The organism is Exiguobacterium oxidotolerans JCM 12280 (assembly GCF_000702625.1).
GTDB lineage: Bacteria > Bacillota > Bacilli > Exiguobacteriales > Exiguobacteriaceae > Exiguobacterium_A > Exiguobacterium_A oxidotolerans.
In genome coordinates, this window is record NZ_JNIS01000001.1 from 457,324 (window position 1) to 514,994 (window position 57,671).

The 57,671-nt window shown below is 46.9% G+C and carries 58 protein-coding genes and 1 other annotated feature (1 of these 59 running past the window's edge); of the genes, 6 read left to right on the plus strand and 52 right to left on the minus strand.

Going from position 1 to position 57,671, the window contains the following annotated elements:
- The 31 genes from P403_RS0102445 to P403_RS0102595 form a co-directional block, all read right to left on the minus strand.
- A protein-coding gene (locus P403_RS0102445; protein ID WP_029330891.1) for a dihydroorotate dehydrogenase electron transfer subunit crosses the window boundary here: on the minus strand, positions 1–314 show its start. It extends 418 nt beyond the left edge of the window; 314 of the gene's 732 nt are visible here — the first part of the coding sequence; its start codon is at positions 312–314; its stop codon lies beyond the left edge, outside the window.
- Positions 311–3,523: a carbamoyl-phosphate synthase large subunit gene (gene carB, locus P403_RS0102450; protein WP_029330892.1), complete on the minus strand. Its 3,213-nt coding sequence runs from the start codon at positions 3,521–3,523 to the stop codon at positions 311–313. The genes P403_RS0102445 and carB overlap by 4 nt, the downstream gene beginning before the upstream one ends.
- The gene (locus tag P403_RS0102455; protein ID WP_029330893.1) at positions 3,516–4,604 is read right to left on the minus strand and encodes a carbamoyl phosphate synthase small subunit; all 1,089 of its coding nucleotides are present in this window, start codon (positions 4,602–4,604) and stop codon (positions 3,516–3,518) included. Before P403_RS0102455 ends, carB begins: the two co-directional genes overlap by 8 nt.
- The gene (locus tag P403_RS0102460; RefSeq protein ID WP_029330894.1) at positions 4,597–5,868 is read right to left on the minus strand and encodes a dihydroorotase; all 1,272 of its coding nucleotides are present in this window, start codon (positions 5,866–5,868) and stop codon (positions 4,597–4,599) included. Before P403_RS0102460 ends, P403_RS0102455 begins: the two co-directional genes overlap by 8 nt.
- Before the next feature lies 1 nt (position 5,869).
- Entirely contained in the window at positions 5,870–6,784 is a 915-nt protein-coding gene (locus P403_RS0102465) for an aspartate carbamoyltransferase catalytic subunit (protein WP_029330895.1), read from the minus strand.
- A 122-nt stretch (positions 6,785–6,906) separates the two neighbouring features.
- Positions 6,907–8,223 (minus strand): uracil-xanthine permease family protein, encoded by a 1,317-nt coding sequence (locus tag P403_RS0102470; RefSeq protein ID WP_029330896.1) that lies wholly within the window; start codon positions 8,221–8,223, stop codon positions 6,907–6,909.
- Positions 8,224–8,275: 52 nt separating this feature from the next.
- The gene (gene pyrR, locus P403_RS0102475; RefSeq protein WP_029330897.1) at positions 8,276–8,806 is read right to left on the minus strand and encodes a bifunctional pyr operon transcriptional regulator/uracil phosphoribosyltransferase PyrR; all 531 of its coding nucleotides are present in this window, start codon (positions 8,804–8,806) and stop codon (positions 8,276–8,278) included.
- Positions 8,807–9,043: 237 nt separating this feature from the next.
- Entirely contained in the window at positions 9,044–9,967 is a 924-nt protein-coding gene (locus P403_RS0102480; protein ID WP_029330898.1) for an RluA family pseudouridine synthase, read from the minus strand.
- Entirely contained in the window at positions 9,967–10,440 is a 474-nt protein-coding gene (lspA, locus tag P403_RS0102485; protein WP_029330899.1) for a signal peptidase II, read from the minus strand. The genes P403_RS0102480 and lspA overlap by 1 nt, the downstream gene beginning before the upstream one ends.
- 73 nt (positions 10,441–10,513) lie before the next feature.
- The gene (ileS, locus tag P403_RS0102490; protein WP_029330900.1) at positions 10,514–13,249 is read right to left on the minus strand and encodes an isoleucine--tRNA ligase; all 2,736 of its coding nucleotides are present in this window, start codon (positions 13,247–13,249) and stop codon (positions 10,514–10,516) included.
- A 58-nt stretch (positions 13,250–13,307) separates the two neighbouring features.
- Positions 13,308–13,534: a binding site (T-box leader), on the minus strand.
- Positions 13,535–14,056 (minus strand): DivIVA domain-containing protein, encoded by a 522-nt coding sequence (locus P403_RS0102495; protein ID WP_029330901.1) that lies wholly within the window; start codon positions 14,054–14,056, stop codon positions 13,535–13,537.
- A gap of 23 nt (positions 14,057–14,079) precedes the next feature.
- A complete protein-coding gene (locus P403_RS0102500; RefSeq protein WP_029330902.1) occupies positions 14,080–14,853 on the minus strand; it encodes a YlmH family RNA-binding protein in 774 nt (257 codons plus the stop codon).
- A complete protein-coding gene (locus tag P403_RS0102505) occupies positions 14,853–15,125 on the minus strand; it encodes a YggT family protein (RefSeq protein WP_084157614.1) in 273 nt (90 codons plus the stop codon). Before P403_RS0102505 ends, P403_RS0102500 begins: the two co-directional genes overlap by 1 nt.
- A 2-nt stretch (positions 15,126–15,127) precedes the next feature.
- A complete protein-coding gene (locus P403_RS0102510; protein ID WP_029330904.1) occupies positions 15,128–15,622 on the minus strand; it encodes a cell division protein SepF in 495 nt (164 codons plus the stop codon).
- Between the two features lie 30 nt (positions 15,623–15,652).
- A complete protein-coding gene (locus P403_RS0102515; RefSeq protein ID WP_029330905.1) occupies positions 15,653–16,324 on the minus strand; it encodes a YggS family pyridoxal phosphate-dependent enzyme in 672 nt (223 codons plus the stop codon).
- Positions 16,314–17,087, minus strand: a complete 774-nt coding sequence (gene pgeF, locus P403_RS0102520) for a peptidoglycan editing factor PgeF (RefSeq protein WP_029330906.1) — start codon at positions 17,085–17,087, stop codon at positions 16,314–16,316. Before pgeF ends, P403_RS0102515 begins: the two co-directional genes overlap by 11 nt.
- An 82-nt stretch (positions 17,088–17,169) precedes the next feature.
- Positions 17,170–18,330 carry a cell division protein FtsZ gene (ftsZ, locus tag P403_RS0102525; protein ID WP_029330907.1) on the minus strand — a complete coding sequence of 387 codons (1,161 nt, stop codon included), beginning with the start codon at positions 18,328–18,330 and terminating at the stop codon, positions 17,170–17,172.
- 43 nt (positions 18,331–18,373) lie between these two features.
- The gene (gene ftsA / locus P403_RS0102530) at positions 18,374–19,678 is read right to left on the minus strand and encodes a cell division protein FtsA (protein WP_029330908.1); all 1,305 of its coding nucleotides are present in this window, start codon (positions 19,676–19,678) and stop codon (positions 18,374–18,376) included.
- A gap of 228 nt (positions 19,679–19,906) precedes the next feature.
- The gene (locus P403_RS0102535; protein WP_029330909.1) at positions 19,907–20,680 is read right to left on the minus strand and encodes a cell division protein FtsQ/DivIB; all 774 of its coding nucleotides are present in this window, start codon (positions 20,678–20,680) and stop codon (positions 19,907–19,909) included.
- A 59-nt stretch (positions 20,681–20,739) separates the two neighbouring features.
- The gene (gene murG / locus P403_RS0102540; RefSeq protein WP_029330910.1) at positions 20,740–21,834 is read right to left on the minus strand and encodes an undecaprenyldiphospho-muramoylpentapeptide beta-N-acetylglucosaminyltransferase; all 1,095 of its coding nucleotides are present in this window, start codon (positions 21,832–21,834) and stop codon (positions 20,740–20,742) included.
- Entirely contained in the window at positions 21,831–23,177 is a 1,347-nt protein-coding gene (gene murD / locus P403_RS0102545) for a UDP-N-acetylmuramoyl-L-alanine--D-glutamate ligase (protein ID WP_029330911.1), read from the minus strand. Before murD ends, murG begins: the two co-directional genes overlap by 4 nt.
- A gap of 37 nt (positions 23,178–23,214) precedes the next feature.
- Positions 23,215–24,177 (minus strand): phospho-N-acetylmuramoyl-pentapeptide-transferase, encoded by a 963-nt coding sequence (gene mraY / locus P403_RS0102550; RefSeq protein WP_029330912.1) that lies wholly within the window; start codon positions 24,175–24,177, stop codon positions 23,215–23,217.
- A 22-nt stretch (positions 24,178–24,199) separates the two neighbouring features.
- Positions 24,200–25,519 carry a UDP-N-acetylmuramoyl-tripeptide--D-alanyl-D-alanine ligase gene (locus tag P403_RS0102555; protein WP_029330913.1) on the minus strand — a complete coding sequence of 440 codons (1,320 nt, stop codon included), beginning with the start codon at positions 25,517–25,519 and terminating at the stop codon, positions 24,200–24,202.
- A 106-nt stretch (positions 25,520–25,625) separates the two neighbouring features.
- Positions 25,626–27,764, minus strand: coding sequence for a penicillin-binding protein (locus P403_RS0102560; RefSeq protein WP_029330914.1), 2,139 nt, complete (start codon positions 27,762–27,764; stop codon positions 25,626–25,628).
- Positions 27,761–28,147, minus strand: coding sequence for a cell division protein FtsL (ftsL, locus tag P403_RS0102565; protein ID WP_029330915.1), 387 nt, complete (start codon positions 28,145–28,147; stop codon positions 27,761–27,763). Before ftsL ends, P403_RS0102560 begins: the two co-directional genes overlap by 4 nt.
- A gap of 13 nt (positions 28,148–28,160) precedes the next feature.
- Positions 28,161–29,099 carry a 16S rRNA (cytosine(1402)-N(4))-methyltransferase RsmH gene (rsmH, locus tag P403_RS0102570; RefSeq protein WP_029330916.1) on the minus strand — a complete coding sequence of 313 codons (939 nt, stop codon included), beginning with the start codon at positions 29,097–29,099 and terminating at the stop codon, positions 28,161–28,163.
- Between the two features lie 161 nt (positions 29,100–29,260).
- Positions 29,261–30,820 carry a bacillithiol biosynthesis cysteine-adding enzyme BshC gene (gene bshC / locus P403_RS0102575; RefSeq protein WP_029330917.1) on the minus strand — a complete coding sequence of 520 codons (1,560 nt, stop codon included), beginning with the start codon at positions 30,818–30,820 and terminating at the stop codon, positions 29,261–29,263.
- Between the two features lie 25 nt (positions 30,821–30,845).
- Entirely contained in the window at positions 30,846–31,202 is a 357-nt protein-coding gene (locus tag P403_RS0102580) for a DUF3397 family protein (RefSeq protein ID WP_029330918.1), read from the minus strand.
- The gene (locus P403_RS0102585; RefSeq protein ID WP_029330919.1) at positions 31,199–32,020 is read right to left on the minus strand and encodes a 2-dehydropantoate 2-reductase; all 822 of its coding nucleotides are present in this window, start codon (positions 32,018–32,020) and stop codon (positions 31,199–31,201) included. The genes P403_RS0102580 and P403_RS0102585 overlap by 4 nt, the downstream gene beginning before the upstream one ends.
- 89 nt (positions 32,021–32,109) lie before the next feature.
- A complete protein-coding gene (gene rpmF / locus P403_RS0102590) occupies positions 32,110–32,283 on the minus strand; it encodes a 50S ribosomal protein L32 (RefSeq protein ID WP_012370841.1) in 174 nt (57 codons plus the stop codon).
- Between the two features lie 45 nt (positions 32,284–32,328).
- Positions 32,329–32,853, minus strand: coding sequence for a YceD family protein (locus tag P403_RS0102595; protein WP_029330920.1), 525 nt, complete (start codon positions 32,851–32,853; stop codon positions 32,329–32,331).
- A gap of 155 nt (positions 32,854–33,008) precedes the next feature.
- On the opposite strand from P403_RS0102595, the gene P403_RS0102600 reads away from it, so the two are divergent.
- The gene (locus tag P403_RS0102600; RefSeq protein WP_029330921.1) at positions 33,009–34,160 is read left to right on the plus strand and encodes a tRNA(Met) cytidine acetate ligase; all 1,152 of its coding nucleotides are present in this window, start codon (positions 33,009–33,011) and stop codon (positions 34,158–34,160) included.
- On the opposite strand, the gene P403_RS0102605 is transcribed toward P403_RS0102600, so the two are convergent.
- The 5 genes from P403_RS0102605 to P403_RS0102625 are packed head-to-tail and all read right to left on the minus strand — an operon-like array spanning position 34,133 to position 36,966.
- Complete coding sequence (locus P403_RS0102605) at positions 34,133–35,131, minus strand: SepM family pheromone-processing serine protease (RefSeq protein WP_029330922.1); 999 nt, start codon at positions 35,129–35,131, stop codon at positions 34,133–34,135. The genes P403_RS0102600 and P403_RS0102605 overlap by 28 nt on opposite strands.
- Positions 35,128–35,622 (minus strand): pantetheine-phosphate adenylyltransferase, encoded by a 495-nt coding sequence (coaD, locus tag P403_RS0102610; RefSeq protein ID WP_029330923.1) that lies wholly within the window; start codon positions 35,620–35,622, stop codon positions 35,128–35,130. The genes P403_RS0102605 and coaD overlap by 4 nt, the downstream gene beginning before the upstream one ends.
- On the minus strand, positions 35,619–36,188 hold the full coding sequence (gene rsmD, locus P403_RS0102615) for a 16S rRNA (guanine(966)-N(2))-methyltransferase RsmD (protein ID WP_029330924.1): 570 nt from the start codon (positions 36,186–36,188) through the stop codon (positions 35,619–35,621). The genes coaD and rsmD overlap by 4 nt, the downstream gene beginning before the upstream one ends.
- 55 nt (positions 36,189–36,243) lie before the next feature.
- Positions 36,244–36,501: a YlbG family protein gene (locus tag P403_RS0102620; RefSeq protein ID WP_029330925.1), complete on the minus strand. Its 258-nt coding sequence runs from the start codon at positions 36,499–36,501 to the stop codon at positions 36,244–36,246.
- A gap of 24 nt (positions 36,502–36,525) precedes the next feature.
- The gene (locus tag P403_RS0102625; protein ID WP_029330926.1) at positions 36,526–36,966 is read right to left on the minus strand and encodes a YlbF/YmcA family competence regulator; all 441 of its coding nucleotides are present in this window, start codon (positions 36,964–36,966) and stop codon (positions 36,526–36,528) included.
- A 101-nt stretch (positions 36,967–37,067) separates the two neighbouring features.
- Here P403_RS0102625 and P403_RS0102630 point away from each other — a divergent pair, with 101 nt between their 5' ends.
- On the plus strand, positions 37,068–37,835 hold the full coding sequence (locus P403_RS0102630; RefSeq protein WP_235195161.1) for an ATP-grasp domain-containing protein: 768 nt from the start codon (positions 37,068–37,070) through the stop codon (positions 37,833–37,835).
- A gap of 110 nt (positions 37,836–37,945) precedes the next feature.
- A complete protein-coding gene (locus tag P403_RS0102635) occupies positions 37,946–38,296 on the plus strand; it encodes a YugN family protein (RefSeq protein WP_029330928.1) in 351 nt (116 codons plus the stop codon).
- A 278-nt stretch (positions 38,297–38,574) separates the two neighbouring features.
- Here P403_RS0102635 and P403_RS0102640 read toward each other — a convergent pair whose 3' ends face one another.
- The 9 genes from P403_RS0102640 to cyoE form a co-directional block, all read right to left on the minus strand.
- Positions 38,575–38,832 (minus strand): hypothetical protein, encoded by a 258-nt coding sequence (locus tag P403_RS0102640; protein ID WP_029330929.1) that lies wholly within the window; start codon positions 38,830–38,832, stop codon positions 38,575–38,577.
- 5 nt (positions 38,833–38,837) lie between these two features.
- Positions 38,838–39,443: an SCO family protein gene (locus P403_RS0102645; RefSeq protein WP_029330930.1), complete on the minus strand. Its 606-nt coding sequence runs from the start codon at positions 39,441–39,443 to the stop codon at positions 38,838–38,840.
- 12 nt (positions 39,444–39,455) lie between these two features.
- Positions 39,456–39,917 (minus strand): DUF420 domain-containing protein, encoded by a 462-nt coding sequence (locus P403_RS0102650; protein ID WP_029330931.1) that lies wholly within the window; start codon positions 39,915–39,917, stop codon positions 39,456–39,458.
- Between the two features lie 21 nt (positions 39,918–39,938).
- The gene (gene ctaG, locus P403_RS0102655; protein WP_029330932.1) at positions 39,939–40,844 is read right to left on the minus strand and encodes a cytochrome c oxidase assembly factor CtaG; all 906 of its coding nucleotides are present in this window, start codon (positions 40,842–40,844) and stop codon (positions 39,939–39,941) included.
- 132 nt (positions 40,845–40,976) lie between these two features.
- On the minus strand, positions 40,977–41,306 hold the full coding sequence (locus P403_RS0102660; protein WP_029330933.1) for a cytochrome C oxidase subunit IV family protein: 330 nt from the start codon (positions 41,304–41,306) through the stop codon (positions 40,977–40,979).
- A gap of 1 nt (position 41,307) precedes the next feature.
- Entirely contained in the window at positions 41,308–41,937 is a 630-nt protein-coding gene (locus P403_RS0102665; RefSeq protein ID WP_029330934.1) for a cytochrome (ubi)quinol oxidase subunit III, read from the minus strand.
- Position 41,938: 1 nt separating this feature from the next.
- Positions 41,939–43,807 (minus strand): cytochrome c oxidase subunit I, encoded by a 1,869-nt coding sequence (gene ctaD / locus P403_RS0102670; RefSeq protein WP_029330935.1) that lies wholly within the window; start codon positions 43,805–43,807, stop codon positions 41,939–41,941.
- A gap of 33 nt (positions 43,808–43,840) precedes the next feature.
- Positions 43,841–44,872 (minus strand): cytochrome c oxidase subunit II, encoded by a 1,032-nt coding sequence (gene coxB / locus P403_RS0102675; protein WP_029330936.1) that lies wholly within the window; start codon positions 44,870–44,872, stop codon positions 43,841–43,843.
- A 64-nt stretch (positions 44,873–44,936) separates the two neighbouring features.
- Positions 44,937–45,869 carry a heme o synthase gene (cyoE, locus tag P403_RS0102680; RefSeq protein ID WP_029330937.1) on the minus strand — a complete coding sequence of 311 codons (933 nt, stop codon included), beginning with the start codon at positions 45,867–45,869 and terminating at the stop codon, positions 44,937–44,939.
- 324 nt (positions 45,870–46,193) lie between these two features.
- Between cyoE and P403_RS0102685 the strand changes: the two genes are divergently transcribed.
- Positions 46,194–47,075 carry a COX15/CtaA family protein gene (locus P403_RS0102685; protein ID WP_029330938.1) on the plus strand — a complete coding sequence of 294 codons (882 nt, stop codon included), beginning with the start codon at positions 46,194–46,196 and terminating at the stop codon, positions 47,073–47,075.
- A gap of 94 nt (positions 47,076–47,169) precedes the next feature.
- Here P403_RS0102685 and P403_RS0102690 read toward each other — a convergent pair whose 3' ends face one another.
- The 4 genes from P403_RS0102690 to P403_RS0102705 all read right to left on the minus strand — a co-directional run bounded on the left by P403_RS0102690 (position 47,170) and on the right by P403_RS0102705 (position 53,688).
- Positions 47,170–48,528, minus strand: coding sequence for a cryptochrome/photolyase family protein (locus tag P403_RS0102690; RefSeq protein ID WP_029330939.1), 1,359 nt, complete (start codon positions 48,526–48,528; stop codon positions 47,170–47,172).
- A gap of 113 nt (positions 48,529–48,641) precedes the next feature.
- A complete protein-coding gene (locus P403_RS0102695) occupies positions 48,642–52,076 on the minus strand; it encodes a pyruvate carboxylase (protein ID WP_029330940.1) in 3,435 nt (1,144 codons plus the stop codon).
- Positions 52,063–53,340 carry an FtsW/RodA/SpoVE family cell cycle protein gene (locus P403_RS0102700; RefSeq protein ID WP_029330941.1) on the minus strand — a complete coding sequence of 426 codons (1,278 nt, stop codon included), beginning with the start codon at positions 53,338–53,340 and terminating at the stop codon, positions 52,063–52,065. Before P403_RS0102700 ends, P403_RS0102695 begins: the two co-directional genes overlap by 14 nt.
- A 69-nt stretch (positions 53,341–53,409) precedes the next feature.
- Positions 53,410–53,688 carry an Fpa/YlaN family protein gene (locus P403_RS0102705; RefSeq protein WP_029330942.1) on the minus strand — a complete coding sequence of 93 codons (279 nt, stop codon included), beginning with the start codon at positions 53,686–53,688 and terminating at the stop codon, positions 53,410–53,412.
- 122 nt (positions 53,689–53,810) lie between these two features.
- Between P403_RS0102705 and P403_RS0102710 the strand changes: the two genes are divergently transcribed.
- Entirely contained in the window at positions 53,811–54,272 is a 462-nt protein-coding gene (locus P403_RS0102710) for a hypothetical protein (protein ID WP_029330943.1), read from the plus strand.
- Positions 54,273–54,337: 65 nt separating this feature from the next.
- On the opposite strand, the gene P403_RS0102715 is transcribed toward P403_RS0102710, so the two are convergent.
- Positions 54,338–55,654, minus strand: coding sequence for a PhoH family protein (locus P403_RS0102715; RefSeq protein ID WP_029330944.1), 1,317 nt, complete (start codon positions 55,652–55,654; stop codon positions 54,338–54,340).
- A gap of 39 nt (positions 55,655–55,693) precedes the next feature.
- Positions 55,694–56,146 (minus strand): PNPOx family protein, encoded by a 453-nt coding sequence (locus tag P403_RS0102720; RefSeq protein ID WP_029330945.1) that lies wholly within the window; start codon positions 56,144–56,146, stop codon positions 55,694–55,696.
- Positions 56,147–56,266: 120 nt separating this feature from the next.
- Here P403_RS0102720 and P403_RS0102725 point away from each other — a divergent pair, with 120 nt between their 5' ends.
- Positions 56,267–56,470, plus strand: a complete 204-nt coding sequence (locus P403_RS0102725; protein WP_029330946.1) for a YlaI family protein — start codon at positions 56,267–56,269, stop codon at positions 56,468–56,470.
- Between the two features lie 76 nt (positions 56,471–56,546).
- Here P403_RS0102725 and P403_RS0102730 read toward each other — a convergent pair whose 3' ends face one another.
- Entirely contained in the window at positions 56,547–57,599 is a 1,053-nt protein-coding gene (locus tag P403_RS0102730) for a PQQ-dependent sugar dehydrogenase (RefSeq protein ID WP_029330947.1), read from the minus strand.
- Between the last annotated feature and the right edge of the window lie 72 nt (positions 57,600–57,671).

The following is a 57,671-nucleotide window of genomic DNA, read 5'->3' on the forward strand; positions in this document are numbered from 1 at the left end:
ACGAGGACAACGCGACTCGTCGGCTCAATCAAGTTCACCGGGAAACCGTTCCCGAGTGGTCCGAGGGCATCGACGAAATCGCCAGGCCGTAAGGAAGCGAGTTCTTTTGTCCCTTGACCAATCTCCTTGAATAAAAAAGTGATGAGATCGCCTTCGACATTCGCGATTGAAATCGGACGCCGTAATAACGGACCGACACGCAGGTGCATGAAGCGACCCGGCTCAATCTTTTTTACCTCCGGCATACGACAAATCAATTCTGTCGCACCAACTGCGACCTTCTTCGTTGAGACGACCGTTAGGAGTTCAATCATCGCGTCACCGCCTTTTTCATATGCGTGAATGCTTGAATCGAGCTCGCTTCGAATGAGAGACTCTCAATGACTCGGAGTAGGGCTTCTGCCGTATCGAGTGATGTCAGACAGACGACGTTGTTTTCTGCGGCTGCCCGGCGAATGATGAACCCATCTTTCGTCACTTGGGAATCGCGACTCATCGTGTTGATGACATACTCGACTTCTGCTTTTTCGATTAAATCAAGCATCGATCCTTGATCGGAACCAATCTTGCCGACGACCTGGACGGCTAACTCATGTTCTGCCAGGAAACTGGCTGTTCCGGCTGTCGCGAGCAATGTGAATCCGAGTGCTGCAAACCGTTTAGCGAGACCCAGCATTTCTTGTTTATCTTGGTCAGCGACCGTCATCAAGATGCGACCATGTTCAGGAATCGCCATTCCGGAAGCGAGTAACCCTTTATAGAGTGCTTTCTCGAGCGTCCGGTCCGTTCCGATGACTTCACCGGTCGACTTCATTTCCGGTCCGAGTGACGGATCCACTTCCTTCAGTTTCGCGAAGGAGAAGACCGGTACTTTGACGGACACGAGCTCCTCTTCCGGCAGGAGACCGCTTGTCAGTCCGTAAGACGCGAGGGTCTCGCCTAAGATGACGTTCGTCGCGAGACGTGCGACCGGTAATCCCGTTACTTTTGAGATGAATGGTACAGTCCGACTCGCCCGCGGGTTGACTTCAAGGACATAGAGCTCCCCGTCCGCAAAGACGAACTGGATGTTGAGCAATCCTTTGATGCGGAATGCTTTTGCGATGCGCGTCGTATAATCAACGATTTGATCTTTAATCGCTTGCGCGACACGTTGCGGGGGATAGACCCCGATCGAGTCCCCGGAGTGGACACCCGCGCGTTCGATGTGCTCCATGATACCCGGGATGACGACATCTTCACCGTCACAAATCGCATCCACTTCAAGCTCCATTCCCGTCAAGTAACGGTCGACGAGGACCGGTCGTTCCGGGGAGGCGATGACGGCATGTTTCATATAATGTTCGAGCTCTTGTTGCCCGTAGACGATTTCCATCGCGCGTCCACCGAGGACATAAGAGGGGCGGACGAGGACAGGATAGCCGAGAACCGCTGCCGCTGCCGTCGCTTCTTCGACCGTGACCGCTGTTTTCCCGGGCGGTTGTGGTATCTCAAGTTTTGTCAAAGCGGCTTCGAATTGTTTCCGGTCTTCTGCCATATCAAGGTCTTCTAACGCCGTCCCGAGAATCTTGACCCCTTCGTCAGCGAGCGACTCGGCTAAGTTGATGGCAGTTTGCCCGCCGAACTGGACGATGACGCCGATTGGTTGTTCATTTCGGATGACTTCGAGGACATCTTCTGTCGTCAGTGGTTCAAAGTAAAGCCGGTCCGAAATCGAGAAGTCGGTCGAGACCGTTTCCGGGTTGTTGTTGACGATGATCGCTTCATACCCCGCTTCGCGAATCGCTTGAATCGAGTGGACCGTCGCATAGTCGAATTCGACCCCTTGTCCAATCCGGATCGGCCCGGAACCGAGTACAAGAATCGATGGACGTGTCGTCGGTGCAGCTTCATTTTCGACTTCATACGTCCCGTAGTAATACGGTGTATCGGACGCGAACTCTGCTGCACATGTATCGACCATCTTGTAGACGGGATGAATCTGTTCTTGATTTCGCATATGGCGAATCACGGTCTCACTTTTCTTCGTGATCCGACCAATCATCGCATCGCTGAATCCGTAACGTTTTGCGTGTAATAAACGGTCGCGTGTCAGCTCTTCGCGTGCCAACTCCTGTTCAATTCGGAAGATATGGTGTAATTTCTCCAAAAACAGCCGGTCGATGCTCGTCCATTCGTGGATTTGTTCGACCGAATAACCCCGCTCGATTCCCGCGTAAAGGGCGAATAACCGTTCATCCGTTGCTTTGACGATGTACTGGTTGAGTGTCACTTCATCCATGTCGAGGAAACGGTCCATCCGGAGATCCGACATCCCGATTTCGAGCGAGCGGACTGCCTTCAGCAAGGCTTCTTCCATCGTCCGCCCCATCGCCATGACTTCGCCTGTCGCCTTCATCTGCGTCCCAAGCGTCCGGTCTGCCGATTCGAACTTATCAAACGGCCAGCGCGGAATCTTCGCGACGACGTAGTCGAGTGCGGGTTCAAACGAGGCAAAACTCGTTTCCGTAATCGGATTCTTCAGTTCCGATAAGGCATAACCGACAGCAATTTTTGCCGCAAGTTTTGCAATCGGATAACCTGTCGCCTTTGATGCCAAAGCCGACGAGCGTGACACGCGTGGGTTCACTTCGATGACGTAGTAGTCAAAACTATGCGGATCAAGTGCAAACTGGATGTTACATCCGCCTTCGATGCCAAGGGCACGGATGATGTCGAGCGAGACATTCCGCATCATCTGATAATCGCGGTCGGACAGCGTTTGGGTTGGAGCAAAGACAATCGAGTCGCCCGTATGGACGCCGACCGGGTCAAAGTTTTCCATCGCACAGACGATGATCGCTTGGTTCGTCGCGTCACGCATGACTTCGAACTCAACTTCTTTCATTCCGGCAATCGATTTCTCGAGCAAAACTTGGTTCGCCGGACTCGCTTTGATACCGCCCTCGACGATTCGGACGAACTCGTCCATCGTCTCGGCAATCCCGCCGCCTGTCCCACCGAGCGTATAAGCCGGTCGAATGATGATCGGTAGACCGATTTTCGCGCAAAATTGTTCCGCTTCTTCTACTGTATGAACGATTTCACTTTCCGGGACACCGTGTCCACGTCTGAACATCAATTTTCTGAACAAATCACGATCTTCCGCCTCTTCAATCGCGGACAGTTTCGTTCCGAGCAGTTCAACACCATATTCAGCCAAAACGCCGAGTCGATCGAGTTCGACCGCGAGATTCAATCCCGTCTGCCCACCGAGTGTCGCAAGCAAGGCATCCGGACGTTCCTTGCGGATGATCCGGGAAACGAACTCCGCTTGGAGCGGTTCGATGTAAACCCGGTCCGCGACAGTCGGGTCTGTCATGATCGTTGCGGGGTTCGAGTTCACGAGGATGACTTCGTAACCTTCCTCCTTGAGTGCTTGGCACGCTTGTGTTCCGGCATAATCAAACTCTGCTGCTTGTCCGATGACGATTGGACCTGATCCGATAACGAGAATCTTCTGGATATCTTGACGTTTAGGCATGAGTGACCTCCTGTTGGTTCGTGATTTCTGTTAAAAACTGATCGAATAAATCATTGGCATCCATTGGACCGGGTGACGCTTCCGGGTGATATTGAACAGAGAAGACGGGTTCCGTCCGGTGTCTGACACCTTCGACCGTCCCATCATTGATCGCGACGTGTGTGACGATTAACTCGAATCCATTCAATGATTGTTCGTCGACGGCGTAGCCATGATTTTGTGAGGTGATACTGACATGACCGGTTTGAAGATCTTGAACCGGGTGATTGGCACCGCGATGGCCAAACGGTAACTTGAACGTATCTGCGCCGTGCGCAAGCGCAATCAATTGATGACCGAGACAAATGCCGAAGATGACGATTTTCCCTGTCAACTCTTGAATCAAGGGAATCGCTGTTGGAACGTCTTTCGGATTCCCGGGACCGTTCGATAACATCATGCCGTCCGGTTGATAACGCAAGACTTCCTTCGCCGTAACATTGTACGGTACGACGACCACTTCGCAACCGCGGCGGACGAGTTCACGGACGATTCCGAGCTTCGCACCAAAATCGACGAGGACAATCCGCGGACCGGCACCCGGGATGATGTACGCCCGTTCCGTCGAAGCACGTTGCACTTGATCCGTTGCGAGCGGCATGTTGTGCAAGCGCTCTAATTGATCGGCGAGATTAAATTCACCATCGACGAGCAATCCCCGCATGACACCTTTCGATCGTAAGTGCCGCGTCAGTTGACGTGTATCGACGCCGGTTAAGCCCGGAATATCGAATTCTTCTAAGGCCTCTGCCAACGACGATTGGGAGCGGAAGTTCGACGGAGTATGGCAGACTTCACGGACGATGAGTGCTTTCGCGAGTGGTCGCGTCGTTTCGTAATCTTCCCGGTTGATGCCATAGTTTCCGATTAAGGGATTCGTCAAAACGATCATCTGGTCACAATAGGATGGATCAGATAATATTTCCTGGTAGCCCGTCATCCCTGTCTGGAAGACGACTTCTCCCATCGTGACGCGTGTTGCGCCAAACGCTGTCCCTTCGAACGTCATACCATCTTCTAAAATGAGTGTCCGTTTAGACATGTGCCGTTTCCCCCTTGAATACGATTTTTCCAGCGACGAGTGTCATGACAGGGTATCCTGTCAGTAACTGCCCCGCGAACGGTGTATTTTTTCCTTTTGAATAAAAGCGTTTTGGCTCAACCGGTCGGACGGTCTCTAAATCAAGCAACACGAGATCTGCCGGTGCGCCGACTTCCAAGCGACCATACGGTAAGTCGAACAAGGCGGCAGGCTTGCGTGTCAAGGCATCGACTAAGTCGCTTAGCGTCATCTGGTTCGTTTGAACAAGTTTCGTATAAAGTAGTGGAAAGGCTGTCTCGAAGCCCGTAATTCCAAATGGTGCCCGCTCGATACCGAGTGCTTTTTCATCGGCTGCGTGCGGCGCATGATCGGTTGCGACACAATCAATCGTGCCGTCGCGTAACCCTTCGAGCAGTGCCGCCCGGTCCGCCTTACTCCGAAGGGGCGGATTCATTTTAAAGTTCGGATCCTGCCCCTCGATGTCATTTTCCGTCAGGACGAGATGATGCGGTGTCACTTCTGCCGTGACACGGATTCCTGCCCGTTTGGCATCACGAATGACCCGGACCGATTCTTTTGTCGAGACATGACAGACATGATAATGGCAGCCGGTCGCTTCTGCGATTAAAACGTCGCGTGCGATGTGGATACTTTCCGCAAGTGACGGAATGCCCTGCAATCCTTCCCGTTCACTATACGCACCTTCATGGACAGAGCCAGCTTTCAGCGTATCGTCCTCACAATGGGCGACGACCGTCTTCCCTAGTTTTGCGGCGCGGCGCATCGCTTCTCGCATGACGGCGGCACTTTGTACGCCGACGCCGTCATCTGTAAACGCAAAGGCATCCGTTAGTTCTTCAAACGCGACGAGTTCTTGTCCTAGCTGATTTTTTGAAATCGCCGCATAAGGCAAAACCCGGACAGACGCCGTTTCTTCGATTTTCTTGAACAAGGCGTCTAACGTCTCGCGATCGTCCGGAACAGGACGCGTATTCGGCATCGGGCAGATTGTCGTGAATCCGCCGGCTGCGGCGGCTGCCGTTCCCGTTGCAATCGTTTCTTTATGTTCGCCACCCGGTTCGCGGAGATGAACATGGATATCGACGAAGCCTGGTGCTACCAAGCGGTTGCTTGCATCGATGACTTGCTCGTCCGCCCGCGGCGCAGCGTCGAGATCCGTAATCAAGCCATCCTCGATGCGAATGCTTGATTGTTGCAATTGTCCGTTTTGATACCATGTTGCGTGATCGATACGTAGTGTCATATTAAATCGCTCCTTCAGTTGAGTTAGGATGAAACGCACGTTCTAAAATCGCCATTCGGGCGAACACACCATTTTTCATCTGCTCGAAGATTCGTGACTGGGTATGTTCGACCAGTTCGTCCGCAATCTCGATTCCGCGATTGACGGGTGCCGGGTGTAAGATGATTGCTTCCGGTCGGACCCGGCGCATCCGGTCGAGTGTCAAACCATATTGTTCGTGATACGTTTCTTCGAGCTCCATCGCTTGATTGTGCCGTTCCTGCTGAACCCGGAGTAACATGATGATGTCACTTTGCTCGATTGCCTCGTCAATCGGGACATAGGCAATCCCCATCGTCTCGTCAAACCATTCCGGTGGACCGGAACCGATGACGGTCGCCCCAAGCCGTTGCAACACGTCTGCGTTCGACCGGGCGACCCGGCTATGCCGTAAGTCTCCACAGATGACGACCGTTTTCCCGTGAATATGACCGAACACTTCATACATCGTCATCAAATCGAGTAACGACTGGGACGGATGTTGACCACTCCCATCGCCCGCATTGATGATTGGAATCGTCAACTGCTCCATCAGCGCGTGGTAGTATCCTGTCTCCTGATGGCGAATGACAAGGACTTCGACCCCGAGTGCCTCGAGTGTTTTACATGTATCGAGTAACGTTTCTCCTTTTTGGACGGACGATGTCGTCGTCTCAAACGGCAGGACATGCATTCCTAAGCGATGTTCCGCCATCTCGAATGAACAGCGTGTCCGTGTCGAATTTTCAAAGAACAGGTTGGCGATCGTTTTATTCGCAAAGGTTTTTGACGGTTGTCCATGTTTCAACTCAAGCGCCCGTTCAATCAACTGCTCGATTTCTAGAACCGAGAGCCGGTCGAGACTGACGAAATCGGGACTCACTGGTTGGGTTTTCATCTCGTTCACTCCTTTTTCGGCCGCAAAAAAGCGCACCTTCTGATGTGAAGGTGCGCTGAAGAAAGCAGATGAACATCTGCAATCTACAAGGGCCTCCACTTTATCGTCCTCTCGGGAACGTCTTAAAAGTCGTTAGCTGCTCGTTTCGATTGTAAAGGTGTTTCTTCGATGTCGACTTCTTCCTGTGCCGCCTTCGGTAAAATCAAGTTCAGGACAACTCCGAGGATGGTGGCGAGTGCCATTCCTTCTAATGAGAAGTTACCGACTTTCAAAGCTGCACCGCCGATGCCGATGACCAAGATGACGGCCGTGATCGTCAAGTTTCGTTTATCTGCTAAATCGACCTTACTTTCGACAATCGTCCGGAGACCGTTCGAGGCGATGACCCCGAACAAGAGGATGCTGATGCCGCCCATGACGGGTGTCGGAATCGTTTTAATGAAGCCTTCGACGTATCCAAGGAATCCGAAGCTGATCGCAAGTAATGCTGCGCCACCGAGGACAAACACGCTGTAGACACGCGTAATCGCCATGACACCGTTGTTTTCGCCGTATGTCGTGACAGGTGGACCACCGAGCATCGAAGCGACTGTTTTGGCAATTCCGTCTCCAAGCACGGTCCGGTGCATTCCTGGATCAAGGAGCGTCTCGCGCCCAATGATGCGGGAAGTGACCTTTTGTTCGCCGATATGTTCCGTCAACGTGACGAGTGTGACCGGAACGATCAGGGCGAGTGCAGCCCAGTTCAAGGTCGGTGAATAGTCGAGGAACGGAATCGTAAAGTCAGGTAGATGGAAGAATGTTGCCTCGCGCAGTGGTGCGAAATCAACGATCCCGCTGATTGCTGCGACGAGGTATCCGGCGAGAATGCCGAACAAAATCGGTACCGTACTCCACATGCCTTTAAAGTATGTCATCGCGAGGAGCGTAACAGCGAGCGTCGTCAAGGCGACGAAGAAGAACAAGCCGTTATATGTGCCATCCGCTCCGTTCATTGCCATACTGACAGCCGTTGGGGCAAGCGATAGACCGATGACCATGATGACTGGACCGATGACGACCGGCGGAAGCAGTTTCATCAACCAGGAGACGCCTGTGTACGTGATGATTAAGGAGACAAGTCCATAGACAAGTCCAGCGACCATCCCGCCGACCAGTGCATCTTCGACACCCCAGCGTTCGCTGACGGCGATGATTGGGACGATGTAGGCAAAACTAGAACCAAGGTATGTGGGGACTTTAAAACGGGTGACGGCGAGGAAAATCAACGTGCCGACTCCGCTCGCGACGAGTGCGACAGAGGTGTTTAATCCCGTAAGTAACGGAACGAGCACCGTCGCACCAAACATCGCAAAGACATGTTGGAGGCTGAGCATCAGCCATTGAAGAGGATGTTTCGGTAATTCACGGACTTCAAGAATTGCTTTATGTTTTGACATGAGAGCATCTCCCTTTCTGGTCTCTCTGGACCACGTTAAAGGTATTTTTGTTTTAACGTTTAATGAATACTTGATCAGCATCGTCGACTTCTGATAAGGCGACAACGACTTGTTCTTCGCGTGACGTCGGAACGTTCTTACCGATGAAGTCTGGTCGAATCGGGAGTTCCCGGTGACCTCGGTCAACGAGGACAGCTAACTGAATCATGCTTGGCCGACCATGATCGACGAGTGCGTCCATTGCCGCGCGGACCGTCCGTCCCGTGTACAGGACATCATCGACGAGCACCACGATTTTTCCTGTGACATCTTCCGGCATCTCGGACCCTTTGATTTCCGGCTCGAGGCTTTTCTTCGAGAGATCATCGCGGTACATCGAGATGTCGACGACACCGAGTAACACGGCTTTTCCTTCAATCTCTTCAATCCGACGGGCAAGGCGTCTCGCAAGTGTTTCACCTCGCGTCTTGATACCGACGATCATCAATTCTTCAATCCCTTTGTTGCGCTCGATGATTTCATGGGCGATTCGTGTTAAGGCACGACTGATTGCCGCTTCATCTAAAATGATGGCTGGTTTCATGGCTTCTCCTTTCATAAAAAAACCTCCTGCTTAATCGGCAGGAGGTTGTTGAAGACAGATGTGTACATAGCAAAGCCATGTGTTTACACGTATTACGGTGTCTCCCTTTCGTAGCCTCTCCGGACTCGATTAAAGGTGTTCTAATTGGGTAGGATCGTCACGCGGACGACCGATTTGGTGAGGCTGATGTCTCGCATCGCTCTCTAGGTGTTACTCTACCGTTTTATCAGAAAAACGTCAAGACTCTAATTCAAGTTTTTTCAACTGACTGATCTCAAACGTCATTTCTTCTGGGAGTGGTGCTTCGAACGATAACCATTCGCCAGTCCGTGGATGTTCGAATCCGAGAACCGCTGCGTGTAGCGCTTGCCCGTTCATCTTCATCGTCTTCCGCGGTCCATATTTCGGATCACCTGCGAGCGGGAATCCGATATAGCGCATGTGGACACGAATTTGGTGAGTCCGTCCTGTTTCGAGTTTACACTCAACGACCGTAAAGCCTTCATACCGATCGAGGACACGGAAATGCGTGACCGCTGCTTTTGAGTTTTTGTCCGTGACCGTCATCCGTTGACGGTCATTTTTATCACGACCGACCGGTGCTTCAATCGTTCCGAGTTCATGGGGAATCTCGCCATGGACAAGCGCGATATAAAGACGTTCCGTCGTCTTATCTTTTAATTGTTGCGCAAGCGATTCATGGGCTAAATCATTTTTAGCGACCATCAAGAGACCCGATGTATCTTTATCGATCCGGTGAACGATTCCTGGTCGTTTGACCCCATTGATGCCTGAGAGGTCTTGACAGTGATGGAGCAACGCATTAACGAGTGTTCCTGACACATGTCCTGCTGCCGGGTGAACGACCATGCCTTTTAGTTTATTGATGACGATGACATCACTGTCTTCGTAAACGACATCTAGCGGAATGTCTTCCGGTAAGATTTCGAGTTCGACGGCTTCCGGGATATGCACGGTGATGCTTTCCGTTCCCGTCATCTTATAGTTCGGTTTCACGATGCGTCCGTCTACTTCGACGTGCCCCGCCTTTAACCAGTCTTGCACTTGCGAACGCGACCACTCTTGTTGTTCAGCCAACCATTTATCGATTCGCCCTGTCGCGCCTTTTGCTTCGACCGTCCATACTTGTTGTTCATTCATTAATCAATCGTTCCCTTCTTCGTCAAACGCTCTTCGAACATGACGCTAATCAGCATCAAAATCACTCCAAATGTCAAGCAGACGTCTGCGACATTAAAGATCGGAAAATTATAGCCGAACGGATAAAAGTGTAAGAAATCAACGACTTCCCCACGCGCCATCCGGTCAATGAAATTTCCGATCGCTCCACTCAGTAGTAAAGCGACACTCCAAGCAAATACTTTGTTTTTTGTTCCTTCTTTGTACAGAAAATAAATCAGACCCACAACGACGAGAACCGTCACGATGAAGAAGAAGCCGAATTTTCCTTCAAGCATTCCCCATGCCGCTCCACGATTGCGGTATGAATTGAGATAAAAGAAATTTGGAATGACTTCAATCACTTGACCAATCGTCATCTGCTGGATGACGATCCATTTTGTCAATTGATCCACTCCTACGAGTAAAGCAGCAATCACTAAGTAAAGCCACATTCTGTTTTCCCCCACATCAAAAAATAATGAGGGGCAGCTACGAAGTCGCAGTAGCCGCCCCTCCCCTTATTCATTATAAAGAATTGACGACCGCAGTACAACGAGGACAAAGTGTCGGATGAGCCGGATCTTGACCAAGTTCAGTCGAATATGTCCAGCAACGTTCACATTTCTCGCCGTCCGCTTTTAAAACAGTGATTGCCGTCGTCTCATAGTTACGTTCTGCCGAGTCGACAAAATCGATGTGTGAGACTTGAAGCAGTTGTTCAAGATGGTCGATTGTCGCAAGCAATGCTTTCGTTTCGTCATTCGGTGCGAGCTCGAGTTTGGCTTCGAGCGTTTTCCCGACGAGCTTCTCTGCCCGCGCTTCTTCAAGCGCCTTCAAGACATCATCGCGGAAGACGAGGAACGCGTTCCATTTCGCGATCAATGCAAGTCCTTCTTCCGATACGTCGACTGCTTCCGGTAGATCCGTCAAGAAGATACTTGCCGTCTCGACACCAGGAACGAATTCCCATGCTTCGTCTGCCGTATGCGGTAAGACAGGTGCCATCAATTGTAACAATGTCACGACGGTATCATACATGACCGTTTGCACGGCACGACGCGCCGGTGCATCTGCTTGTTCGATATACAAGATGTCTTTCGTGTAGTCGAGGTAGAACGAAGACAGGTCAAGGACACAGAAGTTATGCAACAGTTGGTAAACTGCCATGAAATCGTACGCATCATAGGCTTTTTTGACTTTGCCGACTAATTGATCGAGCTTCGTCCGCATGAAACGGTCTGCTTCCGGTAAATCTTCAAACGCAACACGATGTGCCGTGTGATCGAATTGATCGAGGTTTCCGAGCAGGAAACGGACCGTGTTCCGGATTTTACGGTATGATTCTGACACTTGTTTAAAGTTGTCCATCGATGCCCGAACATCTGATTGATAATCGACTGACGCAACCCACAGACGAAGAATCTCAGCACCGAATTGTTGCATGATTTGGATTGGGGCAATCGTATTCCCGATCGACTTCGACATCTTCCGTCCTTGACCGTCTAATACGAAACCATGACTGACGACTGCTTTATACGGTGCTTTTCCAGTTGTCGCAACAGCTGTCGACAGCGATGAGTTGAACCAGCCACGGTATTGATCCGAACCTTCGAGGTAAAGATCAGCCGGACGCTCGAGTTCTGGACGCGTCGCCAGCACACCGGCATGTGACGAGCCGGAATCGAACCAGACATCCATGATGTCTGTTTCTTTTTTGAACTGACCATTCGGACTTGCCGGGTGCGTAAAGCCTTCCGGCAATAAGTCGATTGCTTCGCGTTCGTACCAAACGTTCGAACCGTGTTCTGCGAACAAGTTCGCGATGTGGTCGATTGTTTCCGGTGTAACGATTTCTGTTCCGTCTTCTGCATAGAAGATTGGAAGTGGCACGCCCCATGCCCGTTGACGCGAGATGACCCAGTCGCCACGATCTTTAAACATGTTGTGCAGACGTGTTTCTCCCCATGCCGGTACCCACTGAACATCTTTGATTTCTTCGAGGATTTCCGCACGGAAGTCTTTAATCGACGCGAACCATTGTGGTGTTGCCCGGAAGATGACCGGTTTTTTCGTCCGCCAGTCGTGCGGATACGAGTGTTTGATGAAAGATAGTTTCAACAATGCGCCCGCTTTTTCTAACGCAAGACCGACTTCTTTATTCGCATCTTCATAGAACATGCCTTCGAATCCCGGTGCTTCCGCCGTCATGACCCCTTTATCATCGACCGGGCAGAGGACGTCGAGTCCGTATGCTTGTCCGATGCGATAGTCATCTTCCCCGTGTCCAGGTGCCGTGTGCACGACGCCGGTTGCTTCCGCCGTAACATGATCACCGAGCATGACGAGTGATTCACGGTCGTAGAGTGGGTGTTTGGCTTTCATGTATTCGAAATCTGCTCCATTGAAGACACGACCGACTGTCGCTTCTTCCCATCCGAGTGCCTCGATGACTTCAGGAACAAGCGCCTCTGCGACGATGTAACCTTTTCCTTCGTACTCGATCCGGGCATACGTGAGTTCCGCACTGACAGAGATTCCGAGGTTTGCAGGAATCGTCCACGGCGTCGTCGTCCAGATGACGAAGTGATCGGTTGGCTCTAAGATGTTATTTCCTTCTAAGACAGGGAACGCAACATAGATGGCAGCAGAACGTTTATCATGGTATTCGATTTCTGCTTCTGCCAGTGCCGACTCAGAAGAAGGTGACCAGTAGACTGGTTTTTTTCCTTTATAGATATAGCCTTTGTTCGCCATGTCACCGAAGAGGCGAATTTGCGCCGCTTCAAATTCCGGTTGGAGCGTGATGTATGGATTATCATAATCACCGAGAACACCTAAACGCTTAAACTGTTCACGCTGATGATCGACTTGTTCGAGCGCATATTTCGCACACAATTCGCGGAATTCAGCGACAGACATCGTCTTCCGGTCGACGCCTGATTTTTGGAGCGCTGTTTCAATCGGTAACCCATGTGTATCCCAACCCGGTACGTACGGTGAACGGAAACCATTCATCGATTTGTAACGGACGACGATATCTTTTAAGACTTTGTTTAATCCGTGCCCCATGTGGATATCACCGTTTGCGTATGGTGGTCCATCATGAAGGATGAAGGTTGGTTTTCCAGCATTTTTTTCTTGAACTGCTTGATATAAGTTCATCTCGTTCCAACGTGCCTGCATGTCTGGCTCACGTTTCGGCAAGTTACCTCGCATTAGAAATTCAGTTTTCATCATCAATAATGTATCTTTGTACTCCATCTGGCATTCCCTCACTTCTTTTAATTTAACATACAAAAAAAGCCAAACACATCCCTGGTATAGGGACGAGCTTGGCTTGAACTCGCGGTACCACCCTACTAGTAGTTCAACCGTACGAACTACCACTTAAGAGCCCGATAACGGGGGCGAATCGGTGCGACTTACTTAATGGTTCAGTCTCACACTCGAAGGGGATATCCATTCTCACTTACTGTTCGGGCTCACACCAGTCCCCGATTCGCTTGCAGCAGTCTGAGTAAGACCTGTCCTTGTCATTGATTTAAGTTATATGACATCGTCGTCATTATACGCAACTGCAGGAATCTCGTCAAGCGCACCACGCGTCGAGCTATCAAACGCATCCCAGTCGTGACTCGTCAATAATTCCATCTGCGCATCAATCAAGACTTTAAAACGATTACGGTACAATTCGATTTTCTTACGCATCTGTTCGACTTCAAAGTCTGTCCGTTGCGCTCGACGCTGTGCAGAGTCTTGCAGTTGTTCCGCTTCCCGCTCGGCCTGTTTTAAAATCAAGCTTGCTTCTTTCGTCGCATTGGCTTTGACTTCTTCTCCTGCTTCTTGGGCGACGATGATTGACTTGTTTAACGTCTCTTCCATCGAACTGAAGTAATCGACACGCGATTGCATGTTTTGAATCACTTCTTGCTGTTGACGGTTTTCCCGCAACAACATTTCAAAATCCTTGATGACTTGATCAAGAAATTCGTTGACCTCATCCTCGTCATAGCCGCGAAACTTACGTGTAAATTCCTTATTATGAATATCAAGTGGCGTCAATGGCATGATGAAATCCTCCTCAGCATTTTTTAACCTTTTAATAATCCGTACTGCAATTTAATCCGGTCGCGTTTCGTCGACCCTAAGATGGCCGTCAATTTGACGCGGCCTGTTCCACGAAGCGAAAGCAAATCGCCTTCTTCAAGCATGAAGCTTGGATCTTCGACGATTTTATAATTCACTTTGCTTTCCCCTTGTTTAATCAAACTTTGTGCTTTTTGTCTCGAAAAACCAAGCACTTCGCTGACGACAGTATCAAAGCGGAGCGAACTGACGAATCCAAGTTCTTCTTGCCATTCCTGTTCTTTGATCTTCAATTGGTCTTCTAGTTCGACGCGAGATAAACGAATTTTCGTTTTCCCTGCCCGCTCGACGTTGACTTCGATATAAGAAGCAACGTCTTCTGCGACTGCGAACTGAACGACTTGATCTTGAATGACGACGTCACCGAACTTGCCGCGTTTCAGACCGACGTTTAAGAGCGTACCTGTTACTTGTCGATGCGATAGTTCAACGAATTTTGTAGGATAATGAATACGATAGATGGCAATATCAAAGTCGCTCGCATCAAGTTCGTAGTAATCAGGCGCAATTAGTGCCCGCTGTCGCTCTGCCCCTTCGAAACCGCCCTCAAAAAAGAGGGCACATTTCGTTCCGACGAGTTCACGTGTGATTTGCTGTTCGCGTGGGTCAAGAAAATCTGTCAATTTAAACGTATAGGTCGCTTCGACATGGTCGATCCAGTTTAAGACAAGATCGACGAACTCCCGCTCATGTCCGCGATAGTGATCATAGACGCTCATTAGAAGAAGATTGCTCGAATGCCTGACTGTGCTAAGTTCAACACTAAAAAGGCAACGATTGGTGAGATGTCAAGCATACCTCCGATGGGCGGGATGATCCGTCGGAAAGGCGCGAGGAACGGTTCGACTAACATCGCTAATACTTGTCCGAATCTTGACTCTCGTGCGTTCGGGAACCATGAAAGTAAAATATAAGCAATCATGACATAGCTATAATATTGGAGTAACGTACCCAATGTACGCCCAATCGCGTACATAACTTGTGAATCCATGTTTACCACCCCTTATGATTGATATCATCTTCTCCAAGTAGATTTGAAATACTACCTGCGAGCTCGACGTTGTTTGGCACACAGAGGAGCGTGTTTTGACTGATTGTCGTGATCGTACCATCGAGTGCAAAGACGACGCCTGAAAGAAAATTAATCATTTGCCGTGATTGATCTTTTGACATGCGTTGCATATTAACGATGACCGCACGATTTTGACGGAGATGCTCCCCAATTTCTTGTGCTTCATTGAAGACACGCGGCTCACTTAAAATGACTTGTGATTTTGCTTTTTTCGTATGAATCGGAACGATATTCGATTGACGCACAGGGTCCTCCTTTTGAGTAACACTCGGGGTAGATTCCTCGTAGTACTCTTCATACTCTTGCTCTGCAGTACCTCTACCTTTATTTATTGTAGCATCATTTTCATATTCAAGTTCGTCTAAATCGTCTGTGTTCCCAAGAAACAGATGTTGCATTTTCGATTTGAATCCCATTTCGATTCTCCTTTCAACTTCTTCTACGTTTTATGGTTGGACGAGGACCGTACCGATTCTGACGTGTGTCGCCCCTTCTTCAATCGCAATCTCATAATCAGACGACATCCCCATCGATAATTCCGTACAGGGGGCGTAAGACAGGTTTCGTGCTGCTACTTCGTCTCGTAAGACACGTAAAGCACGGAAAACGGACCGCACTTCCTCTTGATTTTCTGTCAATGGTGCCATCGTCATGAGTCCAATCACACGAACTTTTGGATATTGACCGATTTCATGTAGAAAGGAATGAATGTCTTCTGCGGAGATACCTTGTTTCGAAGCTTCACCCGAGACATTGACTTGAACAAAACAATCGATAGGACGTTTTGCACGTTTATTGATTTCTTCCGCTAAATGCAAACGATCGAGTGAGTGAAGCACATCGATTTGATCGATGATTTGACGTACTTTTCGCGACTGCAGTGTCCCGATGAAGTGCCACTCACAGGCTTCACGCCCAAGTGCTGCTTGTTTTTCTGACAAACCCTCCGGACGATTTTCACCTAGCGCCGTTATACCTGCTTCTAACAGCTCAGAGGCAACTTGACTTGAAACTGATTTCGTCACGCCAATCAGTTGTACCTGCTTTTTTTGAAAACTCTTTTCACTCGCTTGTTGCATCTTTTGTTGGACAAGTTGAACATTTTCATTAATCGACATGTAATGACTCCTTTACGATCAAGCTCGCGAAACGACCTTGGTGGTCCCCATGACGGTAAGAGAAATAGTCATCTGCTTGGCAATGCGTACAAATTCCTGCATCAATGATGTCACCTAATCCACTTCGCTCTGCTAATGTAGCATTCGTCTGCTGAAGAGAAAGCATCGCTTTCCCGTTTTCTTTCATTGTGTAGGGCGTATCTTCAAGACCAAGTCTGTCAATTGCTTCAAGGACAGGTTGGTCGACCTCATAACAACATTCACGAATCGATGGTCCGATGACCATTTGAATCGAGGAGCGATCTGCCCCTGCTGCTTCCATTTGAGCAACGGTCGCTTCGACGATATTCGCGACTGTTCCACGCCATCCGGCATGCGTATTCGCAATGATTCCTGTCGTCGGATCACAGAACACGAGCGGTACACAATCCGCGAATAACATGGCGAGCAATACATTCGCATCCGTCGTCACCAATCCATCTGTACCCTCGATTGTTGTTCCATAATCCAGTGCACCTCGTCCAGAATCTAGCGTCGTCACTTGTTCGACATGGTTCCCGTGAACCTGTTCTGCCCAAACTGAATTTTCGAGCGATAAATCGAGTTGACGGGCGATGACTTGCCGGTTTTGAATGACACCATCGCGATTGTCATTGACATGCAATCCAAGATTGCCAATACCATGCGGTGCTGAAAATTTTGTAGTGAATGCCGCGCGCACTGTACCGGTCGGTGTATCCCACTTTATCCATTGACCAAACATCATTTCACATCCCTTTCAAAAAAAGAGGTGCCGCTTACGCGACACCTCTTTGTCTAGCAGTCGTGTCTTGGAAAAAATCGGATTAACGATTGTTCCGACGAAGGAATGATGGAATGTCCATCGTTTCTTCAACATCTGACCCTTTTGCTGGTTCTGGATTCGAGCTGACAGGTGTCTCTTCGACTTGTGGTTTCGGCTCCTCAGTCGCAGCAGGAGTTGGAGTCGCCTGCTTTTTCTTGAGTAAGTTTTTCATCATTTCTTGAGCAGATGGAATCTCGAAATCGAGTGGCTCGTTTTCGAACTCTGTTGCGATGACGGTAACGATGATTTCATCTTCCAAGTTATCATTGATAACAGAACCGAAAATCAAGTTTACTTCTTCATCTGCTGCACTTTGAACGATTTGAGCAGCTTCCGTTACTTCATATAGACTGAGGTTCGCACTACCTGTGATGTTCATTAAGACACCTTTTGCACCTTCAATCGATGTTTCAAGCAATGGACTTGAAATGGCTTTCTTCGCAGCTTCCGTTGCACGGTGTTCACCTGTCGCAACACCAACACCCATCAGGGCAGAACCTTTTTCGGTCATGATAGTCTTAACGTCTGCAAAGTCTAAGTTGATTAAACCAGGAACAGCGATTAAGTCTGTGATCCCTTGAACCCCTTGACGAAGGACATTATCTGCTTCTTTGAATGCTTCGAGCATCGGCGTGTTACGATCAACGATTTCAAGTAATTTATCATTCGGAATGACGATTAACGTATCAACTTTTTCTTTAAAGTTTTGAACACCCGATACGGCGTGTTGCATCCGTTTGCGTCCTTCAAACATGAATGGTTTCGTTACGACACCAACAGTCAAGGCACCGATTTCTTTCGAAATTTCAGCGATGACTGGCGCAGCACCAGTTCCTGTCCCGCCACCCATACCTGCAGTGACGAAGACCATGTCCGCACCTGACAAAATCTCTGTCAACTGTTCACGGCTTTCTTCTGCCGCTTTCTTACCGATTTCTGGGTTCGCACCTGCACCTAAACCGCGTGTCAGCTTTGCACCGAGTTGGAGCTTCACATCTGCCTGCGACATGTTGAGTGCTTGTGCATCTGTATTGACGGCGATGAATTCTACGCCTTGTACACCATGTTCAATCATTCGGTTGACGGCGTTTGAACCACCGCCACCTACGCCGATGACCTTAATTTTAGCTACTTGGTCCATCATTTCATCAAAATGCAACATAAAAGGGGCCCCCTAATTTTTTATACTCATTGTATTTTAGTCATTAACCAAAAAACTTTTCAAAGAAACTACTGAATGATTTACGCTCTTTTGGAGGTTGTTCCTGTTGCGTTCGTTCTTCGCGTGCTGGAGACGGTGTCGGGTTCGTAAGCAGTTGTTCTTGTTCACGATTTTGCGCCACGACTTCCTTCTCGTCCGCACGATCAAATCCTGATTTCGAAACCGTACTTCTTGAGAGTACATAGCGTAACATGCCAGCTGCCACAGCGTACTTCGGATTACGAATGCCTAGGCTAGCCGGTTGGTAAACGTTGACGTTCTGGTTGAAAATCCGTTTTCCTAGCTGATCGATTCCAGGAAGCGAAGAACTTCCACCGCAGAGGATGATGCCACTATTCATTTGTGGATGACCAGCCTGCGTCATCCGTTTTTGAATCATCTCGAAGATTTCTTCGAGGCGTGCCTCTAAAACGAAACCGATCTCAGGTTGCGGCTCAAAACGATGCTCCCCATTAATCGTTACGTAGGATACCTTTTCTTCAGGATCCCCTAACGATTCAAGCGCCACTCCGTATTCTTCCTTCGCAAGTTTTGCATCTTGGTACTTACAATTCATCTTATACGTTAAGTCACGTGTCAGATGATCGCCACCATAAGGTAACGTCGTCGAGTAAACGAGATCGTTTTTTTCATAAATCGACAATGCCGTTGTCTCATGTCCAATATCGATGATGCCGACGCCGAGCTCGAGTTCATCGATTGATGCCGCGATTCTTGAAACAGCTAAGCTTTCAAGTACGTATCCTGCAAGCTCTAGACCAGCCCGTTCAATTGAACGTTTAATGCTATGTAGGATCGTTTTCGCTCCAATGATCAACTTCCCTGTCACTTCTAGACGATAGCCAATCATACCACGTGGATCCGTGATTTCTGTTTGTTGGTCGACCGTAAACGTTTTCGGTAGTACATCGACAACACTTAATTCGTTCGGAATGCGCATGACCATTGCGGAGTGTAGGACGTCTTTGACGTCGTCATCCGTAATTTCATTGTCTTCGCCTTTAATTGAAGTCATCCCTTGACAATCCTTGACTTGAATGTGTTCTCCAGAAATTGCTACATATACTTCACCAATCGGTTCACCGAGTGTCCGTTCCACTTCAGCGACCGCTTGTTTAATGGCATTGACTGTTTGGTCGATATCGACGATGACACCACGTTTGACACCGGCAGATGGTGCTGAACCCTCCGCTAACACGTTCAGTGTCCCGCCGAGTAGTTCACCGACGATGAGTTTCACTTCCGATGTTCCAATGTCTAGTGCGGCAATCGTACCTTTCGTTTCCATAGGAGTGACACCTCCACTTTCATAATACTCATACTGATTGTCCCTATATATATTCAGGAAACAAGATAAACTTCTTCTCGTTTAAGTCTACACTATATAAAACCCTACGAAAAGAAGTTATTGTCTAACTTACCCATCTAATAGATTACGATTTGATGACGATACGCCTACTTATTTACTAATGAAAACAAACGTTTGTCAATCTAATGACTCATGACTAGGATTTTTCTATTTTTTTACTTTATATGGTTTGAAATAGATTCCCCCGTCAATCGTGATCGTCCCTGTTTTTCCTTTTGGTAAGGCTGAAATCACTTTGACATATTCATTCAACGAGTTAGAAAAAGCTGAAGTACTCAATAAGACGGTATTGCCATCCGTCATGAATAACTTCAATCCCCCTTTATCGGTTTTATCGTTTGCAACGATTTCCGAAATCCGACTCCGAACTTTTGGTTCGATTTTAACGAGTTCCTTCGTCAACCGTTCGAGGGACTGATCTGTAAAGCCTGTTAAAATCGGTGCATCGAACAATTCTTCCTTTGACTTTCCGGGGATGATTGTTCCATCTGCTAAGACGATTCGGTCTCCGGGTTGATCTTTCGCATAAGCAATTTCTTTTTCCTCCACGATATTAACTTGATAGTTATGGAGAAAACTCTGTGTCATCGTTGCTTCCCGTATACCTGGTACATCTTCGATTCGCTCTAGCACAGCTTCTTCTGACACATTGAAAGCATGTGTCTCCTTCACCTTCATCCGTGACGCCTGAATGATGTCTGCTTCTTTGACATTGACGACACCATCAATCTCAAGTGTCGCTACCCGCGAATAACTGGACTGAAGGTAAAATACGACAGCAATCAATAGACCAATCAGGATGAGGACATAGATTAAACGTCGGTTTGCTTTCTTCCGGCGTTGTTCACGGATATAAGGAATCTTATCTTCTAGACTACTGACAGTGGCATCCGTATCTTTTACCGGTTGTCGCTCCTTCACGTTCATTCCTCCTCTACTTGACTAATTTCAGTTCCTTATCGGTCTATTCCTGCAACAGTTTAGTTTTTTTGTTGAATCAAGCGATTCAACTCGTCCACTAAATCACTCGAGGCATTTGGCATCCCTAAAGCGAATGCGGCCTGCGACATCGCTTCTTGGTTCGCAAGCGCCGTTTTACAGGCATCGAATAACGTTTCTCCTGTCAATTCAGCTTCTCGGACGAGCAAGCTTGCCCCTGTTTCGACGAGGGACGAGGCATTTACTTCTTGATGGTTTTCTGTGACGTATGGACTCGGAATGAGAATGCTCGGTAACCCGAGTGTCGTCAATTCCGCTAACGTGCTCGCACCCGAACGTGAAATGACGAGTTGACTCGCCTTTAGTATATTCGGTAAATCATAGACGAACGGACGTAACTGAATCCGCTCCGGGACCGTTCCGATTTGGCGAGTAATCTCTTCAAAATGAACTTGACCTGTCACGAACAACATCGACCAATCCATCTGAATGAACTTCGGCATCATCTCGATGATTGCTTGGTTGATTGCTGGCGCTCCACGACTTCCACCGTAAACGACGACTAACGGGCGCCCTTCTTCAAAACCATAACGTTGCCGTTCAATGACTGGATCGACTTGCAAATCAGCAACTTCGGAAGCCCGGGGATTACCGATTAAAACGGTTTTTGCTTCGTTTTTACCGAAATGGTGACCTGATCCTTTAAACGATAACGCGACACGATCGACGTACCGAGCAAGGAATTTATTCGTAATACCAGGTAAACTGTTTTGCTCATGGACGAGTGTTTTATACCCCATCTTCGCTGCTGTATAAAGGACCGGTCCACAAACGAAGCCACCTGTCCCGACGACGATGTCGGGGTTGAATTTTCGCAACATTTTCCGGACGCGGGTCACGCTCTTTAAGAAACGGATTCCCGTCTTAACATTTTCAAATGATAACGAACGGCGAATACCTGAAATCTCAATCGATTCAAAGGGAATTCCTGCGCGTCGGACGATATCTGCTTCTAGCCCATTTTCCGTTCCGATGTATAGCACTTCACACGGCATGCGTCGCTCGATTTCGCGGATCATCGCAAGCGCCGGATAAATATGCCCTCCGGTTCCACCACCTGATACGACGATTCTCATTTAGCATCTCCTCCAATCGATTCGACGGCGCGAACAAAATGTTCGCCACGTTCTTCATACGTCTTATATTGATCCCAGCTCGCTGACGCAGGCGATAATAAGATGATATCCCCGGCTTGTGAGACATCAAATGCTGCCTGTACTGCTTGCGCCATATCACTGACGACCGTTGCATCAATCTTTTCTTGACGTGCCAGTTCCGCAAAACGTGGTCCGGTCTCGCCCAAACCGACGACATGCTTGACTTGTGTCATCGACTCTACGAGTGGTGTTAAATCAGCACCGCGTTCTAGTCCGCCACATAACCAAATGATTGGAGCTTTAAAACCGGATAGTGCTGCTTCCGTCGCCACGTTGTTCGTCGCTTTCGAATCATTGTAGACTTTACGTCCCTTGAATTCGCCGATGTACTCTGTACGATGCGCGACGCCACCGAATGTCCGTAAGACGTCCTGCACCGCTTGTAACGGAATATTGAATGGTTCTACTAACGTCAATGCTGCTAAGACGTTCTCTAGATTGTGTCCCCCACCTAAAGCCAGTTCAGCGACCGGTAAGATCGGCGTTTCACCAACGATAATCATGTCCTGCTCGACACGAGCATAAGCTGGACTCTTACGTGAAAAACGCAACCGCTCTGCTTTTGCCTGATCACTTAAGCGCATGACGACATCATCGTCTGCATTGACGACAAGGCGGTCATTCGCATCCATGTTACGGAAAATTCGTGCTTTCGCTTCCGCGTAGGATTCAAGATCACCATGATAGTCAAGATGAGCCGCTGATAAGTTTAAGAAAGCCGCACTCATTGGTTTAAAGGCGTGCATTCCCATCAGTTGGAAACTCGAAAGTTCAATCACGATGATTGCATCATCTTCCGCTTCTTTCGCAATCTCAATCGCCGGGAAGCCGATGTTCCCCGCCAAGTGTACCGGACGCGTCTGCTGTTTCAATAATTCGTGGACAAGTGTCGTCGTCGTCGTCTTCCCATTCGACCCCGTAATCGCTACCCATTGCGCATTCGTCGCATGATAGCCGAGCTCGACTTCTGTCCAGATTGGAATCTGTCGCACCAGTGCTTCTTGCAAGAGCGGAATCTGATACGGAATCCCTGGATTTTTGACGATGAGCTCTACTCCTTCAAGTAACGTGAGCGGATGCTCGCCGAAAGTCGTTTTGACACCGAGTTTTAGCAACGTATCTTGATCTGTTCCCGAGGGTGTTCCACCATCGTTCACCGTCACATCTGCCCCTGCTTCGACCAAATACTTAGCCGCTGCGATACCACTTTTAGCCGTTCCGAGCACTAAAACCTTTTTGTTGACCCAATCAGACTTCTTCATCTTAAAATCGCTCACTTTCTTCATCCGGAAATTTCAATTAAACAAGCAAGTAGGCAACAAACGCTACGATACAACTAATCGAAGCAAACGTACCGACAATCCGCCATTCACTCCAACCGACCATCTCGAAATGATGATGAATCGGGCTCATCTTAAAGATACGTTTTCCTGTCGTTTTAAATGAAATCACCTGTAAAATCACAGATAATGTCTCAACAACGAACACGATTCCAATTAAGACAAGTAGCAATTCAAGTTTTAAGAGGATGGATAACCCGGCGAGTGCTGCTCCGAGTGCGAGCGAACCTGTGTCCCCCATGAAGATTTTCGCAGGGTGGGCATTGAATAATAAGAATCCAATCAATGCACCGACTGCTGACATCGCGAATAACGCGACCCCTACTTCATCTGCAACGAACCACGCATACAAACTAAAGAACAAGAATGTCGGGATTGCTGTAAAGGATACGAGACCATCTAATCCGTCCGTCAAATTGACGGCGTTCGAGAATCCGACTAACCAGAACAACGCGACAAGTGGATAAAGCAAGCCGAAATCAAACGTCATTGACGTAAACGGGATCGCTAAGTAAGTCGCTTCGCTCGTAAACCCACCACTCAACCATACAAATAATAATCCAACAACAATTTGTCCAATTAATTTTTGTTTCGAGTTCAATCCAAGGTTACGTTTTTTGACGACTTTGATGTAATCATCGATGAATCCGATCGCACCATAAGCAAGCGTCAAGAACAAGAGTGACAAGTGATTCGCTTCTAAGTCTCCCGTAATCATCGCCGCAATCAAACTCCCGATCATTGCGAGTAAAATAACGATTCCACCCATCGTTGGCGTTCCGGACTTGACTTGGTGCCACTGCGGTCCTTCTTCTCGAATTTCTTGTCCAAATTTCAACTGGTGTAAAAAAGGAATCGCTCTTGGCATGACAAGAAGAACCACGAGTAAAGCGACAATTAAACTGATGAATAATGTAATCATTGCAAACACCTACTTTTAAGAATTAAATTTTGTTTAAATCCGTTAAAATCTGCTCAAGCGCTACTCCACGAGAAGCTTTAAGCAACACAATCGTTTGTTCACCCAACAACGGACGAAGCAACGTAGCCGCCTGATCGACCGTCTCTGCGAATTCGACCACTACCGACGGATCAGTAATGCCTTCCGCGATATACCGTCCCTTCGCTCCTACAAGAATAGCATGTGAGACTGGAAGTGTAATCCGCTTACCGACCGATGCGTGCAATTCACGCTCTTGGTCCCCAAGCTCGTACATGTCTCCTAAGACAACAACGCGGGTCGGATAACCGTCAAGCTCTGCAACCGTCTCGATTGCCGCATTCATCGATGTCGGGCTTGCATTATAAGCATCATTGATAATGGCTGTCTTGTGATAGACGAGACGTTCCATCCGCATCGGTGTCAATTTCACTTCATCCAGCCCTGCCTGAATCACCTCGTCCGCAACCCCGAGTGCACGTGCTGTCGCAATCGCATAAGCCGCGTTGCGCACTTGATGTTTTCCAAGAACCGGAATACGGAATGTTGCTCCGGCAAATTGAAACGTCGTTCCGAGGAAGGTCGCCTCTGCTTGCTCGATGACAAATGTGTTTGCGTGGTGGTAACCAATCCGCTCACCTGTAACACCAGCAAGTAACGCTTCGTCTCCGTCAAGGAATAGATGACCATCCGACTTTAGACCTGCTGTGATTTCTAATTTGGCTTTCGCAATTCCTGCACGCCCTCCGACATGTTCCGCATGAGACTCACCGATATTCGTTACAAGTGCGATATCCGGTTCTGCTAATCGTGATAAGAACTCGATGTCACCGAAGCCGCTCATTCCCATCTCGAGCACCGCTACCTCTGTGTCACGAGGCATCATCAAAATCGTCAACGGCATGCCGATGTCTGAATTAAAATTACCTGATGTCTTATGCGTCCGATACGTCGTTTTCAATACACTTTCGACCATATCTTTTGTCGATGTCTTACCATTGGACCCCGTAATCGCCACTACCTTTGGTGAGACGAGTTTCAAGTAACGTGTTGCAATATGTTGCAACGCGGCTAACGGGTCTTCGACTTCGAGCACAACGATGTCTGCGTCCGGAAGCGGGATTCCTTTTTTCCATAACGTCACGATGGCTCCTTGGTCGATTGCTCCATCGATGAACGAATGTCCGTCGACGCGCGCGCCTTGTATCGGAACGTACAATCCTTCTGTCAGTTCACTTCTCGAATCCGTCGCAAAGTGGCGAAGCGATCTTTCGTCCGTCACATCTAATCCGAGCCAACTTGCGATTTCTGTTATCGTCACCATTTCATTTCCTCCACTCATTTACAGAAAAAGAGGACGAATTCAAAAGTCAACGAATGACTCCTGTTCGTCCTCGTTCTCCTGCAGAAAATTAGGGACCGCTTTTACCTTAATCGTTTGGTTCAGCGAGTTCAACCGTCAACTTTCCATTTTCTTTCACTAGTGTACCAGTTCGGGCTGATTGTTTGGTTACAAAACCTTTACCAATCACATCTAACTTCAAATCATACAAACTGACGAGCTTCTTGACATCTCGTTGCGACCAGCCAGACAAATCAGGCATCTTGAACGTATCATCCGTTTTGAGAAGGACACGTTCGCCACTGACGAATTCCTGACCACGCGACGGGATTTGCGAGACGACTTGTGCCCCGTCACCCAAAATAATCGGAACGGCACCTTGTTCTTTCGCTAAAGTCTTCGCCTCGGCAACGGTCTTTGTGATATAGCTCGTTGTGATTTTTGCTTTGACATCAACTGACTCTTTTTGTGTTTCGGGTTGGATACTCCGATACTGGAGTGCAGTATTCATGACGCTTTTGAAGACTGGACTCATGATACTTGGACCCGAGACCGATGACTCATTTTTTGACGGACGATCGACGGCAATGTACATGATGAGTTCAGGATCATCTTTTGGGGCCATTCCGATAAAGGAGTGGATGAACTTTCCTTGGATGTACTTCCCGTTCTCTGAAATTTGCGCTGTCCCCGTTTTACCGATGACGCGGTAATCATCCAACTTATACATTTGTCCCGTTCCAAGCTTACTATTGACGACGCCATCGAGTGCTTCCCGCGTCGCCTTCGCCGCTTCAGCCGAAATCGGTTTGCCGACCACTTCCGTTTTTGCTTTGTAAGGAGCCTGATCGACGTGATCTGCCTTTTGGATGATGTGTGGTTTGACCATTTCACCATTTCCAGCGATTGCCGTCGCTCCCTGCAACAATTGCATCGGGGTCACGGCGGTCGATTGTCCCCACGACGTGATGACCGTATTTAACGGTTTTGATAAATCGGACTGACTGTTTACTTCTCCCGAAATGTCTATACCCGTCATTTGATCAAAATGAAACTTCTTAAAGTATTCTTTATACCGCTCGATGCCTAGTTTTTCAGCTGTCAAAATCGAGAACATGACGTTCGACGAGTGATAGACTCCTTCAATCATTGGAATCGTCCCCCAACCAACATCATTGTAATCCTTGATGACTGTGCCTTTATAGTTGTAGTTACCTGACTTATACGGTTCGTTCGGCCGAAAGACACCGGCATCAATCGCAGCCGCCAGGGTAAAGATCTTCATCGTCGAACCCGGTTCGAACCGAGATGAGACAGCAAAGTTCGTGAAATCTGTCATATCCCGCAAGTTTGGATTGAATGATGGCCGATCCGTCATCGCGAGTATTTCACCCGTTTTTGCATCCATGACGACACCTGTCGCATTTTTAGGTTTGTATTCGTCATACATTTTCTGCATTTGTTTTTCGAGCGCTTGTTGAATTCGGTGATCAATCGTCAAGTACAAATTCGAACCATCTTTCGGCTCATTCGAAATACGAGATCCACCTTGAATCAATTCACCGCCACTTCGATCTTTTTCAAAGATACGGGACCCGATTGACTCCCGTAACGCATCATCATATTGTTTTTCGATCCCCATCTGCCCTTTTAAGACGACGCGTCCGTTATCTTCTGTCATCTTTTGAACGAATCCGAGCGTATCGGATAGAAAAACGCCGTTTGGATAATATCGTTTTGGCTCTTCAATCAGTCGGATTCCAGGAAGATCGAGCTTATCAATTTTTTCTTTTTGATCAAGCGTCAAATCACTCCCTTTTTTCCCGAACTCGATTTGCGAGCGGTCTTTATTTTCAATCAAATACGTCTCAAGCTCTTTAACCGTCATACCAAGAATCGGCGCGAGCCCTGTCGCCGTCTTCTTATAGTCAACGACTGTCGCATCCGGATCTTGAACGCCACCTAACCGGTAGACTGCGACAAGGTGGTACGAGGGTACATTGATCGCAATCGGTGAACCGAGACGGTCAAAAATTTCTCCTCGTTCTGCCGAGAGCGTCGCTTCCGCTTCCCAGCGTTTCTTTTCCGCGTAGGCAATCATATCTTCTCCGTGAAACTTTTTCGTTGTCGACAAATAAAGAAACCGGCCAATAAACACAAAAAAGAGAGCAGCAAATATCATCATGATGATGGCTACTCTCACGCGGGATTTTTTAAGTGGATTCATTTAGGAATCACCTTGATGTTCCCTTTTCGCATATCAAGACCTTGTTCTTTCGCAATCTTGTAGATCCGTTCTGGAGAGCTTAAATTCGTAACTTCAAGTTGAAGACGTTCATTTTCCTTCTTCATCTCTTGCGTCACTTGATTTTCCTTCGCAAGATCTCGACTGACGTTGTACGCATCATTGTGTGCCCCAATCGTCGCGCTACCGAACAAGACGAGACCACCTATCATTGCACTGTATAAGAATTTTTCAAAAGGATACAGGCGATACTTCGGACGGACGGCGACGCGAAGATTAATGTCTTCCGTTTTCGTCGGTTCTTGAACTGGGCGCTGACGAACAGGCTCTAGCGATTGGACTGGTTTACGAAGTGGTTCTGCCATCTGAATGCTCCTCTCAACTTTCCTTCATTTTTTCAACAATCCGTAACTTAGCAGAACGTGAACGACGGTTATCATCAAGCTCATCATTCCCTGCTGTAATCGGCTTACGTGTGACGAGGCGAAGTTCTGGTTCAAACTCTTTTGGAATCATCGGCAATCCTTGCGGAAGCTCAGGTAACGATGATTTTTCTTTAAATGCTAATTTACACATGCGGTCTTCAAGTGAATGGAACGTGATGACACAAAGACGACCACCGACGGCCAGCAAATCAATCGCCTGATACACCGCTCGATCGAAGACATTCAATTCATCATTGACAGCAATCCGAATCGCTTGGAACGTCCGCTTTGCCGGATGCCCACCCTTACGACGGGCAGGCGCTGGAATCGCGTCCTTGATGAGTTCGACCAGTTCGAACGTCGTCGTGATTGGACCTTCTTCACGTGCCTTTTCAATTTTTCGTGCAATCTGCTTCGAAAATTTTTCTTCTCCGTATGTAAAGAAAATCCGAACGAGATCATTGTATGGCCAGTCGTTGACGACTTCATATGCCGATAACGATGACGTTTGATCCATTCGCATATCGAGGCGGGCATCAAAATTGTAGCTAAATCCGCGTTCCCCTTCATCGAGTTGCGGTGAAGAGACACCGAGATCAAACAAAATACCATCTACTTTAGTTACACCTAACTCATTTAGCTTTTCTTGCAAGTGAACGAAATTACTTTTAATCAGCGTAAAGCGACCGGCATACGCTGCAAGACGTTCTTCCGCATGGGCAAGCGCGACGTCATCTTGGTCAAATGCATAGAGATGACCTGTCGTCAATTGCTTCACGATTTCTTCACTGTGTCCTGCTCCACCTAATGTACAATCTACATACACACCATCAGGTTTAATATCTAACCCTTTAATGGACTCCCATTTTAATACCGTTTCATGTTCAAACATGCCCTGCCTCACCTTTCAGTGTCCAAGATGGACGTTACTCTTTTTCAATGTATCACATTCTTTATTTAAAACGTTACGAAAATGAGACAGTTTTCTTGATTTATTTCACTTTTAGGTATCTTTCGCTAAAAAAACAAAAAAACCTGCTCATTTCAGCAGGTTTAAAGCAAAATTTCCAATTGTTCAGCATCTGTCTGCTCGTATTGCACGCGCAGATTTTGAATTAAATCTAAACCGTAACAATTGAGCCATGGCAAGACGGAATGCATGCGCTCTTGAGGTGCTCCATTTGGAAGAAGCTGATACTGGAGTGAGCGTTTTGTTCGCATGAGATGATCGTAATTTCGTCGCTCTTGCGTGACGACCGTATCGATTGCGAGTTGAATTTGTTTGTTCAGCTTTTTCGTCGCTGATAAATTTTTAGAAGTTGCCCGCTCGACCTGTTCAATTTCTTGAATGAGTGCCGTACCTAAAATATGCGACGGATGCAGCTGACTATTTATCTTCGTCGCGTCGAACGGTTCAATCGCTACACCATGCGATAATACTTGTTGTAGCGACAAGTCATACCGCCGAAGCAGCTTTTCGTCCCGCGCTCGTAACATGACGGCGCCCATTCTTGGAATGAGCAGCGGCATCGTCCAATCAAAGTGATGGAACAATGGTCGAAGACGTGTCCAGTAGGCGATCTCACCAGGTCCTCCGATATAGGCGAGGGTCGGGAACAGATAATCCTGCATCAACGGTCGTGTGACGACACTATTCGAAAAACGCTCAGGACTTGCATACAACAACGCCAGTAACTCAAGTTCCGTGTAGGTCTTCCCCTGCTTCGTTACAAAGTCTTCTCCCGGGTACAATAAATCCCGTCCGATGTCCTCGACGAACAGATGAGCTGCTTCTTCATTCAAGAAGGTATCCGGTAAGTTTGTCGTTTGCTGAATCCCGGTCGACAACGCTTGACGAATTTCTCTGTTGTCTTGAATCAACTGCTCAAAGAACGGAATTTCGAGTTCGCGTACCGCTTTTGCATCGGCATCAAAAAAGATGACATCATGGTTCACTAATTCTCCGAGTAGCGCTGAGAAAAAACCGCCATATGTCGTTTCTTGATCAATTAACCGCTCCACCAGCAAAACCAGTTCCTTTGTATGTTGTGTTTCTTGGTCGACACTTAAGGCTTGGCGTAAGACTTGTTTGACCGCTTTTTGATCGAGCGTCATCCGACTAACGGAACGCTGAATCGTATCTTGCGGTGAAACCGTCAATTTTCGCGGTTGATATTCTGCCGTCGGTGCATAGACATGATTGATTTCATCGAAATCATGATCTTCGGTCGCGAGCCAAAAGATCGGAACAACCGGTAACCCCAATTGATTTTCCGCTTGCTTCGCGACCTTTAGACAGGTTAACAGTTTGTAAATTGCATATAAAGGCCCCCCGAAGATACCTGTTTGTTGCCCAGTAACAACGACTTGTGCCTCACCCGTCCGCAACCGTTCGAGACGCTGCCGAACCGTCCCAGTCATCCGCGGATTTTGACGAATCAACTCATCGACGAGTGGACTGAGATGAGGATACTGACGTTCTCGAAGATGTTGGCTCCGCTCGCGCATCCCATCTTCTCCGATGTGGTCTACATATTTAGAAAAGTCTTCCCCCGTCGCTCTATGCATCAACGAGTTATCTTCATATAAGGCGTGAAATGATTGTACCTTCAAACAAAATCCCTTCTTTCTAACTTGATCAACTAATCATTAGTTGACGAATTCCAATTCCAAACAGTACGAGATGTACAGGAAGGGCAATCAAGACAATGATTCGCCAACTATGTCGAATCATTTGGACATAATCGATGTCGACTTGTCGAATCCGTTGCCATAACGCATTTAATGCAAACACGGATAATACCGCAATCAACAACCAACCCACGTAGTTATGCCCTGTCAATGCGATTAACGAAACATGAATCGCATACAATACGATGAACGTCCCGAGATCAAGCGCAACCCGCACGGCCTTGGCATGCGTCCGAAACAATAACAGGAATAATAAGTAAAGGACAATTAAACTGAACAGCGGAAAGATGATAAAAACCGTCACAGCGAATCCCCCTCTTGTTCTCGATGCTTAATCTGCTGAAAGTAATAAGTTAGTAACGGTGTCGGTTGCGTCGCCTGCTTTAGCACATACCCAACGATTGGATCGATTTCTGTCATTCGTCCTTGCTCAACATCCCGTAACATCGACGAGCGATTGAGACGCGTACGCTGTAAAATCTGTTCGATTTCATCATACGTAATCGGATGGTTCGGGAAGACACTCTGCACTTCGGCAAAGACGGCACGCGCTTTCGACGCATAAGGCTCTTCAAGTAACCGTCCATTTTCAACCCGATAATAGGCTGTCAATGGATTGATGACAGCATTCATGAATAATTTCGTCACCATGACTGCTTCAATATTCGTTACGTGCTCAAACTGCAACGCATCTCGCTTCAGCATCGACAGCAGGTGATTGCCGTATCGAATGCGCCCTTTTCCCGTATGACGGATTTCGTAAGGTCCCGTCTTCATCGCGCCATGCTCAACGACCCCAAAAATTGCTTGCGCCAGAGCATGTGCTGCATCAAGATGCCCCATTCCATTTTGTAAAAAAACGACTGGGTTTTTCTCGTGTTCTAGATAAGGAATCACACTTTTTATATCATACGACTTTGTCGTAACGAACACCAAGTCTTGTGACTCGAAATGCGCAATCGGTCGAACCTTTACGGTCGGACTCGATTGACCATCTCGTAGGATTCGCTTTGTCCCGTCATCTAATTGTCTTGTATATAACGTAATTTGATGGTGCTCTGCTAAGTAGGAAGCAAGTAATAACCCAACGGCACCGGCTCCGATGATTCCTATTCTGCTCATCGTTGAATCACTCCTTTATATATCAAAAAAACGACCTGTAAAACCGATTTTCTCGATTTTACAGGTCGTTTTTATACCGATCATTCAGCTTACTTGCTGACGATTTCTTTACCTTTGTACGAGCCACATGCTTTACAAACACGGTGTGAAAGTTTCATTTCACCACAGTTTGGGCACTCGACCATACCTGGTACACGGAGTTTGAAATGAGTACGGCGAAGACGTTTGCGTGTTTTCGACGTTCTGCGGAATGGTACTGCCATCGTTGTCCACCTCCTTGAAAAAATACACTCGTCTTTATCAAAAAATTAGGAATCCTGATCTTTTTTAAAGAACTGAGCGAGACCCGCAAGTCGCGGATCAATTTTTGGTTCAACATCTTCTGGCTCTTCTTCTGTTAGAATCGTCCAGCCTTTCCCTTGAACCAATTGATTCTCTTCATCATCCCCATGCACTTGCACTGGCACATGAAGTAAAATCAACTCTTGCACGAGTGGTCGAAGATCGACCGTATTCCCAATCGGTACGTTGATGTCATCCGAATCATCCAGAGTCGCATCAACTTCGAGTAAGAATGGCTCGATGGATTCAATCTCGAACGGGTACACGACGTCATTTAGCGTCCGGGCATCCGGAAGCGTCATTTCGCCAGTAATCCGAAGATTGAATATTAATTGATTCGATGTAAACGATGCATTTGCACGAACGTGCACAGGTTGCACCGCCCGGATATCCGGATGGAGGGCGATTAGCTCTTGGAGCTCGATCGTCTCGTTAACCTGAAGTTGACCCAGATTGCGCAATTTACTCAATTGCATCAGGGACCATTTCATCCGAATCACCTCAATTGCAACAATATGAATTATAGAGAGGACATCTTGTTTTGTCAATGTTTTTTCTTTACACTGAAATCGCTAGAGAACGAACACTTTCGGACGTCTTCATCCATATTACCGCACTTAATTCCGTTTGCAAAGGAGAAAGTTTCATGAAGATGACAGCAATTATTTCAGAGTACAATCCGTTTCATAACGGACACCTCTATCAAGCCAAAATCGCACGCGAGGAAACCGAAGCCGATTTGATCGTCGCCATCATGAGCGGAACGTTCATGCAACGCGGGGAACCTGCTTTTAGTGACAAGTGGACACGTGCACGAGCGGCCGTCGCAAGCGGCGAAATCGACCTTGTCTTAGAACTTCCGTTTTATTTTTCCGTCCAACGCGCCGACCGTTTTGCGCAAGGAGGCGTCACGATCGCCGAAATGATTGGCGCTACGTCTTTGTCATTCGGGAGTGAATGTGGGGACATCACCCCTTTCCTCTTAGCAGCATCTGAAAAAAATGAAGAGACCCCTGCGTACCAGCGACTCGTCAAAGAAGGATTATCAAACGGATTATCTTCGGCGACGGCAGCGAGCCAGGCATTCCGTGCATTGACGACGACGCTCGACTTGACGACGCCGAATAACACACTCGGCTATTATTACGCCCGTGCCGCGTCAAGTATCTCCTTACATACGACAAAACGGATCGGAAGTGGCTACCACGACCTGTCAGTCGGTGATATCATGAGTGCGACAGCCATCCGTGCTCACTATGATGAAACGCATCAATTGACAGGACTTCCACAAGAAAGCGCTAGCGTACTCCAAGGGGCGACTTTCGCTTCGTTTGATCACTACTATCCCTTTATCCGGAACCGGCTTCTATCGACGCCTCTAGGCGTTCTCACGCAATTTAACGGCATTGATGCGTCACTGGCACCTCGTCTCGTCGAAGGCGCCCGCTACAGCTCTACTTTTGACGACTTCATGACTTTCGTCAAAACACGCCGCTATACGCGGACAAGTTTACAGCGCACACTCATTTATTTGCTGACCTCGACGATGACGGAAGAAATCGATTCGGTTGCATTTGACAAAATCGATTACGTGCGACCACTCGCCTTTAATGACAAAGGACGACAAGCACTACGGCAAATCAAGAAACAGATTCGAGTCATCAGCACATTCGAGGCGCACCCTTGGCTCATAAAAGAGAGCCAAGTTACGGCAGCGTATGCCATTCCCTTGGCTCGGTATGACCAACTTGAAGAACATCGTCGGTTTGCTCATTTTTCTGGTAGTTCTTCTAAATAATCGAGTGCATCCTCAACTGTTTTGATCGGGACGAGCTTCATTTTCGTCCCGAGTTTTTTGATGGATGGTTTTGCTTCTTCATAATTCGAACCGGCTGGGACGAACATGATTTCCGCTTCCGCTTCGTCTGCTGCGACGACTTTTTGCCAAGCTCCACCGATCGGTCCTACTTTCCCACCCTCTTCAATCGTTCCAGTACCAGCAATCGTATGTCCCTTCGCTAAATCACCATCTGTCAATTGATCATAAATCTCAAGCGTGAACATCATCCCGGCCGATGGCCCACCAACATTTTCTAAATTAAACTCAACTTTCGGATCCGTCTGCACGTCTGACATCGGAAGCGGTTCATAGATACCGAGTCCGACCTGCTCTGAGTTCTTCGCTAGTTTCCCGACCTTGATCGTCGTTGTTTTCGTTTTTTTGTCCCGTTCGAATTTCACTTTCACATCTGTCCCTGCTTTTTTCGAACTGATTGTCTGCATAAAGCTGCTCATTGATTTTAACGAAGCTCCATCAACGGCGACAATCTGGTCCCCGGCACGTAACTTCCCGTCAGCAGGACCGCCAGAAATAATGCCAGAGACATAAACGCCTTCAAAGTCGACCTCGACTTCTTTATCAGCCAGTTCATATCCTTCAATCATTGCATTATGTTGCGCTTCTTCCATGTAAAGTTGTTGTCTGTTCTCGTATTGTGCGTCAGATTCACCGTCATATAAATAGTCACTTACATCCGATGTTTCAGAAAAAGGTAAAAATAAACTCTCGACTAGAAAATACGGTGTCGCCCGCCGTTGCGCAACGGTCAACATCATTAGGTCGCCTGGTTCTTTTTCCGCACCCGATACGTCAATGATTTGTTCCGTCGATGTTGCGTCTCCAGGATATGAGATGAAATAAGGCAATGGAACAAAGAAGACGATCATCGCCGCGACGATGGCAGCGAGCGCAGGTTTCCATGCTTTCATGTCAATTCTCCTTTCGCATACTTTTGACGTAATGCTTCTTCGACGGGAGGTGGCACAAGCCCAGCAACGGAAGCACCATACTTTGCAGCCTCTTTGACGATTGAGGAACTGAGGAACGAATATTGGTTACTCGTCATCATGAACAAGGTTTCAATCTGGTCATTCATCTTCTTATTGATTGAGGCCACCTGCATCTCATATTCAAAGTCAGATACAGCACGTAACCCGCGTACGATTGCCGTCGCCCCGACTTCTGCTGCATAGTCGACAAGTAGACCGTTAAAAGAATCCACTTTGATATGCGGTAAGTGCTCCGTCACCTCAGAAATCAATTCCATACGTTCTTTAACGGAGAATAAAGGTTGCTTCGACGAGTTATTTAATACCGCGACGATGATTTCGTCGAAGATGGGTGCAGCACGCTCGATGATATCAAGATGACCGTTCGTGATTGGGTCAAAACTCCCCGGACAAATGGCGATACGTTTCATACTTCTTCCTCCAGTTCCATAAATTCATATAATGTGATTGAGATGACTGTTGAGTACCGCATCCGCTTCACAACTTCAAGGCGGCCAATCCGATCAGGTAATTCAATCTCTGACCCGTGCTCACAGACGATGACGCCATTGTCCGTCAACATGTCGTGTTGCTCTATGTACGTGACGTGTTCGACGAGTCGTTCCTTGGCATAGGGCGGATCGAGAAAGATTAGTTTAAATGGCGTTTCTGATGCGAGTTCCGTCAAAGCAACGGAGACATCTTTTTTTAAGACACGACTTCTCTCAACCAATCGAGTCGTCATCAAATTCTCTTTAATTGTCTGAACCGCTTTAAAGTGCTGATCGACGAATACCGCTTCTTCACACCCACGTGATAATGCCTCGATTCCAAGTCCACCGCTCCCCGCGAAGAGATCAAGTGCACGTCCCCCGTTAAAATAAGGTCCGATGACATTAAATAATGATTCTTTGACCTTATCGGTCGTCGGTCGTGTATTATCCCCCGGTACCGCTTTGATTTTAGTACCTTTTCGTTCCCCAGAAATGACTCGCATGACTTTTCCTTCCCTTCAAAAAAGAGCGACGAGGATGTCCTCATCGCTCCAACGTTTATACTTCTTCTTGCAGTTTACCTTTTTTGTTTGCGTATGTTTCGGTAATGAATGGTCGTTCTGAACGAAGAACAGATTCGACGAAAGGCAATGCAGCAATCGTTTCGACTGAACGTTCATACTGTTCCAAATCAACATATAAGAACACATATTTTTCTCGTTTCGATGTAAAATAAACATTTCCAAATCGGCGTAATTGACGCGACGCTTTCATCGCGTTGACGTAGACGATCAGTCCAATTCGTTCCTTGATCACGCACCGTTCCTCCCTTATTCGGCATTAGCCGCTACAGCTGCAACTACCTCCGGTCGAACATCCACCTGCACATCCTTGATCGAAAAATGGATTTCCCGTCGGAACCTTGATTTGAGGTGAGACTTCTCCAGCAAGTTTTAAACTAATCTGACCGAGTAGCGTCTCTAATTGTTTTTCCGCTTTTTTGAACGTCGCGACCTCTTCTTGCAGATCGAGCGCCCGCTTGACTTCATGTACTTTTTTCGTGATTGTCTGGTAATCTGGATGATACCGACCAAAACGTTGAACAAGCTCATATTCTTCCTTGATGCGATTAAAATCGCGGATGACGTCTTGTGCTTGTGCTGAATTTGCGCGTGCTTGTTTGGCACTTATATATGCTTGACCTGTTTCGCTATGCAAAAGAGCGGATGTCAGTTCTTCCGCAGCATTGATGAGGTCTATCGTTTTATCTGAATAAATCACAACGAATCTCCTCCTTGACTTCACCATCATATCATAACATTTATCTCGCTCCTAGCACGCTGAATTGTGTATACTTTGTTCAGAAGGAAGGAATGAATTGTATGCAACTTTTATCATTTAATATGTTTCGAACGATCGGGATTAAAACCGATCACGCGAAGTCAGACTATCACTTTGATTCGCTCGATAAAATCGCCAAAGCCGACGTCGTCTTGTTCCCCGAGTATTGGCAAATTCACTCGATCATCTATGGGATGAAAAAACCAATTTTCCCATCCGCTGCGACATTCCATCTTGGGCACGATAAAATCGAGATGACGCGTATTTTTAAAACCGTGATTCCGGAAAATATTCCTCGGACCGGCATTTACGGAAAAAATGAATTCACCGTGAAACGTGTCTTAGATGAATTTTCGTTCCCGTTCGTCGCGAAGACCGTCCGCAGTTCGATGGGCCAAGGCGTTCACCTAATTAAGGATGAAATCGACTGGAAGAAGTATACCGATCACCACGAGACGTTTTACGTCCAAGAATACATCCCGAACGAAAAAGACCTTCGTGTCGTCGTCATCGGTGATCAAGTTCTTGCTGCCTACTGGCGTGTCGGCGGTGCGCAATTTTTAAACAATGTCGCCCAAGGTGGGGTCCTTGATTTCGAGAATATCCCGCAGGAGGCACTCGATTTTGTCCTCGCACTCGCGAAACGGCTCGATATCGATCACGCCGGTTTTGACTTGATTTTCCGTGACGGAAAAATCTATATCCTCGAATTCAACGTCTTCTTTGGCGGAGAAGGCCTGAACCATCTTGGAATTCATGCACCGGATACGATTTTAGAATATGTCGAACGAAAATATAAGAGTTCATGAATTCTTCAAATTGACTTCACAACTTTTACTTTATCGAATCATTCATTATGGTATGATAGTTTGGAAAGACTAGTATCTACTAGCAAACTGGGGTATAGGGGGATTCAAACATGAAGTTTGAGAAATACGGCATCGAAGGCAAAGAAATTAAGTTTGGTTTACTTGAGACAATCATGGACCACCACCGTTTCGTCCGTGAAGGACAATGGGATTACGAACGTGCGATGTATGATATGAAGTACGAAAAACAATCAACAGGAGAGGTCTTCTATCTTCGGATTCCAGTTTATGCAATTCAAGGTGAAATCGAAGATCGCCACGCGATCGTTCGCATGATGACACCACTTCTAGGAAAACACTACTATCCACATGGTGTTGAATATGATGAAGAGTTCCCACCTGAAATCGTTAAAGATTGTGAGCGTCGCTTGACAGGATTACTCGAAACACTCGAAAAATAAGTTCTACCCGACCGTTCCTGTTAAAAGGAGCGGTATTTTTTTCATCTAAAAATATTCTTCAGGCGATTCATTTCGCTGCCGAGTCCGTGTCTGCTTGCTTTTTTCAAGTCGACGAGTCACTAGAAACTTCAAGGCGTTCTTCACGGAACCGTCGCTAAAAAGTCTGTTGCAAAAAAAATCGTGTGTTGTGCGCTGCCCGCCGCTACTCCTTGTCCATGTCTAAAAGTGAAGGCCCCTTCCGTCAGACGTGGAAGGGGCCTTCATATGTCTCAATCAAATCATTTTGTAACCAGTTGGAGGTAGTCGACTACCCCGTCTCCGAGTTGTAAGCGGACTTGTTCTCGCAAACCCATATAGAGGGCAGGTAACTGTTGCACCGTTGCGGTAACCTTCAAGCTAAACGAAATCCCTTCCGTCGGCAAACGTTTAATCCGTGTACAAATGACACCAAATTCGATGACGGCACACAACAATAACTCTTCAATCGCTTGTACTGATACCGTCACTTCACCTTTATTCTGATATTCTTCAACCAAAATGATCACTCCTTCGCAAGTTGTTTGACGGATGTCATGACTTCCTCGAGATCGACCGGCTCGTCAGGTGTCTTCGCCATTGAAGATATCGCACGCACCTTATTGTCGCGATCGAGAATGGACATTTGTGTCCCGTGTGTGACAAGACCACTTTCTGCTTTTGAATAATAGAAGTTCAACTGGCGTGTCAGACGATCAATGACGACCTCATCCCCCGTTAATACTTTCCACCCTTCAGGATTCGCCTCGAAATTAGACGCATACTTCTTCAAGACTTTCGGCGTATCAACTTTAGGATCGACCGTCACGGCGACAAGTTCGACATCGGATCCGTATAGATTTTCCGCCCGTAATTTTTTCTCGAGTTTCCGGTAGTCATTTAACGTCAAAGGACAAATGTCTGGACAATTCGAGTAGAAAAACGTCAGTACTTTTACTTTACCATCTTCTGAATCAAATGTTTTCCCGTTGACGGCATTCGTTAATTCAAATGGTGTCGGTTCAGCAATCACAGGTAGCTTTTCTTTCATAAAGAAATAATAATACCCCCCTGCAGCGGCGACTAAAATCAAAACGACGGCAGCTACCGTCAAATAACTATTTTTTTTCAAAGCGAACCCCCCTTAATGATTCCAAATCGCACGAAATACATTTGTTGTTTCGCCCGGCTCATACACAACGTATAACAGGCAATAGACAAGGACTCCCGTGATTGCCGTCAAAAACCAAATGACCGATGCTTTTGGACCAATTTTACGGTGACGGGCAAAGTTTTGTTTATAGGCGTAGAACAAAGCGATTAAGCCTAAGATCCCACCCGATGTGGCGAGTAAAATATGAAAGATTAAAAATCCTGTGTAGTACGGTTTGACCGTGTCCGGTCCCCCGAAAGCAGTATTTCCGAGTAAAATCGTCCGAAGCGCATACATGATGAAGAACAGTAACGCGAGCGCTGCCGCAATGTTCATCACGACTTTATGCGCCCCCATATTCCGACGTGTCTGCGCAATCAAAAACCAACCGATTGCTACAAATATTGCACTGAGAACAATCAAAGAAACACAAATCAACGGCAAATAACTCATTTTCAGACTTCCTCCATTTACTTAATCCGCTTTTGGCGAGAAGGACATGCCTTCATCGACAGCAGTACTTTTTGAACGTCTCACCCATGTGAAGAAGGTCAAACCGAAGAAGATTCCGTAGACGAGTTCTTGTCCAAGTTTCATCAAGACGCCTCCGAACCGTTGATCTTCGAGTAAATCTTTTGTTGTCCCAAATAGGCGTTCCATGTTCAATCCGCTCACATCGTTATTCGGCAGGCAGTAAGCCAAGACTTTCGCGAATGTCGCTGGGTCTTGGTACGCGTCGTATTGGAAGCTCTGACTGAAGATCATGAACGCACAAGCTGGTGTCAACAGCACGCCGTTCGCAACGATATAGACCATCTTTTTCAAATCGGATAGACTATCTTCCTCATTGACAGGTGCGATGATTGGATACCACATCGTCATGCTAAGGAAGATTAATGTCCCGTGGAACAAACGGTGGACCGTATAGTTCGTCAAGACGTAATCAAAGATGAACGGCATATGGTAAAACGTAAACAAAGAATTGAAAACGACGAGCGCAATCAATGGCAACGTGAAGAACCGTAATGCCTTTCCTAAATACGGGACGCCGAACAATCGCTTAAATGCCCAACCCGGAATTGCTAGCATCAACAGTGGCGGCGCCACCATATAGACGAAGACCATCTGGAGCATGTGCGCAGAGAACGTAATATGCGCTAACACATCAAGCGGACTACCAAAGCCAATATAGTAGACGAATAAAGCCGCTAGCATCATGAATTTCTGAGCTAACGTCGTTTCTGCCTCGTCTGGTCGTCTGATTTTTTCAGTAATGAATGCATACAATACGTAAAGACCGATCAAGAGTAACGCGTAATACGGGCTCCACAAGACAGTCCAATCGAATTGCGATAAAGCACCCCTTAAATTGCCTAACATATTTCTCACCCCGTTCCTGTTTCCTACAAACTAAGATTACCGTTCCCCTATTTCATTGTAAAGGTTTCTCATAAAACGATTCCAAAATAAAAGACCATCCTGCTAAACGTTAGCAGAATGGTCACAATTTTTTTACCAGATGAGAAGGCGAAGTGTCGCGACGATTGTCAAGGCAACGAAGATACCGAGCGCCATCATGACTTTAATCCATGTGTTCCCTTTGTTGTTCATATGCATGAACATATATAACTGAAGGTAGACTTGGACGATTGCCATGATCACGAGGAATCCACCCGCAGCCCAGTGAGGCATAAGTTCTGCCATCACTGCGCCGAAAGCGATCAACGTCAAGAAAATCATCAGTGCGAAGCTGATCAATTGCAGCTGCATTTCGCGGCTACGATCGGCTTTCATTTCTAATTCTAACTGGTTACGTGTCACTTGTGGTTCGTGTTTTTCCATCTTATTTCACCATCCCCATGAGGTAGACGACTGAGAAGATAAAGACCCAGACGACATCAATGAAGTGCCAGTAAAGACTTGAAACATAATACTTCGGTGCGTTGACGACTGTGATGCCGCGTTTCCAGTTCCGGATCAGCAATGTCGAAATCCAGAGAAGACCGAACAAGACGTGCGCTCCGTGGAACCCTACGAGTGTGTAGAACGCCGAACCGAATGCGCTTGACGTAAACGTATGACCGATATGGTAATAGTGATTAAACTCATAAATCTCACCAGCGAGGAATGCTAGACCGAGAACGAGCGTAATAATAAGCCACATCTTCATTTTCGCGACATCATTACGTTTCATCGCCATCATCGCAAGCACACTTGTCAATGAACTCGTAAGAAGAAGCATTGTCATGATGAAGACAAGCTCCATCTCAAAGATGTCGTAACTCCGTAATCCTTCTTTTGCGCCTGAGTTGTGCAATCCGATGTATGTTCCGAAGAGAGAGGCGAACAATGTCGTCTCGCCTCCAAGGAAGAACCAGAAAGCTACATATTTATTCTTACCCTCAAGTGTTGCTTTTTCAACATGATCTGGAATACCAGTCACTGGGTTGTTTGGTACTGAATGATGACCCATCTTACTTCGCCTCCTTTTCAGCTTCAAGGCGTAGATCTTCTTCGATGACTGATTTCGGGATGTAGTATCCTTCATCGTCAATCCAAGAGCGTAGGAACATCGCGAAGAGTGTCATCGCAAGACCAATCAAGGCAATGACAAGGCCGACTGTTCCGTAGTCAAGACGAAGAATGAATCCAAGACCTGCAAGGAACAAACCAACTGACATGACGAATGGCAAAATCGAATTGTTCGGCATGTGGATGTCGCCGACTTCTTCCGATACAGAAACTGTTTTATTTCCAGCCATTTTTTCGAGCCAGTACGTGTCGAGTCCTTTGACGAGTGGTGTTTGTGCAAAGTTGTACTCCGGAGTCGGAACAGGAAGTGTCCACTCGAGGGTACGACCGTCACCCCAAACATCACGTTTTACGTATTCTTTCGACATCAATGCTGCGACGATTGAAACAACAAGGATGATTGTCGACACACCCATGAAGGCTGCACCGATGGATGATAGTAAGTTCATTGTTTCCCAACCTTGGTTCGGTAAGTACGTGAAGACACGACGTGGCATACCTGTAAGACCAAGAATGTGTTGTGGGAAGAACGTCAAGTGGAAGCCGATGAAGAACAACCAGAATTGAATCTTGCCCCAGAATTCGTTGAGCTGTTTCCCGAACATGAGCGGGAACCAGTAGTAAAGACCTGCAAAGAGACCGAAGACGACCCCACCAACGATAACGTAGTGGAAGTGGGCGACAACGAAGTAGCTATCGTGATACTGATAATCGGCAGGAGCAACTGAAAGCATGACCCCTGTCATACCACCAACAAGGAATGATGGAATGAATGCGACCGAATAAAGCATCGCAACTGGGAACGTCAATTTACCGCCCCACAGTGTAAACAACCAGTTAAAGATCTTAACACCGGTCGGAACGGCAATCGCCATCGTCGCAACAGCGAAGATTGCGTTTGCGACTGGTCCGAGACCAACTGTAAACATGTGGTGAACCCAAACCATGAAGCCGAGGAAACCGATCAACATTGTCGCAAAGACCATCGTCGTATAACCGAAGAGACGTTTACGTGCGAATGTAGGAATGATTTCAGAGAAAATACCAAATGCCGGTAAAATCAAGATATATACTTCCGGGTGCCCGAAGATCCAGAAGAGGTGTTCCCAAATGACGATGTTACCACCGGCTGCCGGGTCGAAGAAGTGAGCTCCGAAAAGACGTTCAAACGTCAAGAGGAACAAACCGACCGTAAGCGGAGGGAATGCGAAGACGATCAAAGCTGATGCAACGAACGCTGTCCATGTGAACAATGGCATCCGCATCAGTTTCATACCAGGTGCGCGCATGTTCAAAATCGTCACGAGGAAGTTAATCCCCCCCATAAGTGTACCGAAACCAGAAATCTGTAACCCGAGTGAATAGAAATCAACACCGAGTGATTCTGGGACTGTTGAAAGTGGTGCGTACGCTGTCCAACCTGCGTTTGGTGCTGCGCCAAAGAACCATGATAAGTTCAAGAGTACTCCACCAAAGAAGAACAACCAAAAACCAAGTGCGTTCAAAAACGGGAACGCAACGTCACGTGCACCGATTTGAAGCGGTACAGCGGCGTTCATGTATCCGATCAACATCGGCATCGCTGCCAGGAAGATCATCGTCGTACCGTGCATCGTAATCAACTGGTTAAATAATTCACCGCTGACGAAATCATTCATCGGTTTAATCAATTGAAAACGAATCATTAAGGCTTCTACGCCACCTACTAGAAGGAAGAACAATCCAGAGATGATATAGAGAATCCCGATTTTTTTATGGTCGACTGTCGTTAGCCAGTCCATGATGCCGCTTTTTTTCTTCGGCATACCCATAGTATGTGTCCCCACTATGATTCCCCCTTAATTTTATTGGAGCTTTTTGTCCAATAGGTAGTCTGCAAGTTCACTCAATTCTTCATCGCTAATCTGATCTTCAGAGAAACCAGGCATTTTCGTCCCTTGTTTTTCTTTTTGCGGATTGCGAATCCATTTTTCGAGATTTTCTTTGTCGTGATCGAGGTATCCTGCGATACGTTGACGGTCACCAAAGTTCGTTAAGCTTGGCGCGACTTTCCCACCACCGTGACAGCTGAGGCAGTTTTGAGCGTAAACTTGTTCGCCCGTCGTCCAATTTTTTTCGTTTTTAGCATCGAGTTGCTTTGTTTCTGCTTCTTTTGCAGTTTTCATGTCTTTTAACCATGCATCATAATCATCTTGCTCGAGTGCGATGACTTTAAAGTCCATCAATGCGTGAGAAGGTCCGCACAGCTCCGCACACTTACCGTAGTATGTGCCCGCTTCTTGTGCTTGTAACCACATCTCATTATCGAGCCCCGGGTTTGTATCAGTTTTACCAGAAAGTGCTGGCACCCAGAATGAGTGAATGACATCTTTAGAAGTCAAGTTGACAGCAACACGTTTTCCGACTGGGATGACAAGTTCTTGTCCTGTCGAAACACCTTTGTCTGGATATTCGAATTCCCACCAGTATAAGTTTGCCGTAACATTGATTTGTTCGTTTTTCTTCGCTTCTTTTGCATCGGCTAATTCAACCGTTGTTTTGATTGTCGGTACAGCGAGAACAACCAAGAGAAGGATTGGAATAACTGTCCAAATGATTTCAAGCGTATGATTTCCTTCGACTTGTTTCGGAACTGTGTTATCTCCCGATTTACGACGGAATTTCATAAGTACGTAAACATAGATGACCGCTACGATCGCAAGGACGAACAACATCACCCATAAGCTGAGCTTGATGATCTCAAGTTGCATTTCTGCGCCTTCCCCGCGAGGCTGAAGCGCGGACAATTCCGGAATTCCACAACCTGATAACAATAATGCCATCAAACCGATCGGAAGAAGCCGGAAGAGCATTTTTCCTGATTTTTTCACAACCATCCCCACTTTCTTTTCCCCAATTTTTTTCTTTCGTAAATGGTGTACGTGAATATGTCAAATCGTTTTAGAGAGAAACGAGTACGACCGTCACGATCCAAGCTGTGAAGTAAAAGAGCGAGAAGAAGAACATTTTTGATGCCCATTTAATTTCAGCTTGTTTTTCCTTGATTTTGAGACCTTTCAGTCCCATGTAAAGCCAGTAACCGCTTAACGCCGCCATGATAATCGTGTAGACGATACCATAGTGTGCTAAGAGTAGTGATGATGGGACTAAGACTGCAATCCACCACACAATTTGTCGTTTCGTGATGGCAAAACCATTAACGACCGGTAACATCGGAATACCTGCAGCACGGTATTCTTCTGTCCGTCTCATTGCGAGTGCAAGGAAGTGAGGCGGCTGCCAGACGAACATGATGAGGAATAAAATCCAGGCATCGATATGAAGTGCTGGAGTGACTGCCGCAAATCCAATGATCGGTGGCACTGCTCCTGAAATACCTCCTACGACCGTATTGATCGTATGTGTTCGTTTGAGCCACATCGTATAGATGACGACGTAGACGAATGATCCAATCAATCCGAACACTGCCGCGACATGGTTAACGATCAAGAGAAGCACCGTTCCCGTCGCAAGTATTCCAAGTCCTAATGCCAATATGCGCTGTCCATCCATCTTGCCGGTCACACTCGGTCTCCCCATCGTCCGTTCCATCTTGTAATCGATGTCACGGTCAATGTAATTGTTGAGGTAACAACTTCCGGCAATGACCAGGCCACTTCCAAGAAGTGTCCACAATAATGTCAACTTCGTCTGCCACAGGTATAACAAGACATCATCCGTTAGGTAAGATGCTGCCACGACATATCCTGCGAAGACGGTGATGAGATTCGCGCGAACGATTCCCATCTTTGCTAGGGTGACATAGTCCTTGAACGTCGGTTGATCCGTTTGCTCGATCATGATGTCAAGCGTCTCCCCATTTACTTTCGCCATGTTGTTTCCTCCTTCTAACCGCCTGTATCCTCTCTGCACGCATGAGACACGTATTTTCTTCACAGAAATAACACAGACACGCCACGAAACGTCCTTTTCTCTATAAAAGATACCACATATTCAGGGTCGTGACGCATGAAAATACTTTCGACATAATGAACAAAATGTGAAATCTATGTGATTAACCTCACAGTTCACCATATTTACCTAATATTAGAATAGCGTTCTTCTAAAAGATTGCAAGCGTTTCGATATTTTTTATGCGATACTATTGCTATGCGCATGACTGTATATTGTATATTTTAGAAAGGTGGTGTCCGTGTCTTGAATCGAAAGCTTTCGATTTTTTCGGCATTCGTCACATTCACGATGATGATCGTATTGTTGATGGGGGGCACAGTCACAAAGACTGATTCAGGGAACGGCTGTGGAACAGACTGGCCACTCTGTCACGGAGAGCTCATTCCGACTAACCCTAGTGTAGAAACGATGATTGAATACAGCCACCGCGCCGTAACCGGTGTCGTCGGACTATTAATCATCGCATTATGTTTATGGACACTCGTCGCTTTCAAAGAGCGTCTCGATACGAAGATTTTTGCCTTTCTTGCTTTTATCTTCATGTTGATTCAATCCATCGTTGGAGCAGGTGCTGTTGTTTGGCAACAGTCGGACCTCGTCATGGCGCTCCATTTCGGGATTTCGCTTATCTCCTTCGCCTCTTTGCTCATTTTGACGCTATTAATCATGGAACGTCCAGGACGAGAATTCAGGGAAACGGTCCCAGCATTCTTACGTAAACTCCTGTACGGCCTGCTGATTTACACGCTGATCGTCGTCTATACGGGCGCATATGTACGTCACGTCGGCGCAACGTATGCCTGTGTCGGTTGGCCCGTCTGTTCGCAACCAACGATGACATACGAGTCATGGGTCCAGATGATTCATCGCATTATGGCTGGCTTATTATTCTTCTATACGTTATATGTGCACTTCGTCGCGATTCGCTTAAAGCATCGGACGACACAAAAAGGGATGGCGTTTGCTACGTTCTTCATCAGTTGCCAAGTTGCGACAGGTGCCTGGATCGTTTTAGGCGGACACGCGACTTACGTTCCACTTTTACACGCGTTCTTGATTACATGTTACTTTGGTGTACTGTCTTACATGACGTATCACGCGTTCCGGACAAGGCAAGATCGTTAAGCATATTAGACATAAGAAAGATGGAGCATCACTTCACTGTGGTGCTCCATCTTTTTTATGTCGGTACCGCGTTCGACTCGCTTCTTTTAGTTTCTTACTTTTTAAAGCGAGCAATCGCCCGTTTACGTGCCATATCATGCTCAACGATTGGTTTTGGGTAATCATAGTCTTCACGTTGCTGGTCTGTTGGTTCATGAATGAATTTATTCGGCAAGTCCTTAATCTCTGGTACATATTGACGAATGAAGTCACCAGACGCATCAAATTTTTTCGATTGGGTCGTCGGATTGAAGACACGGAAGTATGGTACGGCGTCTGTTCCGACAGATGCTGCCCACTGCCATCCCCCGATGTTCGAAGCCGCTTCATAGTCGACTAACTTCTTCTGAAAATATTGTTCACCCTTTTGCCAATCGACTAACAAATCTTTTGTTAAAAAGGAGGCAACAATCATCCGGAGTCGATTATGCATCCAGCCCGTCGTGTTCAGCTGACGCATCGCCGCATCGACGATGGGATAACCTGTCTCACCTTTTTTCCACGCGTCAAACCCCGTCTCATCGTCTTCCCATTGAATGTCATTATACTGCTCGTTTACCGGTAGACGTTTTGACTCTGGATAGTGCATCAAAATTGTATAGTAAAATTCACGCCAAATTAATTCCGTCAAATAAGTTTGTTTTCCTTTTGAAGCAGCTGCTTGCTCAACCTGCGTATAAATGGTCCGAATGCTGATTTCTCCCGTCCGCAGGTAACGGGACATCAGACTCGTCCCGTCGATTGACGGGATATCCCGATCTTCTTCGTACTGTTCGAGTCCGCTCGAGATGAACTGATGTAAACGGTCCTGCGCATTTTCTTCACCCACTTGAAAATCAACCTCAGATTGAGCCTGTTTAAAGTACTCTTCGATGAACGAGTTGTCATTTTGGTGTTTTTTATACTGGGCTTGCAGACGATCGAGATTCACTTGGACTGGTTCTGGAAGATTTTTTTTTAAGAACGCATTTTTATATGGTGTGAACACTTTATAATAGCCACCATCATTTTTCTTGACTGCATGCGGATGCAACAAATGACGATCAAGTACACGATCCGTCTGTTGACGCTGACGTTTTTTAATAATCGCATCATCGCGCGTTTTAAACGGTTCGACGTATTCGGCGTTAAAAATTAAATGGTCTGCCATTGCCGTTTCCTCTAAAAACTTCGCTTCGTCCCCTTCAATAAAACGAATCGGCAAGCCCTTTGTTTTACAGTTATCCGAAAAGTGCTCCAACGCTTGAAAGAAATACTGTTGTCTCGCTTCGTAAGGACCGATATAGTCCGGGTTAAGCCAAAAAACAAATTCCACGGTCGCTTGATCGTCTTGCTCGAGGTATTCTACCGCTTTCGCCAACATTTGATTATCCTGAAGTCGAAAGTCACTTCTAATCCAACAGATGATATTCATTCCTAGTTCCTCCTTCGATAATGTTGCTTAAAAAGAAAAACAGGCTAGCCGCCATGCGTCTGCCTGTTTTTCATCGATTCTATTTTGAAGTTATCGATTCACCACGCTAGGAATCAGATGAATTCAATTAATAAATCTTGGCTTGCGATTGCTTCACCTTCGTTGACATGGACGGCTTTAATTTCTCCGTCTTCCGGTGCTTGAATCGTCGTTTCCATTTTCATCGCTTCCGTGACGAGCAACTGCTCCCCTTTACGGACACGTGCTCCGGGTTCGACAAGAACTTTCAAGACACTTCCCGGCATCGAAGCACCAATCTGTTTCGGATTCGACCGGTCCGCCTTCGGACGACTGGACGAACTTTCCTTGACACTAATGTCCTTGACTTCTACTTCACGCGGAACACCATTCATTTCGTAATAAACGATTCGCACACCGTGATCATTCGGCTGTCCGACTTGAATCAACTTGAGGTACAACGTTTTACCACGTTCGATTTCGACTTCGATCGTTTCACCGAGTCGCATGCCGTGGAAGAAAGTACTCGTATCAAGGACCGAGACATCTCCATATCGCGCGATATAAGAACTATAATCCATGAACACTTTCGGATAAAGCGCGTACGCAAGCGCATCGAATTCAGTAATCGGTCGTTCGAGCTTTTCAAACAATTCGTGTTTGATGGCGTCAAAGTTAAGCGGCTCCATCATTTTCCCTGGACGTTCTGTTAATGGTGCGACACCTTTGAGGATTGCATCTTGCACTTGTTTCGGGAACCCATCTGGAGGTGTGCCAAGCTCACCTTTCATCAGTTCGACGACTGAATCCGGGAAATCGAGCGCACTCGCACGATGGAAGACGTCTTCTTCTGTCAAGTGATGTTGGACCATGAACAAGGCCATATCTCCCACTACTTTAGATGATGGTGTTACTTTGACGATGTCACCAAACAACATGTTGACGCGGGCGTACATACTCTTGACTTCTGACCAACGATCTCCGAGTCCTACTGCTTTTGCCTGTTGTTGAAGATTTGAATATTGTCCACCCGGCATTTCATGGTCGTAAACGGTTGGATTTGGTGCTAACATATCGAGTTCGAACGCTTTATACAAGTGACGAACATCTTGCCAATAATCTGAAATTTGTTCGAATTTCTGTGCTGAAACAAGTGGCTGACGCGGGTGTCCACTCAGCGCATGGATTAAACTACCTCCTGCTGGTTGACTCGTTAAACCGGCCATACTCGAAGCTGCGACATCGACGACGTCAACACCGGCATCGACTGCCCGAGCATACGTGTAGATTCCGTTCCCACTCGCATCATGTGTATGGAGGTGGATCGGTAAATCGACAGCATCTTTTAAAGCAGAGACTAACGCATACGCTGCTTCCGGTTTTAACAGCCCCGCCATATCTTTGATTGCGATGATATGCGCGCCACTTGCTTCCAATTGTTTCGCTAACTTGACGTAATACGGCAAGTGATACTTCGGACGATTCGCATCGAACAGATCGCCTGTATAACAGACGGCTGCTTCTGCAATCTTCCCTGTTGGTAAGACCGCGTCAATTGCTAATTGGATTGATTCGGGATTGTTCAAGCTATCAAAGATTCGGAAGACATCAACGCCTGCTTGGGCCGCTTCCTTGACGAAAGCATGAATGACGTTGTCCGGATAGTTTTTATAACCGACTGCGTTCGCACCACGTAATAGCATTTGAATCAAGACGTTTGGCATTTGTTCACGTAATTTCATTAAACGAGTCCAAGGATCTTCTGACAAGAAGCGATATGCTACATCGAACGTCGCGCCACCCCAAGCCTCGACCGAGAACAATTCCGGCAAGAGTTTTGCTTCCGCTTCTGCAATCGCTACTAAATCTTTCGTCCGCATCCGCGTCGCAAGTAACGACTGGTGTGCATCCCGGAACGTCGTGTCTGTCAACAAGACCTGTTCCTGTGCTTTCAACCAATTCGCAACACGAACTGGCCCCTCTGCATCAAGTAACGCTTTCGTACCCGCTTGGTACGTCGTTGGTAAATCTTTCGGAATCCGAACATCACGCGCTAACGGTTTGTCGATTTTTCCGATACCAGGGAATCCATTGACAGAAACTTCGCCGATATACGTCAATAATTTTGTTCCACGGTCTTGCCGTTTCGGGAAAATGAATAATTCTTGTGTATCATCGATGAAAGACGTGTTGTAGTCACCACTGATGAATGCATGGTGTTTCAAGACGTTGCTTAAGAACGGAATGTTTGTTTTAATGCCACGGATCCGGAACTCACTTAAGTTTCGGCTCATCTTCGCGACAGCTTGATCGTACGTCAGCCCATGCGTCGAGATTTTAACGAGCAGTGAATCATAGTATGGTGAGATTTCTGCACCGACATATGCATTCCCTCCGTCAAGACGGACTCCGAAACCGCCTGGTGAGCGGTAAGCTTTAATTTTCCCCGTATCGGGTAAAAAGCCGTTTTCTGGGTCTTCCGATGTAATCCGGCTTTGAATTGCGAAACCAAGCATCTGAATCTCTTCTTGCACTGGAATTCCAACGAGCTCACTATGGAGCGACTCACCTTCTGCCACCCGAATCTGCGTTTGAACGATGTCGACGCCTGTAATCATCTCCGTGATTGTGTGCTCGACCTGGACACGCGGGTTAACTTCGATGAAGTAAAACGATTCATCTTGCGTCACTAGGAACTCGACTGTTCCTGCATTCTCATACCCGACGTGTTTCATTAGCGTTACTGCCGCGTCACAAATTTTCTTCCGTCCTGCATCGGAAAGCGTAACACATGGCGCCACTTCGACAACCTTTTGATGTCGACGCTGAACAGAGCAGTCACGCTCGAACAAGTGAATGATGTTACCATGAGCATCGCCAATGATTTGGACTTCGATATGTTTCGGTCGTTCAATTAATTTTTCAATGTATATTTCGTCTGATCCGAAAGCCTTTAATGCTTCTGATTTCGCACGCTCAATCATTTCCGGCAGCTCTTCCTCTGTCCGGACAACGCGCATACCGCGTCCCCCTCCACCAAGAGAAGCTTTAACCATCAATGGATAACCTGTTTTTTCAGCAAAAGCATAGGCTTCTTCTATCGTCGTAATCGGACCGTCCGTTCCTGGAATGACAGGTAAGCCGGCTTCGATTGCTGTCGTACGCGCTCGTACCTTGTCACCGAATTTATAAAGATGTTCTTCTTGTGGACCGATGAAGATGATGCCTTCTTCACGGCAACGTTTTGCGAGTTCAATATTTTCAGACAGAAAACCATACCCTGGGTGAATCGCGTCACACTCTGCTTTTTTAGCAGTTGCGATGATACCTTCAATGTCTAGGTACGCTTCGATTGGTTTCTTCCCCTCACCAATCCGATATGCTTCGTCTGCTTTATAACGGTGAAGCGATCCCATGTCTTCTCTCGAATAAATCGCAACTGTCCGAATGCCTAATTCGGTTGCTGCCCGAAATACTCGGATTGCGATTTCACCACGGTTTGCTACAAGAATCTTTTTAATTTTTGTCAACTGATGCTCCCCCTTTTGTTAATGAACTCGTTGCGCTCATCGTCCGTGCATCTTGCACTTCTTTATGATACGCTATTCGATGTTTATTTTGCATGGAAATATTCGCTAGCACACCGAGCATCGTACTCATGACGAGCAACGAAGACCCCCCGTAACTGATGAATGGTAACGTGACCCCGGTTCCCGGGAACAAGCCTGACATGGCACCGATATTGATCGTTGTCTGGATGAAGATGATGGAAGAAATACCAATCGCCATCATGCTTGAATACAGCGAAACACATTTTTGGGCGATTCTCGCACCTTGAAACATTAAGAAAAACAGTAATCCAAGGACGACAAGTACGCCGACAAATCCAAGTTCTTCCGAAATAATTGACATGATGTAATCGGTTTCTGGTTCAGGTAAATATCCATATTTCTGAAAACTATTCCCTAACCCGACACCGAACACACCGCCATGGGCAATTGAAATGACCGAATTGATCAATTGATAGCCTTTTCCCTCCGCATCGAGGAACGGGTTGAAGATGACATGGATTCGTTTCAGCTGATTCTCCGAAAAATTATTATACGCATAGAAACCAACTAACGGTATTGCGATGAACCCTAATGTGATGTACCCACTCGGTAATCCGACAGCAAACCAAATCATTGCCGTAATCAACAACAAGATGAACAATCCCCCATCATCGGGTTGCATCCGGATGATGATTGCATAAGGCGCCAGCAAGACAAGCATCGGAATTAAAATCCAATCAGACAAACTAAGTAACATCCGTTTAACGGTAGATGAAGGAGAGATTTGACGGTGGATGAAGTGATGAACGATTCCGATGACGCCATTCAACGTCCCTTTTTGTTTTTGATCAAAATAATTCGCTAACCCGACGACTAAGACGAATTTACAGAGCTCGATCGGTTGAATCAAAAAAATACCAAAGTTCAACCACGCCCGTGCCCCGTTCAACGGTTCAGAAAACAACGTCGCCATTAACATCACCCATGTGATGAGATACAACACTAAACGAAAAATCGGACCTCGAAGCACTTCATGATTGAGATGCGCAACAAATAAAAATGCCACGATCGCCAAGCCGTCAAACATCAGTTGTTTCTCGAAAAACGAAGTGTTCGCATAATCGCCACCGTTCCAAACACTAGCGCTATAAACCATCACCGTACTGATTGCCATCAGAATCAACATTGTAAAGAACAAGCGAAAGTCAAAAAATGCTCGTCTTTCTTTAAACTTCGATTGCATATGTACACGTCCCTTTTCTAGTTCTAAAAAAAAATACCCAAACGCCGCATTTCACGTTTGAGTAGAAAATCAGCACGTCTCCGCATCATGTAAGTCAGATAGTTGCTGTTCAAGTGATTCGAGTAATTGTTTCCCTTCACTCGCATCAATCAGTTCAAGACGAACGGCAAAATCAATTTGGCGTGACAATCCGAACATTTGTGTATCCAATACTTCCTCATAAAGAGGACATTGTGGCATCGTTAAATTCGCAAGCTGGACCTCGATCAACCGGCGGATTTTATGGGCATCCGCTTCTAGTAGCTCAAGAGCGCGCTGGCGATGAACTGTCCCGATTTCAGTTGACAATCCAATCCCTCCTCATCAAATGACGCGTTCCTGTTATAGATAAACTTTACCTTACTTTCGCTAACAATTCAACGTTTCGGTATAATGGATTTGTAGCATTCACACATTTAGGGGGAATAGAGATGATTTTTCCAATCACAGGTAAGGTACGGTACACATTAACGATTGATCCAACCGTCTGGATCTTTGACGATCGTAAGATTGCGGTCGAACAAATCGGACAAGAGACAGAGCATAATGCCGCTGAAGCATACTATGCGAAAATGGGGGCTGCTTGGGACAAGGGGATTACGGAAGGGAGTCGGACCGATCACAATAAACCGATGACGCGCGAAGAAAAAGATGACGCACTCCGCGGGACGTTCGCGATGCCACTCCTTCCATTCATCACAAATGCTGAAGTACTAGACGATGCCTCACAATTACGTTTTGAAGGAATCGATACCGTCGAACTCCCACTCGAGGTACTGCCTCAACTCTACTTACAATTTTCAAAAGACGGGAAAGTCTTAACCGATGGTCCCGTTCATTTACTTTATCAAGATCAAGTCGTCCGTTCGGTCAATCGGATCACTGTCATCTAATAACAAAATGCCCTCTTTTCCTTCTAACGTTAACGACTGAAGGAAAAGAGAGCATTTTTTATTTTTTAAAGCAAGTCGGCCGCAAGACGCGCGAGGTTCGACCGTTCTCCTTTGACGAGTTTGACGTGCCCTGTCATTTTTTCACCTTTTAACCGTTCAACTGCATAGGATAGACCATTTGAATATTCATCGAGATACGGATGGTCAATTTGTTGTGGATCCCCGACGAGAACAATTTTCGAGTTTTCCCCAACACGAGTCAAAATCGTTTTCACTTCATGTTTCGTTAAGTTTTGTGCTTCATCGATGATGATGAACTGTCCCGGCATACTCCGCCCGCGGATATAAGTTAATGCCTCAAGCTGAATCGATTTCATGCCCGCTAGGATATTTCCAAGTTCATCACCCGAACCTGTATTGAACAAGTGCTCCAAATTATCATAAATCGGTTGCATCCATGGTCGAAGCTTCTCTTCCATCTCACCCGGTAAATAGCCGATGTCATTTCCCATCGGAACGACAGGACGAGCGACGACTAGTTTTTTATAACGATGTTCATCTTCGACTTGCAATAACCCGGCCGCAAGTGCGAGCAATGTTTTCCCCGTTCCTGCCTTGCCGACGAGTGTAACGAGCGGAACATCATCCCGAAGTAACAATTCAAACGCCATGCGCTGTTGAACGTTACGGGGGACGACACCCCATACTTGATCGATATCAAGCGAAAGTGCCCGGATGATAGGCAATTCCTGATCGACGACAGCGAAAGCTGACGCTTTCGATACATTGCTTTTTAAAATGACGAATTGATTCGGATAAACTTTTTCATTCAAGATATCCACTGAGAGTCGTTTGTCTTCGTAAAAGGCATCGATGTATTCCTGGTCGACGACTGCTTCAATGAAACCCGTATATAACCCTGTCAAATCCGCAATATGATCCGTCAAGTAATCTTCTGCGACAAGTCCGTACGCATCTGCCTTAACACGAACGAGAATATCTTTTGAGACGAGAATGACGTCACGTCCACTCTGTAGTTCCTGCTGTTCCCGATGAATCGACCACGCCAACTCGAGAATCTTATTGTCATTCGATTCATGTGTGAACGGTGAGACGTCACTGATCGTGTCACCGATGTCGACGCGAAGGATGCCGCCATTTCCGAGCGGCACTCCTGCATGAAGATGCCCCGCTTCCCTTAATTGGTCCAAAATCCGCGCGGTCTCTCGAGCATTTCGCCCGACTTCATCCATGTTTCGTTTTTTCCCGTCCAGCTCTTCTAAGACGATTGCCGGTATGACGACATCATGTTCTTGGAATTGAAATAAAGATAATGGATCGTGGAGCATGACATTAGTATCGAGCACGTATATTTTTTTCATTCCATCGTTCGCCCCTTTAGAGTCGAGTTTTGATGAATGTTACGCTTTTAGAATCGCATGCATTTGTTGATCTAGACGTAACGCTGCCGTTTCGTCATACGTTTTTTCGATACGCGGACGATTGGATACAGCGGCTCCGTAAAATAAAATATCGCGTACTTCTTCTACCTTTCCTTCGTAGAACGCAAGCTTTAATGGCACTTCGGCTGTTGGATCCCAGCGCTTCACCTCCGTACACGTCAAGCTATAGGCGGATTGATCGGCAAAGAAAATTAATGTGAAAACAGGATGCTCTGCCAACGTCTTAACGATATGCGAATCGGCTTCAATCGCAAATCGGACCGTTTGTTCATCTTTTGCATACACCCAACTAATTGCATGGGTGATGGGCCAACTTTTTGATTGATCGTGCGTGATTAAAAAGACGAGCGGTAAATCAGATAACGCTTCGAGTTGCTTTAGGTTCAGACGATGTTCCATTTTATTTGCCATGGTGTCACCCCCCTATTTATCTTACTGACTTAGTTTCGAGTCATGTCATTCAATTCCCTTTTTTACATCTGAATAATCTTTTAATATGGTATACTAGTAAAAAAAGAGGAGGACCTCGAAATGCGTGTAAAATGTACTATCTGCGATAAACGCGAAACGATCGACGACTGGTCCTTCGCAGCAAAACGCTTACGTAACAAACCGGTTCGCGTCTATTTGTGCGATGAATGCAATGAGCGTATCGAGCAACGAACGATCGCGCGCGAAGCAACCGGGAACTTTAACTTATATCCGACGTGGGCGTCTACTAAAAAAAGATGGTGACAGCTTACTTTCTATGCTGAAGTAACTTTAAGCTCCTCTGACATCCGGACGATGTCGAAGGAGCTTTTTCATACGTTTACGGGTCGAACCGGACAAAAACATCATCATCCTTCTCAGGATTTCCACGGCCATCCGTATTGTTCGTGAGGAAATATAGTGAAGTTCCATCTGTCATGACGTCACGAATGCGTCCACGATCCGTTACGACTTGTTCGACTTGCTTCGTGCCCTCTTCAATCGAGCGAAGGCTCTGCCCGACCAACGTACCGAAATACAATTTCCCATCGAGTTCCGTCACCCCGCTTGGTGCAACGGAACGATTTCCCACTTCATACCACGGTGTGACTAATCCTTGTTGCTTTTCGGTCCCCTCAATCAACGGCCACCCATAATTTTTCTGCTCAATCTTATTGATTTCATCATGTCCGCTTTGACCATGTTCGGTCGCAAAAAGCTGATTTCCGACAAAAACAAGACCTTGCGGATTACGATGACCATAACTATAGACGTATCCCTCTAGATTCCCTTCAACCGGCTCTCCCGTTAAGTCCATCCGTAAAATTTTCCCGGCCAAGGAGGACAGCTTCTGCGCGTTCTCGGGAACTGCAGCATCTCCTGCCGTGACGTACAGGTAACCATCCGGCCCAATCTCGATTCGACCGCCATTATGAATCGAGGACCCTGGAATGCCATCCAGTAAAATGCTTTTCTCCGTCCAGTCCCCATCCTTCCGTTCGATTGAAATGACACGATTCCGTAGCTCACCTGCTTGTTCATACGTATGGTATACATAAGCGAGCTGATTCTCTTCAAAGTCGGGATCAAGCGCCATTCCAAGTAGTCCACCTTCCCCCTCCGCCACGACTTCTTCCGTCAGACGTGGGACTGTTCGCGAATAATCCCCTTGTGTTCCTTCGACGATCTTTCCATCTCGTTCTGTAATATAAAATGTATCCCCTGACATCTCGACATTCCAAGGTGCCTGCAGGGACTCGAAAATGATGTCGGCTCCCTCTTCAGTCTCTTGTTTAGCATCTGTTTGACTCGACTCCTCCGTCTTTGAATCAGTCGCACAGCCGACTAATAACATCGTAAGACTCAGCGGGGCGAGCCAGCTCCATTTATTCATTTCCATCACTCCTTAAAGGTTTTTCCCCTGACTTTCTCGTTTCTATTCCTTTATTTACCGATTGAACGTAAA

Bases quoted from the DNA above. Each gene is read 5' to 3' on its own strand.
- carB (WP_029330892.1), bottom strand. From the start codon at position 3,523: ATGCCTAAACGTCAAGATATCCAGAAGATTCTCGTTATCGGATCAGGT.
- P403_RS0102455 (WP_029330893.1), bottom strand. From the start codon at position 4,604: ATGTCTAAACGGACACTCATTTTAGAAGATGGTATGACGTTCGAAGGG.
- P403_RS0102460 (WP_029330894.1), bottom strand. From the start codon at position 5,868: ATGACACTACGTATCGATCACGCAACATGGTATCAAAACGGACAATTG.
- P403_RS0102465 (WP_029330895.1), bottom strand. From the start codon at position 6,784: ATGAAAACCCAACCAGTGAGTCCCGATTTCGTCAGTCTCGACCGGCTC.
- P403_RS0102470 (WP_029330896.1), bottom strand. From the start codon at position 8,223: ATGTCAAAACATAAAGCAATTCTTGAAGTCCGTGAATTACCGAAACAT.
- pyrR (WP_029330897.1), bottom strand. From the start codon at position 8,806: ATGAAACCAGCCATCATTTTAGATGAAGCGGCAATCAGTCGTGCCTTA.
- P403_RS0102480 (WP_029330898.1), bottom strand. From the start codon at position 9,967: ATGAATGAACAACAAGTATGGACGGTCGAAGCAAAAGGCGCGACAGGG.
- lspA (WP_029330899.1), bottom strand. From the start codon at position 10,440: ATGTGGCTTTACTTAGTGATTGCTGCTTTACTCGTAGGAGTGGATCAA.
- ileS (WP_029330900.1), bottom strand. From the start codon at position 13,249: ATGGAGTACAAAGATACATTATTGATGATGAAAACTGAATTTCTAATG.
- P403_RS0102495 (WP_029330901.1), bottom strand. From the start codon at position 14,056: ATGCCATTGACGCCACTTGATATTCATAATAAGGAATTTACACGTAAG.
- P403_RS0102500 (WP_029330902.1), bottom strand. From the start codon at position 14,853: ATGAGCGTCTATGATCACTATCGCGGACATGAGCGGGAGTTCGTCGAT.
- P403_RS0102505 (WP_084157614.1), bottom strand. From the start codon at position 15,125: ATGGATTCACAAGTTATGTACGCGATTGGGCGTACATTGGGTACGTTA.
- P403_RS0102510 (WP_029330904.1), bottom strand. From the start codon at position 15,622: ATGGGATTCAAATCGAAAATGCAACATCTGTTTCTTGGGAACACAGAC.
- P403_RS0102515 (WP_029330905.1), bottom strand. From the start codon at position 16,324: ATGTCGATTAATGAAAATGTTCAACTTGTCCAACAAAAGATGCAACAA.
- pgeF (WP_029330906.1), bottom strand. From the start codon at position 17,087: ATGTTTGGTCAATGGATAAAGTGGGATACACCGACCGGTACAGTGCGC.
- ftsZ (WP_029330907.1), bottom strand. From the start codon at position 18,330: ATGTTGCATTTTGATGAAATGATGGACCAAGTAGCTAAAATTAAGGTC.
- ftsA (WP_029330908.1), bottom strand. From the start codon at position 19,678: ATGGAAACGAAAGGTACGATTGCCGCACTAGACATTGGAACATCGGAA.
- murG (WP_029330910.1), bottom strand. From the start codon at position 21,834: ATGAGAATCGTCGTATCAGGTGGTGGAACCGGAGGGCATATTTATCCG.
- murD (WP_029330911.1), bottom strand. From the start codon at position 23,177: ATGAAGAAGTCTGATTGGGTCAACAAAAAGGTTTTAGTGCTCGGAACG.
- mraY (WP_029330912.1), bottom strand. From the start codon at position 24,177: ATGATTACATTATTCATCAGTTTAATTGTCGCTTTACTCGTGGTTCTT.
- P403_RS0102555 (WP_029330913.1), bottom strand. From the start codon at position 25,519: ATGGTGACGATAACAGAAATCGCAAGTTGGCTCGGATTAGATGTGACG.
- P403_RS0102560 (WP_029330914.1), bottom strand. From the start codon at position 27,764: ATGAATCCACTTAAAAAATCCCGCGTGAGAGTAGCCATCATCATGATG.
- ftsL (WP_029330915.1), bottom strand. From the start codon at position 28,147: ATGGCAGAACCACTTCGTAAACCAGTCCAATCGCTAGAGCCTGTTCGT.
- rsmH (WP_029330916.1), bottom strand. From the start codon at position 29,099: ATGTTTGAACATGAAACGGTATTAAAATGGGAGTCCATTAAAGGGTTA.
- P403_RS0102585 (WP_029330919.1), bottom strand. From the start codon at position 32,020: ATGAGCAGAATAGGAATCATCGGAGCCGGTGCCGTTGGGTTATTACTT.
- rpmF (WP_012370841.1), bottom strand. From the start codon at position 32,283: ATGGCAGTACCATTCCGCAGAACGTCGAAAACACGCAAACGTCTTCGC.
- P403_RS0102595 (WP_029330920.1), bottom strand. From the start codon at position 32,853: ATGAAATGGTCCCTGATGCAATTGAGTAAATTGCGCAATCTGGGTCAA.
- P403_RS0102600 (WP_029330921.1), top strand. From the start codon at position 33,009: ATGAAGATGACAGCAATTATTTCAGAGTACAATCCGTTTCATAACGGA.
- P403_RS0102605 (WP_029330922.1), bottom strand. From the start codon at position 35,131: ATGAAAGCATGGAAACCTGCGCTCGCTGCCATCGTCGCGGCGATGATC.
- coaD (WP_029330923.1), bottom strand. From the start codon at position 35,622: ATGAAACGTATCGCCATTTGTCCGGGGAGTTTTGACCCAATCACGAAC.
- rsmD (WP_029330924.1), bottom strand. From the start codon at position 36,188: ATGCGAGTCATTTCTGGGGAACGAAAAGGTACTAAAATCAAAGCGGTA.
- P403_RS0102630 (WP_235195161.1), top strand. From the start codon at position 37,068: ATGCAACTTTTATCATTTAATATGTTTCGAACGATCGGGATTAAAACC.
- P403_RS0102635 (WP_029330928.1), top strand. From the start codon at position 37,946: ATGAAGTTTGAGAAATACGGCATCGAAGGCAAAGAAATTAAGTTTGGT.
- P403_RS0102650 (WP_029330931.1), bottom strand. From the start codon at position 39,917: ATGAGTTATTTGCCGTTGATTTGTGTTTCTTTGATTGTTCTCAGTGCA.
- ctaG (WP_029330932.1), bottom strand. From the start codon at position 40,844: ATGTTAGGCAATTTAAGGGGTGCTTTATCGCAATTCGATTGGACTGTC.
- P403_RS0102660 (WP_029330933.1), bottom strand. From the start codon at position 41,306: ATGGAAAAACACGAACCACAAGTGACACGTAACCAGTTAGAATTAGAA.
- P403_RS0102665 (WP_029330934.1), bottom strand. From the start codon at position 41,937: ATGGGTCATCATTCAGTACCAAACAACCCAGTGACTGGTATTCCAGAT.
- ctaD (WP_029330935.1), bottom strand. From the start codon at position 43,807: ATGGGTATGCCGAAGAAAAAAAGCGGCATCATGGACTGGCTAACGACA.
- coxB (WP_029330936.1), bottom strand. From the start codon at position 44,872: ATGGTTGTGAAAAAATCAGGAAAAATGCTCTTCCGGCTTCTTCCGATC.
- cyoE (WP_029330937.1), bottom strand. From the start codon at position 45,869: ATGGCGAAAGTAAATGGGGAGACGCTTGACATCATGATCGAGCAAACG.
- P403_RS0102690 (WP_029330939.1), bottom strand. From the start codon at position 48,528: ATGAATATCATCTGTTGGATTAGAAGTGACTTTCGACTTCAGGATAAT.
- P403_RS0102700 (WP_029330941.1), bottom strand. From the start codon at position 53,340: ATGCAATCGAAGTTTAAAGAAAGACGAGCATTTTTTGACTTTCGCTTG.
- P403_RS0102710 (WP_029330943.1), top strand. From the start codon at position 53,811: ATGATTTTTCCAATCACAGGTAAGGTACGGTACACATTAACGATTGAT.
- P403_RS0102715 (WP_029330944.1), bottom strand. From the start codon at position 55,654: ATGAAAAAAATATACGTGCTCGATACTAATGTCATGCTCCACGATCCA.
- P403_RS0102720 (WP_029330945.1), bottom strand. From the start codon at position 56,146: ATGGCAAATAAAATGGAACATCGTCTGAACCTAAAGCAACTCGAAGCG.
- P403_RS0102725 (WP_029330946.1), top strand. From the start codon at position 56,267: ATGCGTGTAAAATGTACTATCTGCGATAAACGCGAAACGATCGACGAC.
- P403_RS0102730 (WP_029330947.1), bottom strand. From the start codon at position 57,599: ATGAATAAATGGAGCTGGCTCGCCCCGCTGAGTCTTACGATGTTATTA.